General features: G+C 66.4%; 45 protein-coding genes and 1 other RNA gene (2 of these 46 cut by a window edge). 30 read left to right on the top strand and 16 right to left on the bottom strand.

Translation table 11 applies throughout. The annotated features are described in order from the left end of the window. The 9 genes in view from AC1DEK_RS14535 to AC1DEK_RS14495 are tightly spaced (at most 37 nt apart) and all read left to right on the top strand, a layout consistent with a single transcriptional unit that may run on beyond the window. On the top strand, positions 1-94 hold the 3' end of the coding sequence (locus tag AC1DEK_RS14535) for an acyl-CoA dehydrogenase family protein (protein ID WP_478125956.1). The gene continues 1073 nt to the left of window position 1, outside the view; only the last 94 of its 1167 coding nucleotides appear in the window; its start codon lies off the left edge, out of view; the stop codon is at positions 92-94. A 5-nt stretch (positions 95-99) separates the two neighbouring features. After that, on the top strand, positions 100-1269 hold the full coding sequence (locus tag AC1DEK_RS14530) for an acyl-CoA dehydrogenase family protein (RefSeq protein ID WP_478125955.1): 1170 nt from the start codon (positions 100-102) through the stop codon (positions 1267-1269). Next, on the top strand, positions 1266-2429 hold the full coding sequence (locus AC1DEK_RS14525) for a thiolase family protein (protein ID WP_478125954.1): 1164 nt from the start codon (positions 1266-1268) through the stop codon (positions 2427-2429). The genes AC1DEK_RS14530 and AC1DEK_RS14525 overlap by 4 nt, the downstream gene beginning before the upstream one ends. A gap of 25 nt (positions 2430-2454) precedes the next feature. Continuing rightward, positions 2455-2925 carry an FAS1-like dehydratase domain-containing protein gene (locus AC1DEK_RS14520; protein WP_478125953.1) on the top strand — a complete coding sequence of 157 codons (471 nt, stop codon included), beginning with the start codon at positions 2455-2457 and terminating at the stop codon, positions 2923-2925. Next, the gene (locus AC1DEK_RS14515; RefSeq protein ID WP_478125952.1) at positions 2922-3341 is read left to right on the top strand and encodes a MaoC family dehydratase; all 420 of its coding nucleotides are present in this window, start codon (positions 2922-2924) and stop codon (positions 3339-3341) included. Before AC1DEK_RS14520 ends, AC1DEK_RS14515 begins: the two co-directional genes overlap by 4 nt. A 19-nt stretch (positions 3342-3360) precedes the next feature. After that, entirely contained in the window at positions 3361-5025 is a 1665-nt protein-coding gene (locus AC1DEK_RS14510; protein ID WP_478125951.1) for an AMP-binding protein, read from the top strand. Next, on the top strand, positions 5022-6635 hold the full coding sequence (locus AC1DEK_RS14505; RefSeq protein WP_478125950.1) for a rhodanese-like domain-containing protein: 1614 nt from the start codon (positions 5022-5024) through the stop codon (positions 6633-6635). Before AC1DEK_RS14510 ends, AC1DEK_RS14505 begins: the two co-directional genes overlap by 4 nt. Continuing rightward, entirely contained in the window at positions 6632-7798 is a 1167-nt protein-coding gene (locus tag AC1DEK_RS14500) for an acyl-CoA dehydrogenase family protein (protein WP_478125949.1), read from the top strand. Before AC1DEK_RS14505 ends, AC1DEK_RS14500 begins: the two co-directional genes overlap by 4 nt. Positions 7799-7835: 37 nt before the next feature. Continuing rightward, entirely contained in the window at positions 7836-8345 is a 510-nt protein-coding gene (locus AC1DEK_RS14495) for a flavin reductase family protein (RefSeq protein ID WP_478125948.1), read from the top strand. Here the strand turns inward: AC1DEK_RS14495 and AC1DEK_RS14490 are convergent. Continuing rightward, on the bottom strand, positions 8334-9194 hold the full coding sequence (locus AC1DEK_RS14490; RefSeq protein ID WP_478125947.1) for an IclR family transcriptional regulator: 861 nt from the start codon (positions 9192-9194) through the stop codon (positions 8334-8336). The genes AC1DEK_RS14495 and AC1DEK_RS14490 overlap by 12 nt on opposite strands. A gap of 37 nt (positions 9195-9231) precedes the next feature. Then, positions 9232-10200 carry a LysR family transcriptional regulator gene (locus tag AC1DEK_RS14485; protein WP_478125946.1) on the bottom strand — a complete coding sequence of 323 codons (969 nt, stop codon included), beginning with the start codon at positions 10198-10200 and terminating at the stop codon, positions 9232-9234. 96 nt (positions 10201-10296) lie between these two features. On the opposite strand from AC1DEK_RS14485, the gene AC1DEK_RS14480 reads away from it, so the two are divergent. The 3 genes from AC1DEK_RS14480 to AC1DEK_RS14470 are packed head-to-tail and all read left to right on the top strand — an operon-like array spanning position 10297 to position 14917. Then, positions 10297-13221 carry a molybdopterin oxidoreductase family protein gene (locus AC1DEK_RS14480; RefSeq protein ID WP_478125945.1) on the top strand — a complete coding sequence of 975 codons (2925 nt, stop codon included), beginning with the start codon at positions 10297-10299 and terminating at the stop codon, positions 13219-13221. After that, on the top strand, positions 13218-13988 hold the full coding sequence (locus AC1DEK_RS14475; protein ID WP_478125944.1) for a 4Fe-4S dicluster domain-containing protein: 771 nt from the start codon (positions 13218-13220) through the stop codon (positions 13986-13988). Before AC1DEK_RS14480 ends, AC1DEK_RS14475 begins: the two co-directional genes overlap by 4 nt. Beyond that, positions 13985-14917 (top strand): dimethyl sulfoxide reductase anchor subunit family protein, encoded by a 933-nt coding sequence (locus AC1DEK_RS14470; RefSeq protein WP_478125943.1) that lies wholly within the window; start codon positions 13985-13987, stop codon positions 14915-14917. The genes AC1DEK_RS14475 and AC1DEK_RS14470 overlap by 4 nt, the downstream gene beginning before the upstream one ends. A 38-nt stretch (positions 14918-14955) precedes the next feature. Here the strand turns inward: AC1DEK_RS14470 and corA are convergent, their stop codons facing one another. Further along, entirely contained in the window at positions 14956-15930 is a 975-nt protein-coding gene (gene corA / locus AC1DEK_RS14465) for a magnesium/cobalt transporter CorA (RefSeq protein ID WP_478125942.1), read from the bottom strand. Between the two features lie 66 nt (positions 15931-15996). After that, entirely contained in the window at positions 15997-16746 is a 750-nt protein-coding gene (locus AC1DEK_RS14460; protein WP_478125941.1) for an SDR family oxidoreductase, read from the bottom strand. Positions 16747-16902: 156 nt separating this feature from the next. Here AC1DEK_RS14460 and AC1DEK_RS14455 point away from each other — a divergent pair, with 156 nt between their 5' ends. After that, positions 16903-17919 carry a LysR family transcriptional regulator gene (locus tag AC1DEK_RS14455; RefSeq protein WP_478125940.1) on the top strand — a complete coding sequence of 339 codons (1017 nt, stop codon included), beginning with the start codon at positions 16903-16905 and terminating at the stop codon, positions 17917-17919. On the opposite strand, the gene AC1DEK_RS14450 is transcribed toward AC1DEK_RS14455, so the two are convergent. The 3 genes from AC1DEK_RS14450 to AC1DEK_RS14440 form a co-directional block, all read right to left on the bottom strand. Continuing rightward, on the bottom strand, positions 17846-18649 hold the full coding sequence (locus tag AC1DEK_RS14450) for a slipin family protein (RefSeq protein WP_478125939.1): 804 nt from the start codon (positions 18647-18649) through the stop codon (positions 17846-17848). The genes AC1DEK_RS14455 and AC1DEK_RS14450 overlap by 74 nt on opposite strands. A gap of 3 nt (positions 18650-18652) precedes the next feature. Further along, complete coding sequence (locus AC1DEK_RS14445; protein WP_478125938.1) at positions 18653-20059, bottom strand: NfeD family protein; 1407 nt, start codon at positions 20057-20059, stop codon at positions 18653-18655. Between the two features lie 93 nt (positions 20060-20152). Continuing rightward, positions 20153-21118, bottom strand: a complete 966-nt coding sequence (locus tag AC1DEK_RS14440) for a Bug family tripartite tricarboxylate transporter substrate binding protein (RefSeq protein WP_478126313.1) — start codon at positions 21116-21118, stop codon at positions 20153-20155. A gap of 153 nt (positions 21119-21271) precedes the next feature. Here AC1DEK_RS14440 and AC1DEK_RS14435 point away from each other — a divergent pair, with 153 nt between their 5' ends. Together AC1DEK_RS14435 and AC1DEK_RS14430 are read left to right on the top strand one after the other, a co-directional pair. Beyond that, complete coding sequence (locus AC1DEK_RS14435; RefSeq protein WP_478125937.1) at positions 21272-22930, top strand: MBL fold metallo-hydrolase; 1659 nt, start codon at positions 21272-21274, stop codon at positions 22928-22930. Between the two features lie 10 nt (positions 22931-22940). After that, positions 22941-23654, top strand: coding sequence for an RNA pseudouridine synthase (locus AC1DEK_RS14430; protein WP_478125936.1), 714 nt, complete (start codon positions 22941-22943; stop codon positions 23652-23654). A 160-nt stretch (positions 23655-23814) separates the two neighbouring features. Here the strand turns inward: AC1DEK_RS14430 and rnpB are convergent. Beyond that, an RNA gene (gene rnpB, locus AC1DEK_RS14425) (RNase P RNA component class A) lies at positions 23815-24152 on the bottom strand. Positions 24153-24217: 65 nt separating this feature from the next. On the opposite strand from rnpB, the gene cysK reads away from it, so the two are divergent. From cysK to AC1DEK_RS14395, 6 genes are all read left to right on the top strand, one after another. After that, entirely contained in the window at positions 24218-25138 is a 921-nt protein-coding gene (gene cysK, locus AC1DEK_RS14420; RefSeq protein ID WP_478125935.1) for a cysteine synthase A, read from the top strand. Positions 25139-25166: 28 nt separating this feature from the next. Beyond that, positions 25167-25856: a response regulator gene (locus AC1DEK_RS14415; RefSeq protein ID WP_478125934.1), complete on the top strand. Its 690-nt coding sequence runs from the start codon at positions 25167-25169 to the stop codon at positions 25854-25856. Beyond that, complete coding sequence (locus tag AC1DEK_RS14410; RefSeq protein WP_478125933.1) at positions 25853-27373, top strand: sensor histidine kinase; 1521 nt, start codon at positions 25853-25855, stop codon at positions 27371-27373. The genes AC1DEK_RS14415 and AC1DEK_RS14410 overlap by 4 nt, the downstream gene beginning before the upstream one ends. Positions 27374-27529: 156 nt before the next feature. Next, a complete protein-coding gene (locus AC1DEK_RS14405; RefSeq protein WP_478125932.1) occupies positions 27530-28018 on the top strand; it encodes a tripartite tricarboxylate transporter TctB family protein in 489 nt (162 codons plus the stop codon). 3 nt (positions 28019-28021) lie between these two features. Further along, a complete protein-coding gene (locus tag AC1DEK_RS14400) occupies positions 28022-29566 on the top strand; it encodes a tripartite tricarboxylate transporter permease (protein WP_478125931.1) in 1545 nt (514 codons plus the stop codon). Between the two features lie 133 nt (positions 29567-29699). Next, positions 29700-31364, top strand: a complete 1665-nt coding sequence (locus AC1DEK_RS14395) for an NAD(P)/FAD-dependent oxidoreductase (RefSeq protein WP_478125930.1) — start codon at positions 29700-29702, stop codon at positions 31362-31364. A gap of 100 nt (positions 31365-31464) precedes the next feature. Here AC1DEK_RS14395 and htpX read toward each other — a convergent pair whose 3' ends face one another. The 4 genes from htpX to pyrC form a co-directional block, all read right to left on the bottom strand. Next, the gene (gene htpX, locus AC1DEK_RS14390; RefSeq protein WP_478125929.1) at positions 31465-32331 is read right to left on the bottom strand and encodes a protease HtpX; all 867 of its coding nucleotides are present in this window, start codon (positions 32329-32331) and stop codon (positions 31465-31467) included. Positions 32332-32409: 78 nt separating this feature from the next. After that, a complete protein-coding gene (locus tag AC1DEK_RS14385; RefSeq protein ID WP_478125928.1) occupies positions 32410-33183 on the bottom strand; it encodes a DUF3025 domain-containing protein in 774 nt (257 codons plus the stop codon). 7 nt (positions 33184-33190) lie between these two features. Beyond that, positions 33191-33934 (bottom strand): NYN domain-containing protein, encoded by a 744-nt coding sequence (locus AC1DEK_RS14380; protein ID WP_478125927.1) that lies wholly within the window; start codon positions 33932-33934, stop codon positions 33191-33193. Next, positions 33931-34971, bottom strand: a complete 1041-nt coding sequence (gene pyrC, locus AC1DEK_RS14375; protein ID WP_478125926.1) for a dihydroorotase — start codon at positions 34969-34971, stop codon at positions 33931-33933. The genes AC1DEK_RS14380 and pyrC overlap by 4 nt, the downstream gene beginning before the upstream one ends. 98 nt (positions 34972-35069) lie before the next feature. On the opposite strand from pyrC, the gene AC1DEK_RS14370 reads away from it, so the two are divergent. Beyond that, on the top strand, positions 35070-35507 hold the full coding sequence (locus tag AC1DEK_RS14370; protein ID WP_478125925.1) for a JAB domain-containing protein: 438 nt from the start codon (positions 35070-35072) through the stop codon (positions 35505-35507). Between the two features lie 28 nt (positions 35508-35535). On the opposite strand, the gene AC1DEK_RS14365 is transcribed toward AC1DEK_RS14370, so the two are convergent. The 3 genes from AC1DEK_RS14365 to AC1DEK_RS14355 form a co-directional block, all read right to left on the bottom strand. After that, positions 35536-36189, bottom strand: a complete 654-nt coding sequence (locus AC1DEK_RS14365) for a redoxin domain-containing protein (RefSeq protein ID WP_478125924.1) — start codon at positions 36187-36189, stop codon at positions 35536-35538. 22 nt (positions 36190-36211) lie between these two features. Next, entirely contained in the window at positions 36212-39478 is a 3267-nt protein-coding gene (locus tag AC1DEK_RS14360) for an adenylate/guanylate cyclase domain-containing protein (protein WP_478125923.1), read from the bottom strand. Between the two features lie 67 nt (positions 39479-39545). Beyond that, on the bottom strand, positions 39546-40460 hold the full coding sequence (locus tag AC1DEK_RS14355; protein ID WP_478125922.1) for a LysR family transcriptional regulator: 915 nt from the start codon (positions 40458-40460) through the stop codon (positions 39546-39548). Positions 40461-40583: 123 nt separating this feature from the next. Here AC1DEK_RS14355 and AC1DEK_RS14350 point away from each other — a divergent pair, with 123 nt between their 5' ends. The 8 genes from AC1DEK_RS14350 (at position 40584) to AC1DEK_RS14315 (ending at position 51837) form a co-directional block, all read left to right on the top strand. After that, the gene (locus tag AC1DEK_RS14350; RefSeq protein WP_478125921.1) at positions 40584-42713 is read left to right on the top strand and encodes a 3-hydroxyacyl-CoA dehydrogenase NAD-binding domain-containing protein; all 2130 of its coding nucleotides are present in this window, start codon (positions 40584-40586) and stop codon (positions 42711-42713) included. 10 nt (positions 42714-42723) lie between these two features. Beyond that, on the top strand, positions 42724-43914 hold the full coding sequence (locus AC1DEK_RS14345; RefSeq protein WP_478125920.1) for an acetyl-CoA C-acyltransferase: 1191 nt from the start codon (positions 42724-42726) through the stop codon (positions 43912-43914). 14 nt (positions 43915-43928) lie between these two features. Further along, on the top strand, positions 43929-45137 hold the full coding sequence (locus tag AC1DEK_RS14340; RefSeq protein WP_478125919.1) for an acyl-CoA dehydrogenase family protein: 1209 nt from the start codon (positions 43929-43931) through the stop codon (positions 45135-45137). A gap of 10 nt (positions 45138-45147) precedes the next feature. Next, on the top strand, positions 45148-46284 hold the full coding sequence (locus AC1DEK_RS14335; RefSeq protein ID WP_478125918.1) for an acyl-CoA dehydrogenase family protein: 1137 nt from the start codon (positions 45148-45150) through the stop codon (positions 46282-46284). Beyond that, entirely contained in the window at positions 46281-48218 is a 1938-nt protein-coding gene (locus AC1DEK_RS14330; RefSeq protein WP_478125917.1) for an acyl-CoA synthetase, read from the top strand. The genes AC1DEK_RS14335 and AC1DEK_RS14330 overlap by 4 nt, the downstream gene beginning before the upstream one ends. 150 nt (positions 48219-48368) lie before the next feature. Then, complete coding sequence (locus AC1DEK_RS14325) at positions 48369-48941, top strand: TRAP transporter small permease (protein WP_478125916.1); 573 nt, start codon at positions 48369-48371, stop codon at positions 48939-48941. Then, entirely contained in the window at positions 48938-50236 is a 1299-nt protein-coding gene (locus tag AC1DEK_RS14320) for a TRAP transporter large permease (protein ID WP_478125915.1), read from the top strand. Before AC1DEK_RS14325 ends, AC1DEK_RS14320 begins: the two co-directional genes overlap by 4 nt. Positions 50237-50802: 566 nt before the next feature. After that, positions 50803-51837 carry a DctP family TRAP transporter solute-binding subunit gene (locus AC1DEK_RS14315; protein ID WP_478125914.1) on the top strand — a complete coding sequence of 345 codons (1035 nt, stop codon included), beginning with the start codon at positions 50803-50805 and terminating at the stop codon, positions 51835-51837. Between the two features lie 92 nt (positions 51838-51929). Here the strand turns inward: AC1DEK_RS14315 and uvrA are convergent, their stop codons facing one another. Beyond that, positions 51930-57671, bottom strand: partial view of an excinuclease ABC subunit UvrA gene (gene uvrA, locus AC1DEK_RS14310; RefSeq protein WP_478126312.1) — the 3' portion only. The gene runs 81 nt beyond the window's last position; only the last 5742 of its 5823 coding nucleotides appear in the window; the start codon falls outside the window, past its right edge — the gene reads right to left on this strand; the stop codon is at positions 51930-51932.

Raw genomic sequence — 57671 nt, 5'->3', positions numbered from 1 at the left:
CACGCACGTGCTGCACGTCGGCCATGACCGCACCGCGCAGATCATCGGCGCCGCGGAACTCGGCGAGACCTTCGACTCCACACTGCAGCGCTGATCCCCATGGATTTTCAGATCACCCCCTCGCAGCGCGAGATGATGGCGGCCACCGAGAAGCTCTGCCGCCAGCTCCTTCCCCTGGCTCACGAGGCCCATGCCAAGGGTACGGCCGACGCGATGAACAGCCTGCGCCGCGAGATGGCCAGGCACGGCTTGCTCGGGCTCAACCTTCCGTCGGCCTACGGCGGCCTCGACATGCCGCTCCTGGACACCCTGCTGCTCCTGCAGGTGGTGCAGAGCGTCGATTCGACGATGGGTGGATTGACGCATCGCACCTCGACAGGCGCCGTGGGCGCGGTGCTCGAGATCGGCAACGAGGAACACAAGCGGGTCTTCGTCGGCGGCGTCGCGCGCGGCGAGATCGGCATCAGCATCGGCATCACCGAGCCCGAGGCCGGTTCGGCGGCCACAGCCATGCGCACGCGCGCTCGCATCGACGGCGACGACGTGGTCATCAACGGACAGAAGATTTTCATCAGCGCCGCCCGCGACAACCATGCGACGCTGCTGTACTGCCGCTTCGGCAACACGGGCCGCGCAAGCGACATCGGCGCCTTGCTGCTGCCGCACGACGCACCGGGCCTGACGATCTCGTCCGGCACCGTGAACATGGCCGGCGAGCGCCAGTACGAGCTCTTCTTCAGCGACTGCCGGGTGCCGCGCGCCAACATCCTCGCAGAGGGCAATGCCTTCGGCAAGCTCATCAGCGTCTACAACGTCGAGCGTCTCGGCAGCATCGCACGCATGCTGGGATCGGCCCAGGCGTCCTACGAGTACGCGCTGTCGTACGTCAAGGAGCGCAAGCAGTTCGGCCGCGAACTCGCCGACTTCCAGGGGCTGCAGTGGATGCTGGCCGAGATGAAGGTCAAGCTCGAAGCCGCCCAGCTGCTGACCTGGCGCGCCGCCGCGAACACCGCGGCCGGGCTGCCGTCGCCGCTGGAGACCTCGGTCGCCAAGGTCTATGTCGCGCAGGCCGCCAAGGAAATCTGCGACGACGCGATCCAGCTCCTCGGCGGCTACGGGTACATGACCGAATACCCGGTGGAAGGCCGCTACCGCGAAGTGCGAGGCGGCTCCATCTACGGCGGCACGCTGCAGATCCACAAGAACATGATCGCCAGCCACATCCTCCAGCGCAAGAACAGCCAGTGGGCCGGAAAGGGCGGCGAATGAGCATCCGACTGGACGACCGCGAACCGGTGATCGTCGATGCGCTGCGCACCCCCGTGGGCCGCCGCGGCGGTGCACTGCAGGAGATGCACGCCTCCGCGCTGCTGGCCCAGGTGCTGGTGGCGCTGTGCGATCGCAACGGCGTGCCGCGCGAGCGTGTGGACGACGTCGTCGCGGGCTGCGCCGCGCAGGTCGGCGAGCAGGCGGGCAATGTTGCCCGCACCGCCTTGCTGATGGGGGGCTTCCCGTTCAGCGTGCCCGGCGTGACAGTCACTCGCGCCTGCGGGTCATCCCAGCAGGCGGTTCACTTTGCCGACAACCTGATTCGCAGCGGGGTATGCGACGTGGTGCTCGCCGGGGGCGTCGAGCTGATGTCGCACACGGCAGGCGGCAACGACGACACGAAGTACGGCCGCAGGTATCCCGCGGATCTGGTCGAGCGTCTTTCCATGCCGACGATGGGCGAGGCGGCGGAGCGGATTGCAGAGCGCTGGAAGCTGGAGCGTGCCTGGCTCGACGAACTGTCCCTGCGCAGCCACGCGCTCGCGGCGGCGGCGCAGGACGCCGGACACTTGGCAACGCAACTGCTGCCCGTGGCCCTTGCCAACGGGGAGCGGCTCCAGGCGGACGAGGGAGTACGCAGAGGCGGGACGCCCGAGAAGATGGCGTCGCTGCAGCCTGCCTTTCGTAGCGATGGCCGCATCACCGCGGGCAATTCGAGCCAAGTCTCCGACGGCGCCGCGGGCCTGCTGCTGATGACCGCCGCTAAGGCGCGCGAGTTCGGGCTGCGTCCCCGCGCGCGGCTCAAGGCGCAACGGGTGGTCGGCGTCGACCCCGAGATCATGCTCACGGGGCCCATTCCGGCCACGCGACAGATCCTCGAACGCTCGGGGCTGTCGGTGGCCGACATCGATCTCTTCGAGATCAACGAAGCCTTCGCGTCGATTCTCGGTTCATGGCTGGCGGACATCGAGGCGCCGCTGGACAAGGTGAACGTCAACGGCGGATCGATCGCGATCGGCCATCCGCTGGGCTCCACCGGCGCGCGCCTCATGACCAACCTGATCTGCGAACTCGAACGCCGCGGCGGCCGGTACGGGCTGCAGTCCATGTGCTGCGGCGGCGGACTCGGGACGGCGACCATCGTCGAGCGCCTCGATTGATCGTGGCGCCGCCAAGGAGACCTGCATGACGGAAATCGACCGCAGCCTGATCGGCCAACTCTCGGAGCCTTTCACGGTGGAGGTGGAGGCCGGCGCGATCCGCAAGTTCGCGGATGCCATCGGAGATCCCAACCCGCTCTATCGCGATGCTGCCCACGCGCAGGCGCTGGGCTACGCAAACGTGGTCGCGCCGCCCACCTTCCCGACCTGTTTCCGGCCGCCGAAGGAGCCGCCCTGGTTCGCAGCGCTGGACCGGCGCCGCGTGGTCGCGGGCCAGACGTCCTTCGACTACGTGCGCCCTATCGTCGCCGGCATGCGCCTGAGCTGCCGCGTGCGCTTCGTCGGCGTCGAGGACAAGCAGGGCAGCAAGGGCCACATGGAGCTGCTGCACCAGGCCGTCGAAGGGCGCGACGAGAACGGCGAACTGGTCTTCACCGCGGGGCGCAGCACGGTCTACCGTTCGCTCGCGCAGGTCGAGAAGCGGAGCCTTGCATGAGCCAGGCACAGAGTGATCTCGCGATTGGCAGTCGCTTCGAGCTCACGACCGAGCCCGTGACCCGGCAACAGCTGGTGCGCTATGCCGGCGCATCGGACGACTACAACCCGATCCACTACGACGAGCAATACGCGGCCGATGCCGGGTTGGGCGGCGTGATCGCGCATGGCATGTTGACCATGGCATTCATGGCGCGGGCCGCCAGCGACTGGGCCGGCGCGGGCGGCCAGGTGCGCCGGATCGCCGCGCGCTTCACGGCGCCCGTGCGGCCGGGCGATGCAGTGCACGTGGTGGGCGTGATCACCGGAATCGGCGAGGCGGATTCGGCCGGCGAAGTGCAGTGCCGCATCGATGCCGACGTCGCAGGCCGGGCCGTCGCATCCGGCGAAGCGACATTGAAGCCGGGCCGGCGCTGACTCCGCAGAGCGCGTGTCCATGACTCTCCCGAACGCATCTCTCAACTGGCGCCAGTGCACCTTCGGCGATGCACTGCTGTGGGCGGCATCGGCGCATCGCGGCCGCGAGGCCGTCGTGGTCGGTGCGCAGCGCATCGACTTCGCCACGCTCGCAGCGCGGGTCTGCGCCTTCGCACGCGGCCTGATCGAGTGCGGCGTGGTGCGTGGAGACAAGGTGGCGCTCTGGATGGGCGACGGCGCCGAGTGGATGATCGCGCGCTGGGCGGTGCCCATGATCGGGGCTGTGCTGGTGCCGGTGAACACGCGTTTCCGTGCGTCCGATCTTGAATACGTTCTGGCGCAGTCGGACACGTCGACGCTGATCATGCAGGACGCATCGCGCGGGGTGGCCTACCTGCCGCTGCTGGCGCAGCTCGAACCGGCCTGGGCCGATCAGCCCCTCGGTGCCTGGCGCAGCGCGCGATTGCCGATGCTGCGGCGCGTGATTGCAGCCGCCCCCACTGTGCTGGCAGCGGGGATCTCGCCTTTCGAGAGCATCGAGCGGGCCGGACACGAGCGGCTCGGCGGGGCTGCCATGGACGAAGTCCTGCGCGCCGCGATGGCCGCGGTGGGCCCCGACGACGTTGCGCAGATCCTCTATACCTCCGGCACCACGTCGTTTCCAAAGGGCGCACAGGTGTGCCACGGACCGCTGCTGCAGAACAACTGGCAGACCGTTTCGCGCATGCACCTCACGCCGGCGGATCGCTATCTTTCGTGTGTGCCGCTGTTCTCGGCGACCGGCACGGGCTACACACTGTCGATGCTTCTGGCGGGCGCCGCCATCGTCATCGTCGATCGCTTCGAGCCTCGCAGCTTCTGCGAAATGGTCGAACGCGAGCGCATCACGATCAGCTTCTTCGTCGACACCATCGTGCAGGACCTGATGGCCTTCGAAGACCGTGGCCGCTACGACCTCTCCAGCCTGCGCACCGGCACGGGCGCGCCGCTGTCGAAGGGCTCTTTCCTGTGGGCCACGCACACGCTCGGCGTGCCGGAACTGGTCGGTGTCTTCGGCATGTCCGAGACGTCGAATGCCGTGTGCCGGACGGACTGCAGCGATCCGCTGGACCAGCGTGCCGGCACGAACGGTCGCCCGGTCGAGGGGGTTCGCATCCGCATTGCCGACGTCGAGACGAACCAGACGCTGCCCAGCGGCACGGTCGGGGAGATCTGCATCGCCGGCTACGTGCTCATGAAGGGCTACTACAAGCGCCCCGAAGAAGACGCCAAGGCTTTCGATGCCGAAGGCTGGCTGCACAGCGGCGACCTGGGCGAGCTGGATGCGGAGGGCTATCTCATCTACCGCGGGCGGGTCAAGGAAATGATCAAGCCCGGGGGCTTCAACGTGGCCACGCAGGAGATCGAGGTTTTCCTCAAGACCTACCCGGGCGTGCGCGAGGCCGTGGTGGTGGGCGTGCCGGACCGGCGCCTGGGCGAGGTGGGCTATGCCTATATCGAGGCGCGTCCGGGCGTGACGCTGGATGCAGCGCAGTTGCAGGCGTACTGCAAGGCATCGATCGCCAGCTACAAGGTGCCCCGGCACGTGGAGTTCGTGACCAGTTGGCCGCTCACGGGCAGCCAGAAGATTCGCAAGCTCGAACTCAAGGCCAGGGCGCAGGCCACGCTGGAGAAGGCCGCATGACCGCGCAGTGCGTCTCCATCGCGCAGTGGGAGGCGAGCTCGCCGGAGGCGGGGCACTTCGGCCACTTCGCCCTCTTCGACATCCGCGACCCGGTCGAGTACGAACGCGGACACATCCCTGGCGCCAGCACATTGCCGCGCCGGCGCATCGAATTCCGCATCGCCGAACTCGTGCCGGACCGCGACACGCCGATCCTGGTCTACGGCGAGGCCGATGCGCGTGCCGCCCTGGCCGCCGACACGCTCGCCTCGCTCGGCTATACGCGCATCCGCTGGCTGCAGGACGGCCTTGCGGCATGGCGCGCCGCGGGCCGCGCACTTGCCAACGGAACCAACGTGCCGAGCAAGCGTTTCGGCGAGCAGGTGCAGCACGCGTGCGCGGTGCCCGCCATCGATGCCGCCACACTGCTGCGGTGGCAGGCCGAGGGACGCCGCATCGCCGTGTGCGACGTGCGCACGCCCGAGGAGCATGCGCAGGGCTGCATTCCGCAGGCGCGGTCGCTTCCGAGTTTCGACATCGCCCTGCATGCCGCCGATCTCGCCCGGTCGGCCGACACGGTCGTGCTGCATTGCGCGGGCCGCACCCGCAGCATCATCGCCACGCGGACGCTGCGCGAACTGGGCATCGACAACGTGGTCGCGCTCGAGAACGGCACCATGGGCTGGCGCCTGGCGGGCCATGCGCTGGCCCAGGGATCGCATGGGATGCAGGCGCCGCCCTCCCCGGAAAGCCGCGCTCTTGCGGAACGCACGTCCGCCGTGCTTGCCCGCGACGCCGGTGTCCGGCGCATCGACGCCAATGTGCTGGTAGGACTGCTTGCCGACACAACGCGCAACCGCTATGTCTTCGATGTTCGCGGCGTGGCCGAGTTCGAGGCCGGACACATCGCGGGTTCGATCGCACTGCCCGGCGGCCAGGCGGCGCAGCGCGCGGACGACTTCATGCCGGTACGCGCCGCGCCGATCGTGCTCATCGACGAGGAAGAAGCCCGCGCCAATCTCACCGGCGCGTGGCTGCGCCGCATGGGCTTCGCGGACGTCGCGGTTCTGGCCCACGGGCTGCGCGGATGGCGGGATGCCGGCCTTCCGGTGGCGCGCGGTCGCCGTCCCGTCTCCGCAGCCATCCGCGAACCCGCCGCCATTCGATTGACGGTCGAGGCTTGCCTCGCGTGGCGCCGCGCACATCCGGAACTGCTCGTGATCGACGTCGACACCAGCGGGCACTTTCGCCGCGGCCATCTGCCCGATGCGCGCTGGATTCCACGCGGATGGCTCGAATTGCGCATCGGCGCGCTCGCGCCATCGACCGATGTGCCGGTGCTGGTGACCTGCGGCTCCGGCCAGCACGCGCCATGGGCCGCTGCCGCGCTGAGGCGAATGGGTCATGCGCAAGTCGCCTGTCTGGACGGCGGTACGCGCGCCTGGGCCGCTGCCGGACAGGCGCTGCACCGCGCCGAACTGGCGCCACAGGACGACGAGCTGCTCGCGCCTTATGAGCGAGGCGAACAGGCGATGCGCGACTACATCGACTGGGAAAAGCTGCTTGTGCCAATGGCGGCGCAAGACCCCGCCGCCCCACCTTCTGTCGATTCCACAAAGAGGCAAAGATGAACTTCAACTTCAGTCAATCGCAGCAGGATCTCTACGAGCTCGTCGGCTATCTCGCGCGCGAGCATTTCGCGGCGCGTGCCGCGCAAGCCGACGCGGCGCAGATCTTGCCGCTCCAGAACCTGAAGGATCTCCAGTCGCATGGCCTGCTGGGCCTGACCATCGCGCGCGAGCGCGGCGGCAAGGGCAGCGGCGTCATGGGCGAAGACCCGGTGCTCTATCTGCTGGCCATCGAACAGACCGCGCGCGTCGACCTGTCGACCGCGCATTGCCTGCACATCCACCTGCATGCCTGTCATTTCATCGACCAGGTCGGGACGCCCGAGCAGCGCCGAAGGTTGCTGGGGCCGGTGCTGCAGGATGGCGAACTCATCGGTGCCGTCGGCAGCGAGCCCGGCCGCACGGCGCGCGGCATGAACATGTTCAACACCATCGCGCAGCCGCTGCGCGATGGCTACGTGCTGAACGGACACAAGAACTACGCGACCCTGGCGACTGTGGCGGCCAACCTGATCGTCTTTGCGACGCTGCGCGGCTCGGAGCCCGCCGAAGGCAATGTGGCTATCGCGGTACCGAGCGAGGCCGAAGGGCTGCGCATCGCGGACGACACCTGGGACCCGGTCGGCATGCGCGCCGCCATCAGTCCGGACGTGCTGCTCGAGCAATGCTTCGTGGCGGGCGATCGGCTGATCGGGACACCCGGCGTCTATCCGCGCGAGCGCTGGCAGGCGCGGCACTATCTGTCGCTCTCGGCCCAGTACCTCGGTGCCTGCGAGGGCCTCTTCGACAGCCTGAGCGAGTACCTGCCGCGTCGCGGCACGGCCGGCGACGGGTTCACGCAACTGCGGCTGGGAGAAATCCGCGTGGCGATCGATTCCGTGCGCTGGCTTGTCTACCGTGCGGCCTGGCTCTGGACGCAGGGGGATTTGCAGCAGGCCGAACTGTTTTCGCTTGTCGCACGTCACCAGGCCACCGCTTGCGCGACCCTGGTGATGGACAAGGCCGCGCAGATCGCCGGCTCGCATGCGCTGACCGGACAGGGCCTCTTCCAGCGAATGATGCGCGACCTGCGCATCCACACGCTGCACTCCAACGTCGACAAGTCGGCGGCCACCATCGGCAAGTACCACCTCGGTCAGAGCTTCGACACGGGAGATCGCCTGTGAGGCGCCGCATCCACGACGCCGCCTGGAGGACTGCCGAATGACCGCCGAACTCGACACCCGCCGCTTTCGCGACGCGATGCGGCGCTTCGCCACGGGCGTGACCATCATCACCACGCGCGATGCCGAGCACACGCCGGTGGGGCTCACGGCCAACTCTTTCAACTCTGTCTCGCTCACGCCGCCGCTCGTGCTCTGGAGCCTGAACAAGCATGCCCGAAGCCTGCCGATCTTCATGGAGGCCGAACATTACGCGGTGAGCGTCCTGTGCGCGGACCAGATGCCTCTGGCCGCCCGCTTCGCCTCACCGATCGATGATCGCTTCGCGGGCGTCGATTGGCATCGCGGCCCGACCGGCGTTCCGCTCTTCGACGGGTGCGTGGCGTGGTTCGAATGCGCCAGCGTGCACCGCTACGAAGGCGGCGATCACGTCATCTTTGTCGGCGAGGTGCTCAACTTCGGCCACAGCGACAAGGTGCCGCTGCTGTATGCCGGCGGCACCTACGGCGTGCCCGCGGTGCATCCGGCGATGCCGCCCTCAAGCCCATGAGACGCTGAGGTCGTCGAGCTTGCGAGCGAGGGCGCGAGTCTCTTTGAGCAGCAGGCGCGAGAGTTCCTCGCGCCGCGGCCCTTCGAAACGCTCCCGGATGCCGGCGATGCTGATCGCGGCATAGGGCGGTCCGCCGCGCGTGTGGATCGCCGCGCCGAGCGCGCCTACGCCCGGAAGCACGTTCTCCTCGTTGATGGAGAAGCCGGCGGCGCGCGATTCGGCAATGACCTCGCGCAGGCGTTCGCCGGTGATGCGTCCGAAGGCCTGCATGCGCGGGCCGTTGACCGCGATGATGCGATCGACCTCATCGTCGCTGAGGCTGAGCATCAGCGCGACGCTTGCAGCGCCGACGCCGAGCGGCCGGCGGGTGCCGACTTCCATCGTGCGGGTTCGGATCGGGTAGCTGCCTTCGACAAGCGCCAGGCAGACTGTGTCGAAGCCGCTGCGCACGACCAGGTACACCGTGTCCTGCGTGGCCTGCCCGATGCGGTCGAGGGTCGGCTGGCACACCTCCTTCAGGTTGAAGTAGGGCGATGCGGCCAGCCCGAGTTCATAGACGACGTGGCCCAGCCGATAGCACTTGGTCGCCGGATCCTGCATCACCATGCCTTGCGACACCAGCCCCTTCACGATGCGATGCGCGGTGGGCCGTTCGAGCCCCATCGCGCTCGCGATGTCCACCAGCCGCATGCCCTTCTGGAAGGCTGCGATCTCTCGCAACATCGCGACGGCGCGATGAATGGTCTGGGTTCCGCGGGGATGCGAAGCTGGATTCTTTTTGGCGGCGGCGGCCGTATTGGATGTCTTCTTGCGTGCGACGGTCGATCGCACGGGTGCTTTTGTTGTCATGCTCGCGGAGTCCTCCCGGCGTAGTCACATATTGGAATTATAGGAGCGCACGTCCGCCTTGCGCCGTGCGCGAGGGCCGCGACGCGGCGCAATGCCGAACGAAATCCTCGGCGCCTCGTCCCAGCTGCTTGTCGCGGTGCAGGACCATCGCCAGCCGCCTCACCGCGGGCGGCAGGCGGGTCCGAAGCTCGACCAGCGTTCCGTCGGCGAGCGATTGCGCAACCGCCTGGCGCGACAGGAAACCCAGCGTCGTCCCCGCAGCGACCAGGTGCTTGATGGCCTCCGGACTGCCGAGCTCGAAGGCCACGTCGATCGCGCCCAGATGCTCGATCAGCCAGCGATCGGCAGCCTCCCGTGTTCCGGACCCGGTCTCGCGCAACGCCCACGATGCCTCGCGCAACATACGGACGCCCACCAGCCGCCCCGCCAACGGATGCGTCGGCGACGCCACGACCACCATCTCGTCGTTGAACCACGGCCGCACGATCAGGTCCGGATGCGTTTGCGGGCCTTCGATGAAGCCCACGTCGACATCGAAGGCCGCAACCGATGCGATGACTTCGGAGGTGTTGGCGATGACCAATTGCACGCGGCTTGTCGGATGCCGCGCCTTCCACTGACCGACCAGCGCCGGCAGGATGTACTCGCCGATGGTGAGGCTCGCCGCGACGCGCAGCGGTGTGGCGTGGTCGCCGGAGAACAGGTGCTGCAGTTCGCCCGCCTGATCGAGCAGCGAAGCCGCCCGCGGCAGAAGCGCGCGCCCGTTCTCGTTGAGCAGCAGGCGGCGGCCCGCCCGGTCGAACAGCGCGACGCCGAGTGCGGCTTCAAGGTCGGCCAGCGCCGTGCTGGCTGCGGACTGCGAACGCGCGATGCGCTCCGCCGCAGCGCGCGTCGAGCCGTCCCGCGCGATGGCAACAAAGACTTCGAGATGGCGCAGATGCAGGCGCAGCCGCGACGGCGACGGCAACGGGGATGGGGATGGGGAGGGGCTCGTGGGCCGGCGCATGTCGCTGATCGATTTTTCAGGTCAATTCGATCAATATTGTGCGCTATTTCTTTTTAGCGACAGTGCCTACCATCGCAGGGAAACCGAGACCACACTGTGTTCAAGTTCCTGTCCTCAGAGCCCCTTCACGATCCCCTCGCCGCGCCCGTTCCGACCGCGGACACCGAGGTCAAGACCACCACCTGCTACATGTGCGCCTGCCGTTGCGGCATCCGTGTGCACCTCAGGGACGGCGAGGTGCGCTACATCGACGGCAACCCCGACCACCCACTGAACCAGGGCGTGATCTGCGCCAAGGGCTCCTCGGGAATCATGAAGCAGGTCTCGCCGGCACGGCTGACCCAGCCTTTGCTGCGCAAGCCCGGCAGCGAGCGCGGCGCTGGCGAATTCGAGCCCATCAGCTGGGAGCGTGCTTTCGATCTGCTGACCGAGCGGCTCTCCAAGATCCGTGCGACCGATCCGAAGAAGTTCGCGCTCTTCACCGGCCGCGATCAGATGCAGGCCTTGACCGGCCTGTTCGCGCGCCAGTTCGGCACGCCCAATTACGCGGCCCACGGCGGCTTCTGCTCGGTCAACATGGCCGCCGGAATGATCTACACCGTCGGCGGCAGCTTCTGGGAGTTCGGCGGCCCGGACCTCGACCGGGCCAAGCTGTTCGTGATGATCGGCACCGCCGAAGACCATCACAGCAACCCGATGAAGATCGCGTTGTCGAAATTCAAGCGCGCGGGCGGCCGCTTCATCTCGATCAACCCGGTGCGCACCGGCTATTCGGCCATCGCCGACGAATGGATCCCGATCAAGCCGGGCACGGACGGCGCGCTCTTCATGGCGCTGCTGCATGAGCTGATCGGCACCGACCAGATCGACCATGCCTTTCTCAAGCGCTTCACCAACGCGCCGCAACTGGTGGTGCTGGACGAGGGCGAGCGCGAGGGACTCTTCGCATTCGATCCCGAGCGCGGCCCGCCGGGCGACGGCCGCCATCCCCACAACAAGCTCGTGTGGGATACGCAAAGCGCCAGCGTGAAGGCCGCGTACCCCGAAGGCATTGCCGACGGCTGCGATCCCGCCCTCGAAGGGCGCTATACGCTGGCCGACGGCACGCGCGTCGCGCCGTCGTTCCAGCTGCTGCGCGAGCGCGTCGCGAGCTGCACGCCGGAGTGGGCCGAGGCCATCACCGGCATCGATGCGGCGCGCATCCGCAAGCTTGCGCGCGAGATGGGCGAGACGGCGTTGAAGCAGGCCTTCGAGCTGCCCATCCCTTGGACCGACGCCTGGGGAAAGAAGCATCCGACCACGCAGGCGCGCCCGGTCGCCTTTCATGCGATGCGCGGCCTGGCGGCCCATTCCAACGGCTTCCAGACCGTGCGTGCGCTGGCGGTATTGATGAGTGTCCTGGGCACCATCGACGCGCCGGGCGGCTTTCGGCACAAGGCACCGTATCCGCGACACATCGTGCCGAACTACCGGGCGTTCAATGCGCCCGAGATGATCCAGCCGAACACGCCGCTCAACGCAGCGCCACTGGGCTTTCCGGCCAGTCCGGAAGAGCTTGCGATCAACCCCGATGGTTCGCCGATCCGCATCGACCACGCGTTCTCGTGGGAGCATCCGCTGTCGGCGCACGGGCTGATGCACAACGTGATCGGCAACGCCGTCAAAGGCGATCCCTACCGCATCGACACGCTGCTGATCTTCATGGCCAACATGGCCTGGAATTCCAGCATGAACACGATGGTGGCGCGCGAGATGCTCAACCGCAAGGACGAGAAGGGCGACTACATGATCCCGTTTCTTGTGGTTTGCGACGCGTTCCAGAGCGAGACCGTGGCCTTCGCCGACCTCGTGCTGCCCGACACCACCTATCTCGAGCGGCACGACGTGATGAGCATGCTGGACCGGCCGATCTCGGAGTTCGACGGCCCCGTGGATTCGGTGCGCGTTCCGGTCGTGCCACCCACGGGTCAGTGCAAGCCCTTCCAGGAGGTGCTGATCGAACTGGCCTCGCGCATGAAGTTTCCGGCGTTCACCACGCCCGAGGGCGGGCGCAAATACACGGACTATCCGGACTTCGTCGTCAACTTCCAGCCGCAGCCGGGCATCGGCTTCCTGATGGGCTGGCGCGGCAAGGACGGCACCGAGCATCTGAAGGGCGAACCCAACCCGAAGCAGTGGGAGGCCTACGCGCAGAACAACTGCGTCTTCCAGTACCACATGCCGGAAACCATGCACTACATGCGCAACTGGAACCGCGAATACCTCGACTTCGCGAAGGACAAGGGCTGGCGGCAGCGCAACGACCCCGTGCAGCTTGCGCTCTACTCCGATGCGCTGCAGAGCTTCCGCCTCGCCGCGCAGGGGAAGGCCGGTGGCCGCCAGCCGCCCGATGCCTTGCGCGAGCGCATCGACACCTACTTCGATCCGCTGCCCTTCTGGTATGCGCCGCTCGAAGAGGGCGCGACGGACCTCGCTGCCTATCCGCTGAATGCAATCACGCAGCGACCGATGGCGATGTACCACTCGTGGGATTCGCAGAATGCATGGCTGCGGCAGATCCACAGCCACAACTACCTGCACGTGAATCCCGCCACCGCCGAAGCGGCCGGCATTGCCGACGGCGGCTGGTGCTGGGTCGAAAGCCAATGGGGCAGAGTGCGTTGCATGCTGCGCTACAGCGAGGCCGTGGAGCCGGGCACCGTATGGACCTGGAACGCCATCGGCAAGGCCGACGGTGCATGGCACCTGGCGCCCGGTGCGGACGAAGCGCGCAAGGGCTTCCTGCTCAATCATCTGATTTCCGAGGAGCTTCCCTTCGAAGGCACGCGCGCCGGGACCATCAGCAACTCGGACCCGATCACCGGACAGGCCGGCTGGTACGACGTGCGCGTGCGCATCCGGCCCGCTGCGCCCGAAGAGGCGAAGGAAAGTTTTCCGCAGGTCGCCAGCATGCCGGTCTTGCCCGGTGTGCTGGGCAAGGCGGCGAATGTCTTGACCTACTTTGCGGGGCGCAGGCGATGATTCAATGGCTCAAGGACCTGACATCGCGCGCCGCATCGCCGCTGCCGCTCATCGACGAAGGCGCGGCCACCGTGCGAGCGGACCCGGCCGAGACGCTCGCGAAGCAGCTCGCGCTGGTGATCGACCTGAACGTCTGCGTCGGCTGCCACGCCTGCGTGACCTCCTGCAAGCAGTGGAACACCTCCGGCAGCGCCGGCCCGCTCGCCGATGCCAATGCCTACGGCGCCGACCCGACGGGTACCTTCTTCAACCGCGTGCAGACCTACGAGGCCGGGAGCTTCCCGTCCACGGACACCATCCATTTCCCCAAGAGCTGCCTGCACTGCGAAGACCCGCCCTGCGTGCCGGTGTGCCCCACGGGCGCGAGCTACAAGCGCAAGGAAGACGGCATCGTGCTGGTCGACTATGACAAGTGCATTGGCTGCAAGTACTGCGCGTGGGCTTGCCCCTATGGCGCGCGCGAACTCGATGAAGAGCGCCAGGTGATGACCAAGTGCACCCTGTGCGTCGATCGCATCTACGACGAGAAGCTGCCCAAGGAAGACCGCAAGCCCGCCTGTGTGAAGGCCTGCCCCACCGGCGCGCGGCTCTTCGGCGATGTGAAGGACCCGGACTCCGACGTCTCGAAGGCGATTCGCGAGCGTGGCGGCTACGCGCTGATGCCGGAGTGGGAAACCCGCCCCGCGAATCAATACCTTCCCCGGCGCGTGACCGCCGAGGCCGGCGGCGCGACCGTGGTGCCGTCCGCGCAGGGCGAAGCGCAATGAACCCCGCGTTCTCGGTCGTCATCTTCACCACCGTCGCCGGCGCGGCACAAGGCCTGGTGGTCACGCTGGCACTGGCGATGCTGGGCGGCCTGTCGATCTCGCCTGGCTTCGCGAGCGCGGCCTTGGCCGTTGCCGAAGCGATGCTGCTGGTCGCCCTTGGCGCCTCGTTCGGCCATCTGGGAAGGCCCGAACGTGCATGGCGCGCCGTGCTGATGTGGCGCACCTCGTGGCTGTCTCGGGAAGTGATCGTGCTGCCGACCTTCATGGCGGTGGTGGCGTTGTGGTGGCTCGCCTTGCACAACGGCATCAACTCCCCGCTATTGCCGTTGCTGCCACTGGCCGCCGCGCTCTTCGCGTTTCTGCTCTGGTACTGCACCGCGATGATCTATGCCTGCCTGCGCTTCATCCAGGAGTGGGCGCAGCCGCTGACGCTCGTGAACTTCACGCTGATCGGCTTGTCGTCAGGCCTCGTGCTGGCAAGCGCACTGGCCGCGTCGATGGGCGAGCAGGCGCTCTTGAACGCCACGGGTGCGGCCGCGCTGGCCCTCACGCTCGTCGCCTGGGCCACGCGCATGCTGGCGCTTCGCCGCAACGCCGCGCTGAAGCCGCGCTCCACACTGCAGTCGGCCACCGGCATTCGGGCGGCGAAGCTGACGCAGAAGTCGATGGGCATGTCGGCGGGATCTTTCAACACGCGCGAGTTCTTTCATGGCATGGGCCTCGCTGCCCTGAAGCGCGTGAAGCTGGCCTTCATCGTGCTGGCCTTCGCGCTGCCTTCGCTGATGCTCCTGTGGGCAATCGCCACATCCTCCACGGCGGGCTTCGTCCTGGCGCTGGTGTTCCAGGCGCCGGGCCTGGTCGCCGAACGATGGTTCTTCTTCGCGCAGGCGCGGCACCCGCAGAACCTCTACTACCAGGTGGTGTCCTGAGAGCGAACGCGAAGGCTATCGGCCTCTGGCGGGCTGTTTCACACCCACCCGGCGCGCCGGAAGCGGTAATACAGGTAGCCGCACAGCAGCACGATGACCAGCAGCGCGGCCGGATAGCCGTAGTGCCAGTCCAGTTCGGGCATGTTCTTGAAGTTCATGCCCCAGATGCCCGCGAACGACGTGCAGACCGCGAAGATGGCCGCCCACGCCGCCAGGCGCTTGGTGACTTCGTTGTCTTCGATCGTCACCATCGAAAGATTCACGCTGATCGCCGTGCCGATCGTGTCGCGGATCGCGTCGATGGACGCGTTGATGCGCCCCAGATGATCGACCACGTCCCGAAAATACTCCTGCGACCCGATGCAGATCTGCGGCACGCGGCCGCCATGCAGCTTGCCCACGCCTTCGAGCAGCGGCGCCACCGCGTGCTTGAGCACCGTGAGCCGCTGCTTGAGCTCGTACAGGCGCCGCACGTTCTCGCGCGCTTCGCCTTTCGTGAAAATGCGCTGCTCGATCGTCTCCAGTTCGACCTCGAACGCATCGATGACCGGAAAGTAGCGGTCGACCACCGCATCCATGAGCGCATACAGCACGAACCCCGGGCCATTCTTCAATAGCTCGGGCTCGCGCTCGCAGCGTTCACGCACTTCGACGAATCCGTGATCGCTGCGGTTTCGCACCGACACCAGGTAGTTGGTGCCGACGAAGACATCGATCTCGCCGACGTTCAGCGCACGTTTGTCGTGTTCGTCGGGCTCCAGCAGATGCATGACGACGAAAAGCGACCCGTCGTATTCCTCGACTTTCGGCCGCTGGTGGCCGTGCTGCGCATCTTCGACCGCCAACGGATGCAAGCCGAATTCGGCCTGCACCTCGGCAAGTTCCTCGGGCGTGGCGTCGTGCAGCGCGACCCATACGAAGCAGCCCGGCAGCGACACGTAGTCGCTGATGCTGGAGACAGGAATGTCGGCAAGCTTGTTGCCGTTTTCATAGACGACGCAATTGACCAGCATGCGATGGCACCGGGACGAGACAAAGACGGGTCATCTTGCCACGGCCCGGCGCCGGCGTCGTACCGATCAAAGCTGGCTCATGCCGCCATCCACCACGATTTCGGTGCCCACGATGAAAGCCGACTCCGGCGACGCGAGGTGAAGCACGGTGCTGGCGATTTCTTCCGGCGTGCCGAACCGGCCGAGCGGAATCTGCGCCTGGATCTGCGCCGCGGTGGCTTCGAGTGTGGCGGCATCCAGGCCGAGCTTTCCGTAGATCGGCGTCCGCACCGGGCCGGGGCTCAGCACGTTGACGCGCGCGCCGCGTGGCAGCAGTTCGGCCGACAAGGTCTTGGCAAGCGAGATGACCGCAGCCTTGCTGGCCGCATAGACGGCGGTACTGGGCATGCCGATGTGCGCATTGATCGAGCCGTTGATCACGATCGACGCGCCCTGCGCGAGCAATGGCGTCACGGCCTGGATCTGGAAGAACAAGCCTTTGACGTTGGTGTTGAAGATGTCGTCCCAGAAGGCTTCGGTCACATCCGACAGCCCCGCGAATCTTGCGACCCCGGCGTTGAGGAAGACAGCGTCGAGCTTCAGGCCCCGGCCGGCGATGTCGGCTGCCAGTTCCTTCGCGGCCGCCGGTGCGCCGGCGTCATTGCGGATGGCGACGGCCTTCGGGCCGAGTTCGGTCCGCGCCCTTTCGAGCGCGGCGGCGTCGCGGCCGGTCACGATGACACGCGCGCCCTCCGCCACGAAGGCCTTGGCGGCGGCGAGGCCGATGCCGCTCGTGCCGCCAGTGATCAGTACTGTCTTGTCTTGAAAGCGTTCCATGATGGTTTCCGTTGAGTGCCGGTCAGATGACCGTGACTGAATGGTCGGCTTCAAGGGCGCTTTTGACGTGCCGGTTTTCGGTGCACAGATGTGCGAAAACTTCGAACGTTCTTTGGCGTGCCATGATTTCGCCCAACTTGTTCGAAAGAGCCGACGATGCTGTCAGAAGATGAACTCGCGCTGCTCGAGGCGATTCGCGAGAGCGGAAGCCTCTCCCGTGCCGCGGCACGGCTGGGAAAGGCGCCGTCCACCATCTCGCACGCCGCGCGTCAGCTCGAGGAGAGATTCGATGCGCTGCTGTTCGACCGGCGCCGTTATCGGCTGCAGTTGACTCCGGCCGGCCAGCTGCTCGCGCACGAAGCGTCGCGGCTGGCCGCGGACGTATCGCGGCTGTCGCAGCGCGTCCGGCAGGTTGCGAGCGGCTGGGAAGATCGCCTGTGGATCGTGACCGACGAGATCATCGAGTTCGAGACGCTGCTGCCGGTGATCGGCGCTTTCGATGCGCTGGAATCGGGCGTGCCGCTGCGCATGACGCATGAAGTGTTGCGGGGCACCTGGGAAGCCTTGCGCGATGGCCGTGCCGACATGGTCATTGGAGCGACGAACGAGCCGCCGTCGATCGAGGGCCTGCGCTGGTTCGAACTCGGCGTCATGGACTGGGTCTTCGCCGTCTCGCCGCGTCATCCGCTCGCTTCGGCAAAAGAGCCGATCGGGCGGGACGCCATCACCGGCCAACGGGCGGTGGTCGTTGCCGACACCTCGCGCACCACCGCAGGCAGTGCCTACGGCATTCATGGCGGCCAGGCCGTGCTGGCAGTGCCGACCATGCGCGCCAAGATTCTTGCGCAGCGCGACGGCCTCGGCGTCGGATGGCTGCCGCGACAACGCGCCGCTTCGCTGCTCGAGCGCGGCGAATTGATCGAAAAGCAGACCGTCGACCCGCGCGAGCCGAACATCCTCTATGTTGCCTGGCGGGGCGATCACGAAGGCCGCGCGATGGATTGGTGGCTGGCGCAGCTTCGCCAGCCTCGGCTGTCGAACCGGCTGGTGCAGGGCCTGGACACGTTCGACGCCCGAGCGCGAGGAACGGCCCGGGCAGCTACATCGGCTGCGAGCCAGGCTCGCCGACCGGCCGGGGCTTTCGATCCAGCCACTGCACCAAGGGTCCGATGAGTTCCAGCGGCAGCGGAAAGACGATCGTCGAATTCTTGTCGGCAGCGATGACGGTCAGCGTTTCGAGATAGCGCAACTGCAGCGCCTGCGGATGCCGCCCCAGGATCTCGGCGGCTTCCGCCAGCTTTGCGGACGCCTGCAACTCACCTTCGGCATGGATCACCTTGGCGCGCCGCTCGCGTTCGGCCTCCGCCTGCCGGGCAATCGCACGGACCATGTTCTCGTTCAAGTCGACATGCTTGATCTCGACGTTGGTCACCTTGATGCCCCACTGGAAGGTCTGAGCTTCGAGCGTCTTCTGGATATCGAGATTGAGCCGCTCGCGCTCGGCCAGCAGGTCGTCGAGGTCATGCTTGCCCAGCACCGCACGCAACGTGGTCTGCGCCAGTTGGCTGGTGGCCTCGAAATATCTCTCCACCTGGATGATCGCCTTCTCGGGGTCGATGACGCGAAAGTAGAGCACCGCATTCACCTTCACCGACACGTTGTCGCGCGTAATCAGGTCCTGGCTCGGGATGTCGAGCACCATCACCCGCAGGCCCACGCGCACCATCTGCTGGACGCCCGGGATGAGGATCACCAGCCCCGGTCCCTTTACCTTCCAGAATCTGCCTAGCTGGAAGACGACGCCGCGTTCGTACTCGCGCAAGATGCGCAGCGAGGCGGCAACGAAGGCCACCACGAGCAGCACGATGAAACCGACGAACACGAGGCTGAAATTGATGAACATGGGTCATGCCCCGGCCCCGGCCGGGCTCTCCTGGATGTCTTCGGTGACTTGAAGGGCCAGGCCCTGCACGCGCGTCACGCGGACCCGGCGGCCGGGGCTCAGTCCTTCTGAGCCGCGTACCTTCCAGTAGTCACCCTGGATTTGCGCCCAGCCTTCGCCGTCCGCGAATTCGACGAGCTCACCGGTCGCGCCGACCAGCGTCGAAACGCCCACCGCCAGAGGCCGTCGGCGCGTCTTCGCAGCGATGCCGCCAACGACCAGGATGAACGCCGCGGACCCCAGCGCCAGAAGCCCCACCAGCCACAGCGGCACGCCGAAGCCCGGAATGTCGTTGTCGATCAGGAGCAATGCGCCCACGCAGAACGCCACGATCCCACCCACACCGAGGACGCCGAAAGTCGGCAGAAACGCCTCCGCGATCAGGAAAGCCACGCCAAGGAGGATCAGCCCCAGCCCCGCAAAGTTGATCGGCAACATCTGCAGCCCGAAGAGCGCGACGAAAAGGCAGATGGCGCCCACCACGCCAGGCAGCACGAAGCCCGGATTCGAAAACTCGAACAGCAGGCCGTACACACCGACCATCAGCAGGATCAGCGCGAGGCTCGGCTCCGTGATCGCTGACAGCAATCGCGTGCGCCAATCCGCATCGACCACCAGAAGCTCCGCCCGCTGGGTTGCCAGGCGCACCTTGCCGTTGATGGTTTGCACTTCGCGCCCGTTCACCTGCGCCAGCAAGTCGGACACGTCCTTTGCAATGAGAGTGATGACCTGCTTGTCCAGCGCCTCCTGGGCCGACAGGCTGACCGATTCGCGCACGGCCTTTTCGCCCCAGTCGGCATTGCGCCCGCGCAGTTGCGCCAGGCTGCGGATGTAGGCCGATGCATCGGCGAGGCGCTTGGCTGTCATGGCATCGCCGCTGTGTTCCGCCTTGTCCGCGGACTCGGGTTTCGCAGCCGGCTCCGACGGTGACGGCATGCCAATGGCGACCGGCGTCGCTGCGCCCAGGTTCGAAGCCGGCGCCATCGCCGCGATATGACTGGCGTAGAGGATGTAGGTGCCGGCGCTGGCTGCGCGCGCACCGTTGGGGGCGACGAAGCCCGCCACGGGAACGGGCGATGCGAGGATGTCCTTGATGATGTTGCGCATCGACGCGTCCAACCCGCCGGGCGTGTCCATCTGAATAATGGCCAACCGCGCCTTTTCTTTTTCTGCGAGCTTGAGTCCGCGGTGGATGTAGTCGACGGTCGCGGGGCCGATCGCGCCGTCGATTTCCATCAGCACTACCATCCCGGCGCGCGCGTTGGCCGGCGGCTGGGCTGGGGCGGCATCAGGCACGGCTTGGGCATTGGCCGCTCCCGCCGCAAGGACGAGGAGGGTCCATACCGTCAACCATGCTCTGGCGGACCTCATCGTCCGATTCTAGGTACCGCGCAGGGCGCTGTCATGGTGCGTCGCAGCAGACGCCCCGGCTGGTTCCGGCCTCTTGCGCCGGCCCGGCGTGACTCAATCGATGTGGATGTTGGCCGCCTTGGCGACCTCGGCCCATTTCACGCGGTTGGCATGAACGGTCTGCTTGAATTGCGCGGGCGACTCGATGCGGATCGTGTTGCCCTGGTTCTCGAACTTCTCGCGGATCTCCGGCTGCTCGAGCACGGACCGGATGGCAGCGTTGAGCTTGTCCACGATGTGCGGATCGGTGCCCTTCGGCGCGAACACGCCGAACCAGATCGAGCTGTCGAAGCCTTCGGTGCCCGGCAAGCCGCTCGACGCGATGGTCGGCACTTCCTTGATGGCGGCCACGGGCTTTGCGGTGGTAACGCCCAGCAGCCGCACCTTGCCGGCCTTGTACTGCGGCAGCACGGTCTGCACCTGGTTCATGATGCAGCAGGTCTCACCGCGCACAACCGAAGTGATCGCCTCGGGACCGCCCTTGTAGGGCACATGCACCATGTTCAGGCCGAGCCGCGAATTGAATTCGGCAAACGCCATGTGCGTGCCGGCGCCATTGCCCGTCGAAGCGTAGTTGTACTTGCCGGGGTTCGCCTTCACGAGATCGACGAATTCCTTGAGCGTCTTCACGTCCATCACGTTCGGATTGATCGTGAGCACGTTCGACACATCGAGCACCGGCGCCACCGGAACGAAATCGGCTTCGACGTCGAAAGGCAGCTTCTTGTAGAGCGCCGCATTGCTGCCGTGCGTTGCCGCGGTACCGAAGGCGAGCGTGTAGCCGTCGGGCTTGGCGTGCGCGACGTATTCGCTCGCGATGTTGCCGGCCGCGCCCGACTTGTAGTCGATCACCACCGGCTGGCCGAGCTTGCGCTGGAGCGGCTCCTGAATGATGCGGGCGACGACGTCGACGCCCGAACCGGCCGGAAAACCCATGATCAGCGTGACGGGCTGCTGCGGCCAATCGGCCTTGGCGAACGCGGCCGGCGCAGCGGCGCACAGGGCCAACGTGGAGAGCATGAAAAGACGGCGCGCGCCTCGAATGAAAGATGCAGTCATGGCGGCATTGTGGCGCGAGCCTCATCAGCAATTGCACAGAAGCTTATGACTCCAGCTTATGCCTCGGGTGGACGGCCGCGCGCGCCGGCAGCCTTCTCCCGATAATCGCGGATCATGGTACGTCCCACCCAACTGCTCCACCCCCAGCGCGAACCGGCTCCGCTGCGCGCCGCCGCCACCGTGCTCCTGCTGCGCGACACGCCGGAAGGCATCGAAGTGCTGATGACCCGTCGCTCGTCGACGGCGAGCTTCGCGCCGGGCGCGTACGTCTTCCCAGGAGGACGCATCGACGAAAGCGACGCCACCGCGCGCGCGATCGCAACGCGCCGCCGCACCCAGAGCCGGACGCAACTCACACAAGCCATCGCCGCCCTTCGGGAGAGCTTCGAGGAACTCGGCGTGCTGCTCGCCCATCACCCCGACGGCCGGCCGGTGAGCGCCGAAGAAGTGGCCTCCATGGATCGCAGCACGGCCGCGACCACGGTTGCCTTTGCCGACCAATGCGTCGAACGTGGCCTGCTACTGTCCACCGACCGCGTCTTTACCTTCGCCCACTGGATCACCGATCGCGATCTGCCCAAGCGCTTCGACGTGCCCTTTCTGGTGGCGCGGATGCCCGAAGGACAAGCTCCGACGGCCGACGAGACCGAGCAGTTCGAGCCCTGCTGGGTGCGACCGGCGGACGCGCTCGCGCGTCATGCGGCGGGCGCCTTTTTCATGATTTTCCCGACGCTGCGCACGCTCGAAAGACTGGCCGCTTACAAGACGGTGGACGCCGTGTTGTACGCCTGCGCCAACCGGCACGGCGGCGAAGGTCCCCTGTGGACCAGTTGTCCGCGCGCCGGCATGCTCAAGGGCCAGGAGGCGCGCTACATGGAGACCGATTCGCCCTTCGGCGAACTCGCCATGGTCAGCCCCGACGGTCAACTCGTGCATGCGCTCGACTGGCAGAGCGAACAGCCGGTGCCGCTCCTGAAAAACGTACAGCGACTCACCGCGCCGAACCCGAGCGCCATGACCGGCCCCGGCACCAACAGCTACATCGTCGGCGACGCCTCCACCGGCTACGTCGTGATCGACCCAGGCCCCAATGATTTCGACCACATCGGCCGGCTCTGGCGCGCAACGCACGGCGACATCCGCGTGATCGTCTGCACGCACTCGCACGCCGATCATTCGCCGGGCGCCCTTCCGCTGCAGAAGCTGTGCAAGACCCCGCCGCCCATCGTCGGACTGGCGTCGGCGCCCACCGCGCGGTCGACCGCCCGGTTCAGTCCCGACCGCGCGCTCAAGGACGGGGAGCACATCGTGCTGACCTCCGCCGCCCACACCCACACGCTGCGCGCCATTCACACGCCCGGGCACGCCGCCAACCACCTCTGCCTTGTACTGGAAGAAGACGGCCTCCTCTTCTCCGGGGACCATGTGCTCAATGGCAGCACCACCGTCATCGACCCGCCGGACGGCAACATGAACGCCTACCTCGCATCGCTCGACAAGCTCGATGCGGCATGTGCCGAAGGTGGCATCTCGTTCATCCTGCCCGCTCACGGCTATGTGCTCGGCGAAGCGCGTGCGGCACTGGCCTACCTGAAGGCGCACCGCCTCAAGCGCGAAGCCAAGATCGCTGCCGCCATGCGCAAGCTACCCCAAGGCACGCCGGAAGACTGGCTGCCGATCGCCTATGACGACGTGCCCGAGCGCATGTGGCCCGTGGCCGCTCGCTCGCTGGCTGCGCATGTCGAGCGACTCGGACAGACGGTGAAGGAATGAGGATGCCAGCGTGACCGAAAAAGATGCCGAAGACGGCATACGCCTGGCCAAGCGTGTCGCCGCGCTCGCTGGCTGCTCGCGGCGCGAAGCAGAGCTCCTGATCGAAAACGGCGCCGTGCGCGTCGACGGCCAACCCCGGCTGCTGCCGCAGTCGCGCGTGCATGCCCACCAAAACGTCGAAATCGAAGCCGGCGCGCGCCCCGAACCGGTGGTGCCCGTCACCCTCTTGCTGCACAAGCCAGCCGGCATGGCGACCGACCACGCGCACCGCCTGCTCGTACCCGGCAATCATCACGAACCCGAACGCGCCGGCCTGCGCTTCCTGCCGCGCCACGTCAGTGCCCAGCGTTGCATGACCCCATTGGAAACCGGCGCCAGCGGCCTGCTCGTCTATACCCAGGAGTGGCGCGTCGAGCGCAAGCTTCAGGAAGACGCCGGCATCCTCGAACACGAAGTCATGGTCGACGTCGCAGGCCCCGTAGGCCCCGAAACGCTGTCGCGCTTCGAACGCACCCCCGCCCGAGTCAGCATCAGCCAGCAAGCCGAAGGCCATACCGGCCTGCGCTTCGCCCTCAAAGGCGCCCGCCCCGGTCAAATCGCCCACCTGTGCGACGACGCCGCCCTGCAAATCCTCTCGATGAAGCGCATCCGCATCGGCCGCGTCCCCTTGGCCGGCCTCCTCCCCTCCCAGTGGCGCTACCTCTCCCCCCAAGAACGCTTCTAAAAAGAGAAAGAGAGCGCCGGACAAGCAGGGGCGGCGAAGCCCGCCCCCTTCGTGAACACCGCGGAACCGGCTTCGCCGGGCCGCCAGTGTTGCCCCCGGTCAGGGGGAAGGCGAAGCGACACGAAGTGCGCGCAGCCTGGGGGGCGAGGAACAAGTGATAGTGTGAAGCCCGCCTATAAGCCGGATTCTGTGCGCTGAAGCCCCTTTCGGAAGCTCCAGCGTGACCGCCATTAATCTGGGCCGTTTGTCGCCAAACGGCTCGGTGCCACCTACCCGCCAGCTCTGCGGAACCACATCGACGCTGGCCTACTTGGTGTTGCTGCGCGCAGAGATTGCCCGTTTCACCCGGCCGGGGTTGCCCCCGGCCGACTCGTCTCTGTTGCTCTGATCCTCACCTCACGGTGGAGAGCCGTTAGCTCCTGCGCTGTCCTGTGCAGTCCGGACGTTCCTCCAGTGCGCTCTTTCGAGACTTGCACCAGCGGCGGTCCAGCGTGCTTCACGGGGCGATTATCGCCACAATGACGCTCCCCACTTCCGCATCGGATTTGCCCAGAGGACACCGTATGAGAGCAGACACCATCTTGCAGACGATCGGCAACACGCCGCACATCCGTATCCAGCGCCTGTTCGGCCACGCCACCCAGCAGGTCTGGATCAAGTCGGAGCGCGCCAATCCGGGCGGCTCGATCAAGGACCGCATCGCGCTGTCGATGGTCGAGGATGCCGAGCGATCGGGCGCACTCAAGCCCGGCGGCACGATCGTCGAGCCGACCTCGGGCAACACCGGCATCGGCCTTGCCATGGTTGCGGCGGTCAAGGGCTACAAGCTGATCCTGGTGATGCCCGACAGCATGTCCGTCGAGCGCCGCCGCCTCATGCTGGCCTACGGCGCGAGCTTCGATCTCACGCCGCGCGAAAAGGGCATGAAGGGTTCCATCGCCCGTGCGGAAGAAATCGTCGCCGGCACGCCCGGCGCGTGGATGCCGCAGCAGTTCAACAATCCGGCCAACGTGGAGGTGCACGAGCGCACCACGGCCGAGGAAATCGCAGCCGACTTCCCGGAGGGTATCGACGTGCTGATCACCGGCGTGGGCACCGGCGGACACATCACCGGCTGCGCAAGAATCCTCAAGCAGAAGTGGCCCAAGCTCAAGGTCTTTGCCGTCGAGCCGGTGGCGTCGCCGGTGATTTCCGGTGGCCAGCCTTCGCCCCACCCCATCCAGGGCATCGGCGCGGGCTTCATCCCGAAGAACCTCGACACCTCGCTGCTCGATGGCGTGCTCCAGGTCGATGCCGAACCCGCGCGCGAAATGGCCCGCCGCTGCGCGCGCGAAGAAGGCATCCTTGTCGGCATTTCCTCCGGCGCCACCCTCACAGCCATTGCGCAGAAATTGCCGTCGCTGCCTGCAGATGCCGTGGTGCTGGGCTTCAACTACGACACCGGCGAGCGCTACCTGTCCGTCGACGGATTCCTGCCCGCGTGAACGTATCCCGTCGAGGCACCGCTGCCGCATGCGCATCCTGCTGGTAGAAGACGAAGCCGAACTCGCGGCATGGCTGGTCCGCGCGCTGAAGCAAAGCGGCTTCGTCACCGACCACGCACCCGACGCGCGCACGGCCGAGGCCCTGCTGGCCGGCAATGAATACGACGCCGCCGTGCTCGACCTGCGCCTGCCGGACAAGCACGGCCTGGCACTGCTCTCGGCCATGCGCGACGAAGGCGATCGGACGCCGGTGCTGGTGCTCACGGCAGAAGGCTCGCTGCAGGATCGCGTGCGCGGTCTGCATCTGGGCGCGGACGATTTCCTGAGCAAGCCTTTTGCGGTCGAAGAGGTGGAAGCGCGTCTCACGGCGCTGGTGCGGCGCAGCCGCGGCACGCAGCATCCGCGCATGCACTGCGGATCGCTGACCTACGACAGCGAAAGCCATGCCTTCATGCTGCAAGGCCAGCTCCTGGCCCTCACGCCGCGCGAGCATGCGGCGTTGATCGCGCTTCTGCTGCGCGCCGGCTCGCCCGTCGGCAAGCAGCGCCTGTCGGGCAAGGTGTTCCCGCACGACAGCGAGGTCGGGCCGGCGGCGATCGAACTGGTGCTGCACCGGCTGCGCCGCAAGCTGGCCGACAGCGACGTCCGCATCACCACGGTCCGCGGCCTCGGCTACATGCTGGAAGACGTCTCCTCAGGCACGGACGACCTCGGATGAAGGCCGAGCCGCGCCGCATCGGCATCCGCACGCTGCTGCTCGCGATGCTGCTGCCCGCGATCGTCGCGCTGCTGGCGATCGACACATGGATCGACTACCGCGCCATCTCCAGGGTGGTGGTCGATGCGTACGACCAGGCCCTCATTGAACCGGTCGAAGCGCTGAACGACAGCATCGCGATCGGCGACGACCTGAAGCCGCGCGTCGACACCGCCTTTTCGGTGCAGTCGATGTTCGAGTCGACGCGATCCATTCACAAGCATCTGCATGTGGGCTACACGCCGCTATCTGCCAAGAACGCCCGCAACAGCGCTGCGGCATCCGAGAAAACGCTGGTCGGCGTTTCCGATCTGCCGCCACCACCGGCCGGTCCGGACAACGTCGCGCAGTTCTACGACGCAACCTATCGCGGCTATCCAGTGCGCATTGCCGCACTGCGCCGCACAGTGCGCATCAACGAAACGGAGGGATACCGCGTACTCAGCCAGGCCGCCGAAAGCACCGGCTTCCGCCAGCAGGCGTTGGCCGACTCATGGCACCAGGCGCTCTGGAACGACGTGCGGATCGTGACCGTGATGGTCGTTCTGGTGTGGCTGGGGGTGGCGCTCTCGCTGCGCCCGCTGCAGCGGCTGCGCCGATCGCTTGCGACTCGCGCACCGGGCGACCTCGAACCTCTCGACGCGAGCGATGTGCCTTACGAAGTCGCGCCGCTCGTGGAGGCGGTGAACCACCACATCGCCAACCAGGGCGACCTCTTGGCCAAGCAGTCGCGCTTTCTTGCCGACGCGTCGCATCAACTGCGCACGCCGCTGGCCATCATGCTGACGCAGGCCGGGTACGCGCTGCGCGAACGCGATCCCGAAACGATGCGCGAAACACTTCGCGCAATCGTCGCCCAACTGGTGCGCGCCCGCCGGCTGAGCGAGCAACTGCTGGCGCTAGCGCACGCGAGCGAGTCCGCGTCGGACGCGGGAGCCCTCCCGATCACTGACCTCAACGCGGTGGCGCGCGAGGTGGTGCTGCAACATCTGCCGCTCGCACGCGAAAAGAACCAGGATCTCGGCTGGATCGACGCGCGCGGCGATGCGGAAATCGAAGACGCAGACTACGAACCGGCCGTTCCGGTTGTGCCAGTTGCTCCGGTCGCCGCGCAAGCCGCAGAACTGCACGAAGCACTGTCGAACCTGGTCCACAACGCCATCAAGTACACGCCGGCCAGAGGCCACATCACCGTGGCCGTTCGCTTTGACGGCGACTGGGTCGAGGCTGAAGTCTGCGACACCGGGCCGGGCATTCCGCAGAGCCGATGGGCAAGCGCGTTCGAACGCTTCCAGCGCTCGGACATCGTGGGCCCCGAAGAGGGCCGCGGCGCCGGCCTGGGACTCGCCATTGCACAGGCCTATGCGCACCGCAATGGCGGCGAAATCACGCTTGGCGACGCGCCGCCGCTCGAAGGCCTCGCAGGCGGATTGCGCGCCGTACTGCGGTTGCCGCGTGCGGTTCAACCCGATAAGTGATAACACGTATTTTGAAGAGCCCGCCTGCCACTGAAAGGAGATTGGAAGGCTTGATTTCTAGACTGCCTTTTGCTCAGCGTGCACATCGCATGCGACAAAGGAGACAAACATGCAGTGCCAGCGCAGGCATACGGGCCATCGGCTCGGGGGGCGGCAATGAAAGCCCTCACTTCCAAGGTCAAGAAAGACTATTACGGCGGCGCCTTGATGGTGTTCGTCGGGCTCATCGCGGTCTACGCGGGGCTTGATTACCGCACCGGCACACCCGCCCGCATGGGCCCCGGTTTCTTTCCGGTTGCCGTCGGCGTGCTCCTGGCCATCACAGGCCTGCTGATCGCGATCACCGCCCGATCCGACAGCGGCAGCTCATCCAAGATCGCGGTCGGTCACGGCCACGGGACTGGCCTTCCCGACGTGCGCGGCGGCATCTGCATCATCGTGGCCGTGCTGGCGTTCCTGCTGCTGGGCGTCTATGGCGGACTGGTCCCAGCGACGTTTGCCATCGTCTTCATCTCGGCGCTAGGCGACCGCACGAACACCATCACGCAGGCGATCCTGCTGGCGCTATCGATGTGCATCGTCGCGGTGATCGTCTTCTGGTGGGCGCTGCGCTTGCAGCTTCCGCTGTTCCAGTGGGGGATGTAGACCATGATGCAGTCTCTCCATGACCTGTGGTTCGGGTTCGGCGTTGCCTTCCAGGGCACCAACCTGATGTGGTCGTTCTTCGGCGTGCTGGTCGGCAACCTGATTGGCGTGCTGCCCGGCATGGGCGCGCTGTCGGCGATCTCGATCCTGCTGCCGCTCACCTACGCGATGCACCCGGTCCCGGCCATCCTGATGCTGGCCGGCATCTTCTACGGCTCGCAATATGGCGGCGCCATCGGCGCCATCCTGCTGAACCTGCCTTCGCATCCGCCGCACGCGGTGACCTGCCTGGACGGCTATCCGATGACGCGCGCCGGCAAGGGCGGGACGGCGCTCGGCATCACCATGATCTCGTCGTTCTTCGCGGCGTCGGTCGGCATCCTGGTGATGATCTTCGCGTCGCCGCTGCTGGTGGCCGTGGCCTTCAAGTTCGGGCCGACCGAGATTTTCTCGATCATGCTGCTGGGCCTGCTGGCGGGTTCCACCATGTCGCGCGGTTCGCCGCTGAAAGGCGTTGCCATGACGCTGTTCGGCCTGCTGTGCGGCGTGGTCGGCACCGACGTGAACTCGGGCAGCTTCCGCTTCTCGTTCGGCATCCCTGAACTCAGCGACGGCCTCGAACTCGTGGCGATCGCCATGGGCTTGTTCGGCGTCGCCGACTTCCTGCTCAACGTGAACCGGATGACCATCATCACGAGCAACACCTCGCTGCGCGTGCGGGACATGCGCCCGAGCCTGGCCGAGTTGAAGGAAGCCTTCTGGCCGATGGTGCGCGGCACGCTGGTCGGCACCGTCTTCGGCGCGATGCCCGGCACCGGCCCGACGATCACGACCTTCATCGCCTACGCGCTCGAGCGCAAGGTCTCGAAGACGCCGGAGAAGTTCGGCACCGGCATGATCGCCGGCGTGGCGTCGCCCGAAGCCTCTTCGCATTCGAAGACGCAGGTCGACTTCATCCCGACGATGAGCCTGGGCATTCCGGGCGACGCGGTGATGGCGCTGATCCTCGGTGCGCTGATGATCCAGGGCATCGCCCCCGGCCCGCAGCTCATCACCGAGCATCCGGACATCTTCTGGGGCCTGATTGCCAGCTTCTGGATCGGCAACGTGCTGCTGATCATCCTGAACGTGCCGATGATCGGCGTGTGGGTCAAGATGCTGCAGGTGCCGTATCGCTACCTGTTCCCGTCGGCGATGTTCTTCATCGCGGTGGGCGTCTTCAGCACGCAGAACAGCCTCTTCCAGATCTGGGAAGTGCTGGCCTTCGGTGTCATTGGCGCGCTGCTGATCACGCTGGAATTCTCAGTCGCGCCGATCATGCTGGGTTTCGTGCTCGGGCCAATGGTGGAAGAAAACTTCCGCCGCGCCATGCTGCTGTCCCGCGGCGACATCAGTGTGTTCGTGCAGCGCCCCATCAGCGCGGCCTTCATCGCACTGTCGGCGCTGCTGTTGATCGGCGTCACCTGGTCGAGCTTCCGTGGCCGCGCGGTCAAGCGCGTCGAAGCGGATGCGGATGGACTGGGCTCTGAAGCCGTCTCGGAAGCCTGACACGGCCAGGGCGATCAGTCCCTGATCCCTCCCGCAAAATGACCTGCGGCGCGATGTGCGCGCCGCAGGTCATTTGCCATTCAGGAAGGGGTTTTATGATCCGGGCCCCTGCTTGATAGACCCAAGCCACCACATGCTGCGAATTTCAGAAATCAAACTGCCGCTCGGCCACGACGAAGCGGCCCTCCCCGCAGCCATCGACGCCGTGCTCGGCATCCCGCCCGGCGCCGTGCGCGAGTTCAGCATCTTCAAGCGCAGCTTCGACGCGCGCAAGGCGCAACTGCTGCAGGTCTATATCGTCGACGTGACGATCGCGGATCCGGCGACAGAAGCCGCGCTGCTCCACAAGTTCGCAGAAAACCCCCGCATCGTCCCGACTCCCGACATGGCGTGGGAGCCGCCAGCGCAAGCGCCCGCGACGCTGCCGCTACGGCCGGTGGTGATCGGCTTCGGCCCCTGCGGCATCTTTGCTGCGCTGGTGCTCGCGCAGATGGGATTCAAGCCGATCGTGCTGGAGCGCGGCAAGACCGTGCGGCAACGCACCAAGGACACCTGGGGCCTCTGGCGCAAGAGCGTGCTCAATCCCGAATCCAATGTGCAGTTCGGTGAAGGCGGCGCGGGCACGTTCTCCGACGGAAAGCTCTACAGCCAGATCAAGGATCCGCGCTTTCTCGGCCGAAAGGTGATGGAAGAGTTCGTCAAGGCCGGCGCACCGCCGGAAATCCTCTACGTCGCGCATCCGCACATCGGCACATTCAAGCTGGTGAAGGTCGTGGAGAACATGCGCGAACAGATCACCGCGCTCGGCGGCGAGATTCGCTTCGAACAGCGCGTGACCGACGTGCTGATCGAGGACGGCCCCGACGGCAAGCACTTGCGCGGGCTGACCGTGCTCGACCAGCGCACCGGGCAAACCAGCGAGCTGCGTGCCGATCACGTGGTGATGGCGCTCGGCCACAGTTCGCGCGACACCTTCGCGATGCTGCACGAGCGTGGGGTACACATCGAGGCCAAGCCCTTCTCGATCGGCTTCCGCGTCGAGCATCCCCAAGGCTTGATCGACCGCGCACGATGGGGACGGCACGCAGGTCACCCGCTGCTGGGTGCGGCCGACTACAAGCTCGTGCATCACGCGAACAACGGACGCTCGGTGTACAGCTTCTGCATGTGCCCCGGCGGCACTGTCGTGGCGGCTACCAGCGAGCCGGGCCGCGTGGTGACCAACGGTATGAGCCAGTATTCACGCAACGAGCGCAACGCCAACGCGGGCATCGTGGTCGGCATCGATCCGCAGGATTTTCCGGGCTGGGAAGAAGGCCGCACGGGTTCACCGCTTGCAGGCATCGAGCTTCAGCGCGCGCTGGAGTCCAACGCCTTCGTGCTAGGCGGCGGCGACTACCGCGCACCGGGGCAACTGGTCGGCGATTTCGTGGCAGGCAGGCCGACAACGGTGCTTGGCAGCGTGGAGCCGTCGTACAAGCCCGGCGTGACGCCGGTCGACCTCCGCGCCGCACTTCCGGACTATGCGACCGAAGCCATGCGAGAGGCCTTCCCCGCCTTCGGACGCAAGATCAAAGGCTTCGATCTGCATGATGCCGTCCTGACCGGCGTCGAGACCCGCACCTCGTCACCCATCAAGATCACCCGCGGCGAAGACTTCCAAAGCCTCAACGTCCGCGGCCTGTATCCCGCCGGCGAAGGCGCGAGCTACGCGGGCGGCATTCTCTCGGCCGGAGTGGATGGCATCAAGGTAGGCGAGGCGGTTGCGCTCGGCATCGCAGCCGGCGTACGCATCTGAATCGAGAAACACCGAGGAACCGGCTCTGCCGGGCCGCCGGTGTTGCCCCCGGTAGGGGGTAGGCGAAGCGACACGAAGTGCGCGCAGCCTGGGGGCGAGCCTAGCCTTGCAATGCCGCGATGCGCTGCTCGATCGGCGGATGCGTCGCGAACAGGCTTCCGAGCTTGCCGGTAATACCCATCGCTTCGACCGACTTCGGCAGTTCGCCCGGAGGCAGGCCACCCAGGCGCGCCAGCGCATTCATCATCGGCTGCTTGCGGCCCAGCAATTGCGCGGAGCCCGCATCCGCCCGGAACTCACGTTGGCGGGAGAACCACGCCACCACGATGGCAGCTGCGAAGCCGAGCACGATGTCCAGCACGATCGTCGTCACGAAGTAGCCGATGCCCGGGCCCGAGTTGCGGTCGTCGCCGCGGCGCAGGAAGCTGTCGACCGCATAGCCGATCACCCGCGACAAGAACACCACGAACGTGTTCATCACGCCCTGGATCAGCGTCATCGTGACCATGTCGCCGTTGGCGACGTGGGCGATTTCATGGCCGATCACCGCTTCGACCTCTTCACGCGTCATGTTTTGCAGCAGACCGGTCGAGACGGCGACCAGCGAAGAGTTCTTGAAGGCGCCTGTCGCAAACGCGTTGGGCTCACCCTCGAAGATGCCGACTTCGGGCATGCCGATGCCGGCCTTGTCAGCGAGCTTTTTCACGGTCTGCACGATCCAGGCTTCGTCAGGCGACTGGGGTTCGTTGATGATCCGCACGCCCGCCGTCCACTTGGCCATCGGCTTGCTGATGAGCAGCGAAATGATCGCGCCGCCAAATCCCATGATCAGCGCGAAGCCGAGCAGCGCCGAAAGATTGAGTCCGTTGGCGGTGAGAAAGCGGTTGACGCCCAGCAGGCTCGCGACGATGCCCAGCACCGCCACTACCAGGACGTTGGTCAGCACGAACAGAAGGATGCGTTTCAAGTTGGATTCTCCGTGAGGAAGCGTGTGCACAGTTGGGGGCCGGGCGGCTGCGATTCAAGCTGCGCGGTACGGCAGGGCCTATGGGTTTGGGCTTGGTTCTGCGACCCTGCGGGGGCGAAAAACGGCCGGATCATCATAGAAGGAAAAGTTCTCGTTGGGCATCCACCACCCGGGCACGCCGAGCACGGGCAGCGGCACGAAGGGCTTGGCCGTGAGGTGTGCGGGGTCCAGTGCCGAGACTATGCCGGCATCGTCAGGCGCGATCGAATGATTTCCCCCCGGCGCTATGAGGACATGCGCCGTCGCGGCCTTGCGGGGTGACGTCAGCTTTTCGAGCAGTGCATGCCCGAACACCAGCAGCCGCGCATCACGCCAGGGCGTTCGCCGCGTGACGAAGAGGCCATGCCAGTCGCGCGCGAGCAATGCTTCCCACAATGGCGGCGGCGCGTCGAGCACGGCGCCGTTCTCGTCGAAGAGTGTCAGTGCATCGCGCAGCGGACCGCGCGACGCGCCGATGCCCGCGCGGGCGATCTCGGCGGCCTGCAGCTCGTTGAGCCGCCGCTTGGCTTGGGGAAAGTGCAGCCACACCAGGCCGTTGAAGAGATCGTGGAGGTTGTCGCGCGTGGGCACGCACGCGGTGCGATGGATGAAGGCTTCGTACGCTTCGTTCGGCGGTGCGCTGTCAGGCGCAACAAAGCGCAGAAACCCTGCGCGCAACTCGATGCTCGCCGCTTCGGCTACCAAAGCTTCAGCGGCGCTCGCACCTTGCTTCGTACGCGTGCCCACGCGTTCGACACACGGCGCATAGGGTTCCATCCAGGGCCGGGCGGTGTCGATCGTCGAGCGCGACACGAGGAGTTCACAAAGTCGCGGGGCCGATGAACTGCACCTTGTTGGGCCTCTTTTCCGGGGTCAGCGCGAACAGCTCGGGGTGTTTACCGAAGAACTTCGGCGAGCTCACAGTCGTGCCGAGCAGCTTCGCAGCGCGCAGCCGTTCAGCGGCAACGTTGAGCTCCACCTGGCGACCCATGCCCAATTCGGGGACTGCCTGAAGGATGCGAATCACTTCGTCGGGCAGGGCGGGTGCGCGCGGCGCCGCAGGCTGCTCGGCCTTGGTGCGCCGGGGCGCACGCGCGGCGCGCTTGGTGGCGGGTTTGGCGACCGCCGGCTTCGCTGTCGAATGGTGCTGAAGATCAACAAAGCTGTCGTACACGCCCACGGTGTCGTCGCCCGTCTTGCCTTGCTGACCGATACCGCAGACGCGGCAGCCCTTCTCTCGCAGCCGGATGACGAGCGGCGCGAAATCTGAATCGGACGACACGAGCACCGCGATATCCGGACGCTCGGCGACTGCCAGGTCCATGGCGTCGACCGCGAGAGCGATGTCGGTGCTGTTCTTGCCCGCGGAAATATTGACCATTGGCCGCACCGACAGTCGCTTGAAAAGCGCCTGCTGCTTGATCGCAGTCTCGGCATTGCAGTAAGCGCGCCGGACATGGACGCTGCCGTGCTCCGCCAGCGTGCGCTGCACGGCTTGCTCGATGACATCGGCGGAAACGTTGTCGGCATCGATGAGCAGCATCACGCGTGGAGTGCCGTTCATGAAAGCTTCCAGCCGATGGTTTCGCCGCCGCGCAGCGGCTTCAGCGTGGCATCGCCATAGGGCACTGCTTCAGGCACTGTCCAGCTTTCGCGCCGCAGGGTCACAGTGCCATTGTTGCGCCGCAGGCCGTAGAAGTCGGCACCGTGGAAGCTGGCAAAGCCTTCGAGCTTGTCGAGCGCGCCGGCGTTGTCGAAAGCCTCTGCATAAAGCTCCAGCGCCGTCAGCGCGGTGTAGCAGCCGGCGCAGCCCAGGGCGTGTTCCTTGAGGTGCGCGGGATGAGGCGCGCTGTCGGTGCCCAGGAAGAATCGATCGCTGCCGCTGGTCGCCGCTTCAACCAGCGCCACGCGGTGCGTCTCGCGCTTGAGCACCGGCAGGCAGTAGTAGTGTGGCCGGATGCCCCCCGTGAAGATCGCGTTGCGGTTGTAGAGCAGATGGTGCGCCGTGATGGTCGCTGCCGTGAAGCGGCTCGCGTCGCGCACGTAGTGGGCGCCTTCCTTGGTCGTCAGGTGCTCGAAGACGACCTTCAGCTCGGGGAAGTCGCGGCGCAGCGGAATCATCACGCGATCGATGAAAACGGCTTCCCGGTCGAAGAGATCGACGGCGGGGTCTGTCACCTCGCCATGCACCAGCAGCAGCAGGCCGTGCTTCTGCATGGCTTCGAGGGTGGCGTAGGTCTTCTTGATATCGGTCACGCCGGCATCGCTGTTGGTGGTGGCGCCGGCCGGGTAGAGCTTGAGTGCGCGCACGCCGGCCGCGGCGGCCCGTTCGATTTCGTCGGGCGGAAGCCTGTCGGTAAGGTAGAGCGACATGACGGGCTCGAAGTCCACGCCAGCGGGCACAGCGGCGCGGATGCGCTCGCGATACGCCACGGCCTGCTCAGCGGTGGTCACCGGAGGGCGCAGGTTCGGCATGATCAGTGCGCGGCCGAACTGGCGTGCGGAGTGCGGGACGACGGCGTGAAGCGCGGCGCCGTCGCGCACGTGCAGGTGCCAGTCGTCGGGCCGGGTGATGGTGAGGGAGTCGGCGGGGCTTGTCATGGGGCGGGATTGTCCCATCGCGCGCCGGCCTCGCGTGGACGAACGTCCTGTGGATGCCGATTGATACGATCGGGCCGCAGAATCAAAGCGGAGGATCTATGGCGTACTTGAAGGAACTGAAAGTCACGTTCACTCGAAGGCGAGTGGACGATGACCTGCTGAACAAGCCCGTGGAGAACCCACTGCAGGTCTATGAGTTGTTCAAGGACATGCAGGACGAAACGAAGGAAAAGGTCGTTGTCCTGCACCTGAATCCTCAGCTGGAAATCCTGTCATATGAAGTCGCGTCCATGGGCACGGCGCACCACGCGGTACTCGAGCCCGTGGAGATATTCAGGAATGCCATGCTCGCCAGAGCATCCTCGCTGGTCGTCGTCCACAACCATCCGTCCGGCACCTGCAAGCCTTCGAAAGCCGACATCGCCGTGGCACTTCGCATGAAGGAACTCGGCACGCTGCACGACATGGTGCTGCAGGATTTCATCATCATCGGCTACGGCGAGTTCTACAGCTTCCGGGACCAAGGTCTGATCTGACACTGCCGCGGTTGCCCGCAAGGCCGCTTTAGATGGCGCAGGCGCGCGCGGCGCCGAGGATCACTTCTTCCGACGGAAGCTTGCCGATGCCGGGCAGGCCTTCACTCGCGCATTCGATTTCCGCCCAGCGCACGATGCCATCGCGGTCGATCATGTACTGCGCCTTGAGTTGCGGCCATTGCCTGTCGACTTCGCTCGCATCGGTCGGCGTGCACACGTAGCCGTCGAGATCGCCGATCACCTTGGCTGCCTGGGAGATCGGCAGCGGTTCGGGAAGATCACCGAAGGGATTGACGCGGACTTCGTCGAGCTGCTGCAGCATTTCGGGCGTCGGCTCTGGCTTCGGCACGCCGAAGGCGCGATGGGTCGACAGTTCGGGATCGGACGCCAGGCGCAGCTTCGTCGGCCTGAATTTGAAGTACAGGCGGGCGTTTTCGGGTTCGGTCGCCACGACTGCCAGCGTCTCCACGCCGATGGCCTTGAGCTTCTGTTCCAGCGCACCGAGCTGGACGAGCTGTCGTCGACAGAACGGGCACCACAGGCCGACCATGAGTGCGAGGAAGACGGGGCTCCGTCCGCGGTAGTCAGCGAGCGAAACGGTGTCGGGACCGGCCACGGCCGGAAGCGCGAAATCGGGGGCCGGGTCGCCCGGCGCCACGGGATGACTCATCACATATGCCATATCGAGGCTCCTTCAGGCAGGTTCAGCAGAGGAACGGAAGCACCATCAGGGCGTCGGGCTCGAGGCCTGCGCGCTCGCATACCGCCTGTGCCATTGCGAGGTAGGTTTCCGCCTGTGCGGGGCGCCCGGCATCGAGGTACAGCGTAGCCAATCCATCGTAGCAGGGAAAGAGCAGTTGAGGCTCGTCGATCTGCTCGGCCAGCGCCAGGGCTTCCTTGTAGGACGCGAAGGCGCGCGCCTGGTCCCCATGGCACTGATAGATCTGCCCCAGCACGATGAGCGGCACCGCCAGATGGTCGAGCAGTCCGAGCCGGCGATCGAGGCTGGCGGCGGCCCGCGCGGCCTCGATTCCCTCCGCTTCGCAGCGATTCGTCAGCGCGCAATAGGCCACCGCAAGGTTCGCGTACAGCCGCGACTGGAAGCCGAGATCGCCCACCTTGCGGGCGGTTTCCAGGCCGCGCAGACAGGTTTCGATGCTGCGCTGCGGATCGAGCGACGCGTACAGCACGCCCAGGTTCGTGTAGCCGCGGCAGGCCGCCTGCAGCATGTTGTTCGCCTCTGCCTGGGCGACGCTGTTTTCGACGTGCTCCACCGCCTCTGCCGGCCGCCCCAGCCGTGCCAGCGCGACGCCAAGCGTGTTGCAGGCTTCGGCGCGCACGACGCTGGCTTCCCGCTCGCGGCCCGTCGGCTCTGCAGGCACCTCCGCCAGCGCGCGCTGTGCCAGCGCCAAGGCGGTGTCGTTGTCGCCGGCCCGGAAAGCCAGCCGGCCCATTTCCTGGAACAGGTGCGCGCGTTCGATCCGGTCACCTTCTTCGCCGAGCCGGTCGAGACCAGCGCTGAAGCAGGCGCTGGCGCGCTCGCGCTCCCCGGCCTCCCAGTGCAGGCCGCCGGTCTTCCGCAGCACACGCGCCGTGCGAACAGGCTCGTCCCGCCGTGGGTCCGCGTCCTGCACGATCCGGTATTGCGCAAGCGCATCGGCGCGCCGCCCCTGCAAGCCGAGCAGGTCGCCGAGGCGCTCGCGGGCGTCGAGTTCGGCCGTCTCGACCTCGGCCTTCGCGGCGACCGAGTCAGCCGCCGACCCGGACAGCGTTTGCAGCGCGCGTTCGTAGTGGCGAATGGCGTCGTCGTTGGCGTAGACCGCGCGCGCCCAGTCTCCGGCGGCCACGAGATAGCGCGCGCCCCGCGCCTTGTCGGGCGACAGGCTCCAATGGTGCGCCAGCGCTTCCAGCTCCGCCAGGCGCAGCGTGCTGCGCGCCTCCTCATCGATGGGCGCCTGGGCGTCGACGCCCAGCACGGCTTCCAGCGCGAGGCCGGCGCGCTGGTGCAATTCGGTCCGCCGCGAGAGCAGCAGGTTCTGATAGGCCACTTCGTGCAGCAGCGCATGGGTGAAGCACCAGCCCTGCCCATCGGCCCGGACGAGATCGGCCGCCGCAAGCCGACGCAACGATGCCTCGACCGATTGCGGCTCGCTCGCGATACGCTGCAACAGTGCGCTTTCGAAGCCGGCGCCCCACACGGCCGCCTCCTGCAGCACGCGCCGGTCGTCCGCGCCCAATCCGTCGATGCGCGACAGCAGCAGGCCATACAGCGTCGGCGGAACGTCCACGCTGTCGCAGGGGTCCTCGCAGACCCAGCGTCCGTCCTTTTGCACGAGCAGGCCGCGCCCGGCCAGGGAACGAACGATTTCCTCGACGAACAGCGGGTTGCCGCCGGCGCGGGCCGCCACGAAATCGAGCACCGGCGCCAGGTCATCGTCCGCGGACGCGTCCAGCAGATGACGCACGAGCGAGCGCGCCTCCTGCGCAGGGAGCGGACCCAGCTCGATCCCGGTTGCCTCGGCCCTGTCGCTGGACAGCGAGCGCGAACCCGGACGCTGGAAGACCAGCACCATCAAGGGCCGGTCCGCCAGCTGGTCGATGACCTCTCCGAGCAAGTCGACGGATGCCGCATCGGCCCAATGCAGGTCGTCGACCACGATCATCACCGGCTGCTGCGCCAGCCGGCGCTCGATCAGCGCCCGCGCTGCCAGCGTGATCTGGCGCTGCAGCTGCTCTGGCTCGATATCGCGCGGTTTGGTGTCCTGGATACCGAGCAGGTAGTTCAGCACCTTGGCCACCGCATCGGCCTCGTCGGCATTCGCGCCGAGGGCCGTCAAGCCCTCCTGCAGCTTGCGCCGTGCCGATTCCAGCGATTCGCCGGCATCCACGTGGTAGGCACCCCGAAACAGCGCGCCGAAGGTGCCATAGGTCGGCTCGCCGAGCGATGAGCAGTTGGCGCGACGGACGCCCGTCGCTGCCAGGCGTTCGTCGCCTTCCAGGCGCGCGAAGAACTCGGCCAGCAGCCGGGACTTGCCGGCCCCGGCCTCGCCGACGACGCTGACGACTTGTGCCGACCCGCCCTGCATGCGGTCGAACGCAGCCAGCAGACGTTCGACCGCGTCGCCGCGCCCGACCAGCGGTGCCGCGAGCCCCAAATCCGCGAGCCCGCGGGCAGAGGCCAGTTCCGAGCGCACGCCGATCAGGCAATGCACGCGCATGGGCTCGGCCTTGCCGCGCAGCGCCAGTTCGGCGGGCGGCTCGAATTCGAAGCGGTGGCGCACCATCGCGTGCGTCGCTTCCGACACCAGCACCCGGCCCGGCTCGGCGGCGGTGAGCAATCGCGACGCGGTGTTCACCGTGTCGCCGGTGACGGCATACGCGCTGCCGGTGCCGCTGCCCAGGCTGCCGGCGACCACGGCGCCGGTATGCACGCCGATGTGCAAGGTGACAGGCCGGCCGAGACGCGACAGCCAATGCGCGCTCAATTGCCCGACGCCATGCATCATGTCCTGCGCTGCATCCACTGCGCGCAGCGGGTCGTCCTCGTGCGCGCGCGGTGCACCAAACACGGCCATGACCGCATCGCCGACGAATTTCTCGACGAAGCCGTCGTAGCGCGCGATGGCCTGCGCCATCGTGGCGAACAGCGCGTTCTGGAAGGTGCGCAGCGTTTCGGGGTCGAGCCCTTCGGCCAATGAGGTGAAGCCGGTCAGGTCGGCGAACACCACGGTGACCTGTCTGCGATCGGCTTCGTGGCTGGCCTCGCTGGGTGCGGGCGGCGGCGGTGGTGGCGGTGGCGGCGGGCTGACGGCCGCCGCGCGCGCCGTACCGCAGCGCGGGCAGAACGCGAAATCGAAATCGCATTCGAATCCGCACGATGCACAGGAACGGGCCAGCCGACGCCCGCAGCGCTGGCAGAAGGAAGACGCGGGCAGCACATCGGCGCCGCAGCCGACACAGGTCGTGGTCATCGAAGGTTCCGTGCCTCCATGCTGCCCGACTTCCACAGACCGCGCCATGGGCGGGCGCCCGGAGGCGCTACGCGGGCTGCACGATGCCGCCCGCGGTGCCTCTCGCCCGTTCCAGGATGAAGTCGATGAAAGTCCGCGTCGCGCGCGTGTGCTGGCGGTTGGGCATGTAGAGCATGAACATCTGCGTGCCGAAGATGCTCAGGCGCCAGTCGCCGAGCGTGGTCACCACGTCGCCGCGCCGCACGTCGTCGTTCACGACGTAGTCGGGCACCAGGCCGATGCCCAGTCCGGCCAGGATGGCCTGCCGCAGGAACAGGAAGTTCTCGGAAATCAGCGTCGGCTCCAGGACCACCTCGCGGCGCTCCTCGCCCTGGTAGGCGGAGATGCGCAACTGACGACCGATCACCGCGGCAGTCACCACCGGCGCGCCCTGCAGGTCATCGAGTTGCGTGGGCAGCGGATGCGCCTGCGCATAAGCGGTCGACGCGCAGGCCACGTAGCGCACCGGACCGAGTTCGCGCGCAACGAGGTTCTGCGGCGGCTCGGGAATCACGCGGATCGCGATGTCCACTTCGTCGCGCAGCAGGTCTTCGATGCGGTTCTCGAACAGCACGTCGAGCACGATGCCGGGGTACTGCCGCTTGAAGTCGATGAGCCATTCGGACATGACGAGTTGCCCGTAGCCGCTGGGCACGCTCAGCCGCACCCGTCCCTGGAGGCTCTGGCCCAGCATGGTGACCGATTCCCGCGCAGCCACCAGTTCGCCCTGGATCGCCACGCCGTGCTGGTAGAGCCGCAATCCGATCTCCGTGGGCTCGGCGCGCCGCGTGGTGCGCCGCACCAGCTGCGCACCAACCGAGCGCTCGAGCTGGTTGAGGTGATAGCTCACGTTGGCGCGGCTCATCTTCAACCGGCGCGCGGCTTCGCTCAGGTTGCCGGCGTCGAGGATTTCGACCAGAAGAGTGAGCGACTGCAGATCCATGGTTGGGTCGGCATTTTGTCAAAAATTCTTTGACAGTCTGTCAACGTGCAATGCAATTGTCAAAGCGGCACGCCGGATCAAGAATGCTCAGTTCGCCCTCGCACGCCTTCGGAGACACACAGCATGGCCATTACTTCACCCTCCCCAGCTTCCCTGCCCGTCACCTTCCGCCGCGATGGCGACGTGATGGTGGTGACCGTCGACAACCCACCCGTGAATGCGCTCGGCGTCGACGTCCGACGCGGTCTCGTGGCGGCCATCGATGCAGCCGAGGCCGACACCAACGCCCGCGCAGTGCTGATCGTCGGCGCAGGGCGCAACTTCATCGCCGGCGCCGACATCCGCGAATTCGGCAGGACGCCGCAGCCGCCGTCGCTGCCCGAAGTCTGCAAACGCATCGAGGACTGCAGCAAGCCCGTGGTGGCCGCCATTCACGGTGCGGCGCTGGGCGGCGGCCTGGAGGTCGCGCTGTCGGCGCACTACCGCTTCGCAGTGCCTTCGGCCAAGCTGGGCCTGCCTGAAGTGGCGCTGGGCCTGATTCCCGGCTCAGGCGGCACGCAACGCACGCCGCGCCTCATCGGCGTCAAGCCGGCCATCGAACTGATGCTGAGCGGTCGCCACGCCAATGCCAAGGAAGCGCTTGCGCTGGGCTTGATCGACAGAGCGGGCGTCGGCGCCGACGCATTGGCCGAAGGCCTCGCCTACGCCAAGGAACTCATCGCCGGCAACGCGCCGGTGCGCCGCACGCGCGACGCCCAGGCGCTGGCCGACGCTGATGCAAGCCGCGCGGCACTCGAAGCTGCCCGCGCCGACACCGCCAAGAAGAGCCGCGGCCTGTTCTCGCCGATGAAGATCGTCGAAGCGGTGGAAGCCGCGCTCACGCTGCCCTTCGACGAAGGCATGGCGCTCGAGCGCAAGCTCTTCATGCAGTGCATCGAGAGCCCGCAGCGCGCCGGCCTGATCCACGCCTTCTTTGCCGAGCGCGAAGTGCTGAAGGCGCCCGAGACCAAGGCCGCCAAGCCCCGCCCCCTCGATTCGGCCGGCATCGTCGGCGGCGGCACGATGGGTGCGGGCATCGCGGTGGCCATGCTCGATGCGGGCATGCCGGTCACGATGATCGAACGGGACGACACCCAGCTCGCGCGCGGCCGCGCCAACGTCGAGAAGGTGTACGACGGCCTCATTCAAAAGGGCCGCATGACGCTCGAGACCAAGGCCGCGGTCATGGCACGCTTCTCGGGCTCGATCTCCTACGATGCACTCGCAAAGGTCGACATCGTGGTCGAAGCCGTCTTCGAGGACATGAGCGTCAAGAAGGCCGTCTTTGCCGAACTCGATCGCGTGTGCAAGCCCGGTGCGGTGCTCGCGACCAACACGTCCTACCTGGACATCGACGAGATCGCCGCCAGCATTTCGCGCCCGGCCGACGTGGTGGGCCTGCACTTCTTCTCGCCGGCCAACATCATGAAGCTGCTGGAAATCGTGGTGCCTGCCAAGGTGAGCGCCGATGTGGTCGCCACCGGCTTCGAGCTTGCCAAGAAGCTCAAGAAGGTGCCGGTGCGCGCCGGCGTGTGCGACGGCTTCATCGGCAATCGCATCCTCGCGGTGTATCGGCAGGCCGCCGATCACATGATGGAAGACGGGGCATCGCCCTACCAGATCGACAAGGCGGTGCGCGACTTCGGCTACCCGATGGGCCCCTTCCAGGTTTCGGACCTCGCCGGCGGCGACATCGGTTGGGCCACGCGCAAGCGCAAGGCTGCGACGAGGGACCCGAAGGCGCGCTATGTGCAGATTGCCGATCGCATCTGCGAGCGCGGCTGGTTCGGCCAGAAGACGCAGCGCGGCTACTACCTCTATCCCGAAGGCGCGCGCACCGGCACGCCGGACCCCGAAGTGCTCGCCATCATCGACGCCGAACGCCAGCGCGCCGGCATCACGCCGCGCAGTTTCAGCGACGAGGAAATCATGCGCCGCTACATGGCCGCAATGATCAACGAGGGCGCCAACGTCGTCCACCAGCGCATCGCCCTGCGGCCGCTCGATGTCGACGTGACCTTTCTCTATGGCTACGGCTTTCCGCGCTTTCGCGGTGGCCCGATGAAGTACGCCGACACCGTGGGTCTGGACAAGGTGCTCGCGGACATCCGCGAATTCGCCAAGGAAGACCCGGTGTTCTGGAAACCCTCTCCGCTGCTGGTCGAACTGGTCGAACGCGGCGCCGATTTCGCAAGCCTCAACCAATCCGAATAAGGAGCGCCCCATGCGCGAAGCCGTCATTGTTTCCACCGCCCGCACCCCGCTCACCAAGGCGCACCGCGGCGAATTCAACATCACGCCCGGCGCCACGCTGGCCGCGTTCGCGGTCAAGGCCGCCGTGGAGCGCGCGGACATCGATCCCGCGCTGATCGAAGACGCGATCCTCGGCTGCGGCTATCCCGAAGGCACCACCGGCCGCAACATCGCACGCCAGACCATCATCCGCGCGGGCCTGCCGATCTCGATCGCCGGCACCACCGTCAACCGCTTCTGCGCATCGGGCCTGCAGGCGATCGCGATGGCGGCGGGCCGCATCGTGGTGGACGGCGCGCCGGCCATGATCGCGGGCGGTGTCGAAAGCATCTCGCAGATCCGCTCGCGCAGCGCGACCGACAGTGGCGACAGCGGCATGGACCCGTGGATCGTCCAGCACAAGCCCGCGCTCTACATGGCGATGATCGAAACCGCCGACATCGTGGCGCAGCGCTACGGCATCAGCCGCGAAGCGCAGGACCGCTTCTCCGCCGAGAGCCAGCGCAAGACCGAAGAGGCGCAGATCGCCGGGCGCTACAAGGACGAGATCGTGGCCTGCACCACGACGATGGCCGAGACGAACAAGGACACCAAGGAAGTCACGCAGCGCGAGGTGACGATCGACCACGACACCTGCAACCGCCGCGGCACGACATATGAGGCGCTTGCCAAGCTGCAACCGGTCATGGGCGCGGACAAGTTCATCACCGCAGGCAATGCCTCGCAGCTCTCCGATGGCGCATCGGCCTGCGTGCTGATGGAAGCCAAGGAAGCCGAGCGGGCCAACATCAAGCCCCTGGGCGCCTTCCGCGGCTTGGCGGTCGCGGGTTGCGAGCCCGACGAGATGGGCATCGGCCCTGTCTTTGCGGTGCCGAAACTGCTGGCACGCCACGGACTGAAGGTGAGTGACATCGACCTGTGGGAACTCAACGAAGCCTTCGCCTCGCAATCGATCTACTGCCAGGACAAGCTCGGCATTCCGTCGGAACGGCTGAACGTCAACGGCGGCGCGATTTCCATCGGCCACCCCTTCGGCATGACCGGTGCACGACTTGCCGGCCACGTGCTGATCGAAGGCAAGCGCCGCGGCGCGAAGTACGCGGTCGTCACGATGTGCATCGCGGGCGGCATGGGCGCTGCGGGGCTCTTTGAAATCTATTGAGCGGAGAACCAGTCATGGACCTGAACTTCACGCCCGAAGAAGAAGCCTTCCGCAGCGAAGTGCGTTCCTTCCTCGCTGACAAGCTGCCCAAGCGGCTTTCCGACAAGGTCGCCACCGGCAAGCACCTGAGCAAGGCCGACATGCAGGAATGGCACGCCATCCTGAACGAGCGCGGCTGGCTCGCGAACCATTGGCCCGAGCAATACGGCGGACCGGGATGGACTGCCGTCGAGAAGTTCATCTTCGAAAACGAATGCGCCCTCGCCCATGCACCGCGCATCGTGCCCTTCGGCGTGAACATGCTCGGCCCGGTGCTGATCAAGTACGGCAACGAGGCGCAGAAGCGTTATTGGCTTCCGCGCATCCTCGACGGCTCCGACTGGTGGTGTCAGGGCTATTCGGAACCGGGCGCCGGCTCCGATCTCGCCGCGGTCAAGACCCAGGCCGTGCGCGGCCACGATGCCGAAGGTGACCACTACATCGTCAACGGTCAGAAGACATGGACCACGCTGGGCCACCACGCCAACATGATCTTCTGCCTGGTGCGCACGAATCGCGAGGCCAAGAAGCAGGAAGGCATCAGCTTCCTGCTGATCGACATGAAGTCGCACGGCGTCGAAGTGCGACCGATCATCACGCTCGACGGCGAGCACGAAGTGAACGAGGTTTTCTTCTCGGACGTGCGCGTGCCTGCGGAGAACCTTGTCGGCGAAGAGAACAAGGGCTGGACCTGCGCCAAGTACCTGCTGACTTATGAGCGCACCAACATCGCAGGCGTGGGCTTCTCCGTCGCCGCCATGGAACAGCTCAAGAAAATCGCCGCCGGGCAGACGAAGAACGGCCGCCCGCTGGCCGACGATCCGGCCTTCGCGGCACGCATGGCCCGCGTCGAGATCGACCTTGAAAACATGAAGACGACCAACCTGCGCGTGATCGCGGCTGTGGCCGGTGGCGGCGTGCCCGGTGCGGAAAGCTCGATGCTGAAGATCCGCGGCACCGAGATACGCCAGGAAATCTCATCGCTCGCCCGACGTGCGATGGGCGCCTATGCACGGCCCTTCGTTGCCGAGGCGCTGGAGGAAGGCTTCAGTGGCGAACCTTTCGGCCCCGCTTATGCCGCATCCGCAGCAGCGCGCTACTTCAACAACCGCAAGCTGTCGATCTTCGGCGGCTCCAATGAAATCCAGAAGAACATCATCTCGAAGATGATCCTCGGACTCTGAGAGAACTGCCATGAACTTCGAACACACCGAAGACCGGCGCATGCTCGCCGACAGCCTGAACCGCTTCATCGCGGAGCAGTACGGCTTTGAGACACGCGACCGCATTGCACGATCGCCCCAGGGCTACAGCACGGAGATCTGGCAACAGTTTGCGGAACTGGGCGTGATCGGCGCGCTCTTCAGGGAAGCCGATGGCGGCTTCGGCGGCGAGGGCTTCGACATCGCGGTGGTCTTCGAGGCACTCGGTCGCGGCCTCGTGGTCGAGCCGCTGCTCGGTGCCGTGATGGCAGGCGAAGCGATCGCCCTTGCAGGCAACGATGCACAGAAGAAGCTGCTGGCAGACATCGTCGGCGGCACCACCATGGCGGCCTTCGCGCACGACGAGCCCGAATCGCACTACGAACTCTCCCGCGTGCAGACGCGCGCCGAGCGCAGCGGCGATGGCTGGGTGCTCAAGGGCGCCAAGGCAGTGGTCGCGCAGGGCGAGCGGGCCGACCTCTTCGTCGTCACGGCCCGCACTTCGGGCTCGGTCGATGACGAAGCCGGTATCTCGCTCTTCATCGTGCCTGCCAATACGCCCGGCCTGAGAGTGCGTGGCTGCGCCGGCATCGATGGAGGCCGCGTCGCGGAGCTGACCTTCGAAAAGGCAAAGCTCGGCGCGGACGCACTGCTGGGTGCCGAAGGCGCGGGTTACGCCACGCTCGAGCGCGCAGTCGGCCGCGGGATTCTCGCCCTGTGCGCCGAGGCGCTCGGGGCCATGGAGTCCGCCAAGACCGCCACGCTCGAATACCTGCGCACGCGCAAGCAGTTCGGCATGCTCATCGGCAGCTTCCAGGCGCTGCAACATCGCATGGCGGACCTTCTCCTCGAGATCGAACAGGCACGCTCGGCCGTGATCAACGCCGCGGCAGCCATCGGCGCGGACCGGCTCACGCGCGAGCGCGCGCTGTCGGCCGCGAAATTCAGCATCGGGCGCATCGGCGCGCTGGTGGCCCAGGAGAGCATCCAGTTGCACGGCGGCATCGGCATGACCTGGGAACTGCCGCTGGCCCACTTTGCCAAGCGTCTCGTGATGATCGACCATCAGCTCGGTGACGAAGACCGTCACTTGCAGCGCTACATCGAACTCGGCAGGCAGCCCTCATGAGCACCCAACCCATGCGCACCGCTGCGCCATTCAGCCAGGCGTTTCCGGTCCGTAGCATGGCGGACATCCGAAAGATCGAGGAAACCCCGCTCGGCGAAGCACTCACGGTCCGAAGCACCTACGAGATCTTCCGCAATTCGGGCGCGGCTTTCGGCGACAAACCGGCGCTGACTTTCCTGCGGACTGGCGATCCCGCCGACGAGCCGATCCGGTGGTCCTATGCCGAACTGCTGGCGGGCATCCACCAGACCGCGAATATGCTGCACGGCCTCGGTGTCGGTCCCGACGACGCGGTGGCGGTGCTGATGCCGGCGTGTCTCGAATATCACCTCGCGCTCTGGGGCGGCGCGGCAGCGGGCATCACGCAGCCGCTCAACCCGCTTCTGACTGACGAGAAGCTGGTTTCGCTGATGACGGCGGGCCGTGCGAAGGTGCTCATCGCCTATGGGTCCGAATCCGATTCGGGCATGTGGTCCAAGGCGATGCGGCTGCGCTCGCAGGTGCCCACGCTCACCACCGTGCTGCGCGTCGCGCCGCACGACGAAGTGCCGGGCAGCGCCGGTACGCTGCCCGAACGCGTGGCCGACTTCAATGCCCTGCGCGCGAGAGAGCCCTCCGACCGTCTGGTGAGTGAGCGCGACATTCAGCCGATCGACATCGCCGCGTATTTCCACACCGGCGGCACGACCGGCGCGCCCAAGCTTGCGCGCCACAGTCACGGCGCGCAAGTGTTCACGGCGTGGGCCAGCATCCAGATCACCGGACAGGGCCCGAACGATGCCGCCATCAACGGCTACCCCTTGTTCCATGTGGCGGGCGTGCTGCCGGCGTCACTCTCGCTGTTGTCGGCGGGGGTCGAGATGATCATCCCGACCACCACCCTGCTGCGCAACAAGCAGGTGCTGAGCAACTACTGGCGGCTGGTCGAGAAATACCGTCCCACGTCGCTGTCCGCGGTGCCGACCGTGCTCGCCGCGCTGGCCAACGTGCCGCTCGATGGCGCTGACATCTCGTCGATCAACTACTGCCGCACCGGCGCCGCCGTGCTGGCCCCCGAACTCGCAGCGCGCTTCGAGCGCCTCTTCGGCCTGCATGTGCATGAAAGCCTCGGCATGACCGAGATGGCCGGCATTTCGACCATCACGCCGCCGGGCGTCATCGGCCCGGCCGGCTGCGTCGGATTTCGCCTGCCCTATTCGCAGCTGCGCATCGTCGCGCTCGACGAAAACGGCAACGCCACCCAACGCGACCTGCCTCCGGGCGAGCAAGGCATGGTGTTGTTCAAGTCGCCGAATGTGTTTTCGGGCTTTGTGGACCCGGCCGATAACGCGAAGGCCTTCACCGCTGACGGCTGGCTCGCCACAGGCGATCTCGGGTGGCTCGACGACGAAGGACGGCTCAACCTGAGCGGCCGCTCCAAGGACCTGATCATCCGCAGCGGCCACAACATCGATCCGAAGACGATCGAGGATGCCCTGGGCGCCCACCCCGCCGTGCAGTTGTGCGCGGCGGTCGGCGCGCCCGATGCCTATGCGGGCGAACTCCCGGTGGTCTTCGCGACGCTCGTCCCCGGCGCATCGGCCACTGAAGCCGAACTGCTGGCCTTTACCGCCGAGCGCGTCGACGAAGCGCCGGCCAAGCCGAAGGCGGTGGTCGTCATCGAAACCATGCCGATGACCAACGTCGGCAAGATCTACAAGCCCGAACTGCGCGCAATGGCCGCCCGCAAGGTGGCCGCCACCATGGTCGACGAAGCTTGCGCGGCGCTCGGTGTCGATGCCGCGGCGCGCCCGGAAGTGCGGCCGGACGGCGAAAACGCATTGCAAGTCGTCATCGATGCAAAGGCCGCCGGCGAGTTGGCGAATCCATTGCGCCAGCAACTGCAGCAGGCGCTCGGCCGGCTTCCCTTCAAGACGCAGGTCGTCCTGGCATAGGGCGGGGACGCCGGCAGCTAAGGAAACCCCCGATGAACGAAGTGGTCATGGATCGTTACGATTCATCATCGCTTCGCTGTCGAGGTGCACGGATCCCGTCCCGGCGTCCGCCCGGTGACACGGCATCTGCCTCATCTGCCCGCAATCCCGATGACCACTCCCCACGAGTCCGGCCCTGTGCTGGACGCCGCCAGCCCCATTCCCCCTGAAATCCAAGCCGCCGACGAACCGACGCGCGTACCGCTCGCCATCGAGGACTGGGCGACGGTGGTCATCATGGGCCTCCTGGCCTGCATCACCTTCGCCAACGTGCTGGTGCGCTATTTCACCGATTCGTCCTTCGCGTGGACCGAAGAGTTCTCGGTGTTCCTGATGATCCTGCTGGCGCTGGTCGCAGGCTCAGCGGCCGTGGCGCGCGATCGCCACATCCGCATCGAATATTTCGCCGAGAGCGGATCGATGGCGCGCCGCAAGCGCCTGGCGCAGTTCGGCGCAGCCATGGTCGCGGTGCTGTTCTTCCTGATCGCCGCACTCAGCGTGCGCGTGGTGTGGGACGACTATCGCTTCGAAGAAACGTCGCCGGGCATTGGCGTGCCGCAGTGGTGGTATTCGATCTGGCTGCCCATCGTCTCGTTTGCCATCGCCCTGCGCGCGGTCGGCCTCTTCGTTCGACGCGGCCGCAAGACCAACTATGGCGCGAATGACCGGGGCGCGAAGCCATGATCCCCACGCTCCTCTTCGTCGCCTTCATCCTGATGATGCTGATCGGCGTGCCGATCGGCGCGGCGCTCGGCCTCGCGGGCGCGGCCTGCATTGCATTGGCGAATGGCGACGCGCAGTGGTTCGGCCTGCTCGCCGTGCCGCAGAACTTCTACGCCGGTCTCGGCAAATATCCGCTGCTCGCGATCCCGATGTTCGTGCTCGTCGGCTCGATCTTCGACCGCTCGGGCGTGGCGTTGCGGCTGGTCAACTTCGCCATCGCGATCGTCGGACGCGGCCCCGGCATGCTGCCGCTGGTGGCGATCGTCGTGGCGATGTTCCTCGGCGGCATTTCCGGCTCAGGCCCTGCCAATGCGGCCGCGGTTGGCGCGGTGATGATCACGGCAATGTCGCGTGCCGGCTACCCCGATGCGTATTCGGCCAGTGTGGTCGGCGCGGCGGCTGCCACGGACATCCTGATCCCACCTTCGGTGGCCTTCATCGTGTATTCGGTGCTGGTGCCGGGCGCATCGGTGCCGGCGCTCTTCGCGGCGGGCATGGTGCCGGGCATTCTGGCTGGCATCGCGCTGATCGTTCCGGCAGTGTGGCTGGCCCGCAAGCACAAGATGGGCGCGCTCGAATCGAGCCTGCCACGTCCGCCGTTCTGGAAGAGCTTTCGTGAAGCAACCTGGGGCCTGGCTGCGCCTGTGCTGATCCTCGGCGGCATGCGCGCGGGCCTCTTCACGCCGACCGAAGCAGCGGTGGTGGCAGTGTTCTATGGCCTCTTCGTCGGAATGGCGATCCATCGCACGATCAAGGTCAAGGACCTCTTCACGATCCTGCGCGAATCGGGCGAGTTGTCGGCCGTGATCCTGCTGGTGGTGTCGCTTGCCGGGATCTTTGCGTATTCGTTGTCGACGCTGGGCGTGATCGACCCGGTCACGCGGGCCATCGTGAATTCGGGCCTGGGCGAATACGGCGTGCTGTCGCTGTTGATCCTGCTGCTCATCACCGTCGGCATGTTCCTCGACGGTGTCTCGATCTTCCTGATCTTCGTGCCGCTGCTGTGGCCCATCGTGCAGCACTACAAGTGGGACCCGGTCTGGTTCGGCGTCATCCTGACACTCAAGGTCGCACTCGGACAGTTCACGCCGCCGCTGGCCGTGAACCTGATGGTCTCTTGCCGAATCGCCAACGTGCGCATGGAAGAAACCGTGCGTTGGGTGGGCTGGATGCTGTTTGCGATGTTCCTCGTGATGGTGGCTGTCATCGCCTGGCCCGAACTTGCGTTGTGGCTGCCCCGGAAATTGGGGTACTAGAAATGCAAATGCAGGAAGGGTGGGGGTGGCGATGGCGGGCGGTGTGCGCTGGGGCGGCCGACGTCACCGGCCGCTTCGCGGCTGCCCTGCGCTGCTCACGGTACGCGGGGTCCCGCTCAAACTCGCCTGCGGCTCAAACAGTCGCGAGCCCTGATCCGCGTACCGCTGCGCTGCTCGGCGGTGCCTCAACGGCCGCCCCAGCGCACACCGCCCGCCATCGCAGAGAGCGTGGGGGTAAACAGTTCGCCGCCATCGCCGTGAATAACGCGCAGGCTGTGGACGTTGGAAGCGCGCGCATTTGTCGCCCCCAACAGAGCCCGGTATGCGGTGCGGGCTGTGCGACCCTTCTGCGCCGCCGAAGCGCGCAGCCTCAGGTGGATCAGGGCCGCGTGTGTTTGAGCGCAGCGAGTTTCACGCGGACCCCACCTGAGGCGAGCACTGCAGGGAAGCCCGAAAGGCCGGCGCAGCGGGGTCGCACAGCCCGCACCGCATACCGGGCGGCCCCTCCAAGACGCCCCCCGCCCATCCAAACGAAATCACCGTAATCACCCCAAGGAGACCCACCCATGAAATTCCGCCGTTCCCTGTTAGCCCTCATGGCCGTAGCAGCCACCCTAGGCAGCTTCTCAGTAGCAGCCCCCGCGCAGACCTACAAGTCCGAATACAAGATGTCCCTGGTCCTAGGCCCCCCGACCCCCTGGGGTGAAGCGGGCCGCATCTGGGCCGACCTCGTGAAAGAGCGCACTCAAGGCCGCATCAACATCAAGCTCTACCCTGGTGTGTCGCTGATCCAGGGCGACCAGACGCGCGAGTTCAGCGCGCTACGGCAAGGCGTCATCGACATGGCTGTCGGCTCGACCATCAACTGGTCACCGCAGGTCAAGCAGCTCAACCTCTTTTCGATGCCTTTCCTGATGCCCGACTACGCAGCGGTCGATGCGCTCACGCAAGGCGACGTAGGCAAGGAAATCTTTGCGACCCTCGACAAGTCCGGCGTCGTGCCCCTGGCATGGGGTGAAAACGGCTTCCGCGAAATCACCAATTCGAAGAAGCCCATCAAGACGCCTGACGACTTGAAGGGCATGAAGATCCGGGTCGTCGGCTCGCCGATCTTCTCGGACATGTTTACCGCGCTGGGCGCCAATCCCACGCAGATGAGCTGGGCCGATGCGCAGCCCGCGCTCGCCAGTGGTGCCGTCGACGGGCAGGAGAATCCGCTGTTCCTCTTCACCGTGCTCAAGATGCACACCGTCGGACAGAAGTTCGTGACCACCTGGGGCTACGTGTGCGATCCGCTCGTGTTCGTCGTCAACAAGGAAACCTGGGCTTCGTGGAGGCCGGCCGATCAAGCCATCGTTCGCCAAGCCGCCATCGATGCCGGCAAACAGAACATCGCGCTCGCACGCAAAGGACTGACCGGCGCGGACAAGCCCGTGCTCAAGGACATCGCCGCGATGGGCGTCACAGTGACGCAACTGACGCCCGCCGAACGCGATGCTTTCGTGAAGGCGACACGGCCGGTCTACACCAAGTGGAAGTCGACTGTCGGCAACGATCTGGTCACGAAGGCCGAGCAGGCCGTCGCAGCACGCAAGCAGTAAGGACCCATGCCACGCGGGCGCTCAGCCCGCGTGCTGCATGAAGCCGTCGAGCACATTGACGGCATTCGTTCGTTGTAGATCGTGAGCATGTCCTAGGCCTCGCGCCGCGCCGCCACCGGCTCGGACTCCTGCACGGGCAAGGTCAGAACGACATGCGCCTCACGCGACCGAGCCAGCACGGGCGCAAGCGCGACCCCGGTGTGCGTGCCCAGTTTCACCACTTCTTCCGGCGGCGCAGCGGCCACGACGCGCCCGCCCGCGTTGCCGCCTTCCGGACCCAGGTCGATCAGCCAGTCGGCCTCCGCAATCACGTCCAGGTCGTGTTCGATGACGACCACACTGTGCCCGCCATTCACCAGGCGGTGCAGCACGTGGATCAGCTTTTCGACGTCGGCCATGTGCAGGCCGACCGTCGGCTCGTCGAGCACATACAGCGTGTGCGGCGCCTTGTTGCCGCGCCGGGTGACGTCGTCGCGCACCTTGCTGAGTTCGGTCACGAGCTTGATGCGCTGCGCCTCTCCGCCCGACAAGGTCGGCGACGGCTGGCCCAGCGTGAGATAGCCCAACCCCACGTCCTTGAGCAGCTGCAACGGATGACTGATGTTGGGCATCGACGCGAAGAACTCGACCGCCTCGTCGACTTCCATCTGCAGGACATCGCCGATGCTCTTGCCGCGCCAGCTCACGGCCAGGGTCTCGGGGTTGAAGCGCGCACCATGGCAAACCTCGCAAGGCACCTTCACGTCGGGGAGGAAGCTCATCTCGATGGTGCGCACGCCCGCGCCGTCGCAGCCGGGGCAGCGGCCTTCGCCGGTGTTGAAGCTGAAGCGCGCCGGGCCGTAGCCGCGCGCCTTGGCCTCGAGCGTGTCGGCAAACAGCTTGCGGATCGTGTCCCAGAAGCCGATGTAGGTTGCCGGGCAACTGCGCGGTGTCTTGCCGATCGGCGTCTGGTCGACTTCGAGCACGCGGTCGATCGTCTCGTAACCCTCGACCGAACTGCACCCCGACCATGCGGGATGCTTGCCGGCAGCGTCCGCATCACGGCCGGCCTTGGTCATCCGCTGCACCACCACCGCATACACGTTGGCCAGCAACACGTCGCGCGCCAGCGTCGACTTGCCGGAACCGCTGACACCCGTCACCGCCACCAGGCGCCGCAGCGGCAGTGTCACCGTCACGTCCTTGAGGTTGTGAAGATCGGCTCCGCGCACCGAGAGCCAATCCGGCGCACCCGGCTCTGGCGGCGGCACCAGGCGCCGCGCCTGCAGCGGATGCTTGATCGCGTTGCGCAGATAGCGGCCCGTCTGCGAATCGCCCGCGTTCTGGATGTCGGAAACAGTGCCCTCCGCCACCAGCCGGCCGCCGCGCTTGCCCGCACTCGGACCGATGTCGATGATGTGATCGGCGCGGCGAATCGTGTCCTCGTCGTGCTCCACGACCACCAGCGTATTGCCCTTGTCGCCCAGCTTGTGGAGCGCGTCGAGCAGGATCTGGTTGTCCCGCGCATGCAGGCCGATGGTGGGCTCGTCGAGCACGTAGCAGACGCCTTGCAGGTTGCTGCCGAGTTGCGCCGCAAGCCGAATGCGCTGCGCCTCGCCGCCGCTCAGCGTCGGCGCGCCGCGGTCGAGCGTGAGATAGCCCAGGCCGACCTCTTCCAGGAATTCGAGCCGGCTCTTGATCTCGGGAACCAGGTCGCGCGCGATCTCGGCCTCACGGCCGGAGAGCTTCAAGCCTTCGAACCAAACGCGGATGTCACTCACGCTCATGCGCGCAATCTCGGTGATGCCGATGCCGCTCACGCCGACCGCTTCCGACGCTCCGAAGCTCACCGCGCGCGCCGTTGCATTGAGCCGTGTGCCTTCGCAAGTCGGGCACACCACATCGCCCACGTCTTCAGCCTCGGGCTCGGCAAAGGTTTGCTCGCGCCCCTTCTGGTCGTCAGCCATCACCGAATCGTCGTAGACCTCGCGCTGCTCCTTCGTGAGCTTCACGCCGGTTCCCACGCAGTCCGGGCACCAACCATGCTTGCTGTTGTACGAGAACAGGCGCGGATCGAGTTCCGCATAGCTGGTGCTGCAAACCGGGCACGCACGCAGTGTCGAGAACACGTGCGCGCGTCCGATGCCGTTGGTCGGCGCCCCCGCCATCATCGCGCCACGCAGGCCTGTGAGATCGCTCAGCACATGCACCACGCCCTTGCCGTGTTCCAGCGCGCGCGTGAGCGCCTGGCGCAGCTCCGTCTCCTGCGAAGGCAGCACATCCAGGCTTGCCACGGGCAGCTCGATGCTGTGCTCCTTGAAACGATCGATGCGCGGGAAGTTCGTCGTCGGCAAGAACGCGCCATCCACCCGCAGATGCGTATAGCCACGTGGACGCGCCCAGTCGGCGAGTTCGGTGTAGACGCCCTTGCGATTGCTCACCAGCGGCGCAAGCAGCCCGATGTGCTGGCCCTTGAAGTTCTTCAGCAACTGCGCGGCGATGCTGTCCGGCGTTTGCGGCTGCACGGCGGAGCCATCGTGAATGCAATGCTGGATGCCGAGCTTGACGTACAGCAGACGCAGGAAGTGCCACACCTCCGTGGTCGTGCCGACCGTGCTCTTGCGACCGCCGCGCGACAGGCGCTGCTCGATCGCGACTGTCGGCGGAATGCCATACACGGCATCCACTTCCGGACGGCCTGCGGGTTGCACGATGCTGCGCGCATAGGCGTTCAGCGATTCGAGATAACGCCGCTGCCCTTCGTTGAAAAGAATGTCGAAAGCCAACGTGGACTTGCCCGAGCCGCTGACACCGGTCACCACGCTGAACTTGCCCCGCGGGATGTCGACCGAGAGATGCTTGAGGTTGTGCTCCCGCGCATTCACGATCTGGATCGCTTCCCGGCCGGGCGCCGGTTGCGCGCGCGCTGCATACGACCGGGCTGCGCGCTCGGCCACCTTGTAGGCGCCCGGTCCGATGGCCAGTTCGTAATCCGCAAGGGCCGCGCCGGTGAGGGACGCACGGTTCTCGCGCACCTGCTCGGGCGTGCCGACCGCGACGATCTGCCCGCCGCCCTCGCCGCCTTCGGGGCCCAGGTCGATCAGCCAGTCGCTGGCGCGGATCACGTCGAGGTTATGTTCGATCACGACCAGCGAATGCCCGGCATCGAGCAGCTTGCGCAAGGCCCGCATCAGGCGTGCGATGTCATCGAAGTGCAGGCCGGTCGTGGGCTCGTCGAAAAGAAACAGCGTCCCCTTGCGCGCGAGCGGTTGCTTGCTTGCGCTACCGCTCTTCGCAGCTTCGGCCAGAAAGCCCGCGAGCTTGAGCCGCTGCGCCTCGCCCCCACTCAGCGTGGGCACCGGCTGGCCGAGCTTCACATAGTCGAGCCCCACGTCGACGATGGGCTGCAGCGTCCGCAGCACGTCCCGGTCGGCCCCAAACGCCGCGGCCGCTTCCGCGACGGTGAGATCTAGCACATCCGCCACGTTGACGCTGCGGCCGCCACGCTCGATGGTGACTTCAAGAATCTCCGGCCGATAGCGCTTGCCGTCGCAATCGGGGCAGCGAAGATAGACGTCGGAGAGAAACTGCATCTCGACGTGCTCGAAGCCCGAGCCCCCGCAGGTTGGGCAGCGTCCGTCGCCGCTGTTGAAGCTGAACTTCGATGCGGTGTAGCCCCGCTGCCGCGAGAGCGCCGCCGTCGCAAAAATTTCGCGGATGGCATCCCACGCACCGACATAGCTCGCGGGATTGGAGCGCGCTGTCTTGCCGATCGGCGACTGGTCGACAAAGACTACATCGCTCAGGTGATCGGCGCCCAGCAGGCGGTCGTGCGCGCCCGGCGATTCGGTCGCCCTGCCGAAGTGCCGCATCAGCGCCGGTGCGAGCACGTCCTGCACCAGCGTCGACTTGCCCGAACCGCTCACGCCGGTGATGCACACCAGCCGCGACAACGGCAGCTCGACCGTCACGTTCTGCAGGTTGTGCTCGCGCACGCCCTCCAGGATGAGGCGCGGCGTGTTCTCGCTCACCATGCGGCGAAAGGCCATGCCGATCTGCTTGCGTCCGCCGAGGTATTGGCCGGTGAGCGTGTCGGCATCGCGCAGCGCGTCGGTGCTGCCGTCGAACACCACTTGCCCGCCGCGCACGCCCGGGCCGGGGCCCATGTCGATCACGCGATCGGCAGCCAGCATGACCGCGGGGTCGTGCTCCACGACGACGAGCGTGTTGCCCGCGTCCCGCAGGCGCAGCATCGCCTCGGTGATGCGGTTCATGTCGCGCGGATGCAGTCCGATGCTGGGCTCGTCGAGCACGAAGAGCGTGTTGACCAACGACGTGCCGAGCGCCGTCGTGAGGTTGATGCGCTGCACTTCACCGCCGCTCAGCGTTCGGCTCTGGCGGTCGAGCGTGAGGTAGCCGATGCCGACGTCGTGCAGATAGCGCAAGCGCGTCGTGATCTCTTCGAACAACAGCTTGAGCGCCTGCACATCGCCGTCGCTCGCCGTGCTGCCATTGCCATGGCGGTGGCTTTCGATGCCGTCGAAGAAGCGCCGCAGGCGCTCGATGGGCAGCAGCATGAGGTCATGCAGGCACAGGCCCGGAAGTGCTTCGAGTTGCGCCCGCGACCATTTGGTGCCAACTGGCATGAAGCGCTTCGCGGGGTCGAGCACGGCGTCGGCGTCCTGCTTGCTGCCGATGCGCCACAGCAGGCTGTCGAGCTTGAGCCGCGCGCCCGCACAGGTCGGGCATGGGGTGTAGCTGCGGTACTTCGACAAGAGCACCCGGATGTGCATCTTGTACGCCTTGCTCTCCAGGTAGCCGAAGAAGCGGCGCACGCCATACCACTGCTTGTTCCAGTTGCCTTCCTTGTAGTTGGGCGTGCCTTCGATCACCCAGTGCTTCTGTTCGTCGGTCAGCTTGTTCCAGGGCGTGTCGCGCGGAATGCCGGCGGCCTCCGCGTGACGCATGAGGTCGTCCTGCGCCTCTTTCCATGCTGGCGTCTGGATCGTCTTGATCGCACCTGCGCGCAGCGTGAGCTTGTCGTTCGGAATCACCAGCCCGAGATCGACGCCGATTACCCGGCCGAATCCGCGGCAGGTTTCGCACGCACCCACTGCCGAGTTGAAAGAGAACATCGACGGCAGCGGATCGCCATAGCGAATGTCGCTCTCGGGGCAATGCAGGCCGGTGGAGAACTTCCAGACATCGGGCGCAGCGCCTTCATCGCCGGACAAGGCATAGACCGTGAGCCGCCCACTGCCGCGCTTGAGGGCCACCTCGATGGCTTCGACGACACGGGCTCTCTCGGCCCCGGCCATGCGAAAGCGATCAGCCACGACGTCGAGCACTTTGCGTGGCCCCGTCGGCGTTGCAACATCGCGCTCGGCCTGCACCCGCGTGAAGCCGCTGGCGGACAGCCATTGCGTGACTTCCTCGGCCGAAGTGCTGGCGGGCAGTTCGACCGGAAAGGTCAGCACCACGCGCGGATCGCCTGCCGCGGCAGCGCGAGAGACCAGTTCGGCGTAGATCGAATCCGGCGAATCGTGCCGCACCGCCAGCGCGGTCTCGCGGTCGAAAAGCTGCGCGGCACGCGCGAAGAGCAGCTTCAGATGGTCGTTCAGCTCCGTCATCGTGCCCACGGTGGAGCGGGACGATCGCACCGGATTGGTCTGGTCGATGGCAATGGCGGGCGGCACTCCTTCGACTTTGTCGACGGCGGGCTTGTCCATTCGGTCCAGGAACTGTCGGGCGTAGGCCGAGAAAGTCTCCACGTACCGCCGCTGGCCTTCCGCGTAGAGCGTGTCGAACACCAGGCTCGACTTGCCGGAACCGCTCGGGCCGGTGACCACCGTCAT

The organism is Variovorax sp. 10N420, from assembly GCF_056394705.1.
This window is presented reverse-complemented; position numbering and strand designations above follow the sequence as displayed.

Excerpts from the sequence above, each read along its gene's own strand:
- AC1DEK_RS14445 (WP_478125938.1), bottom strand. The coding sequence starts at position 20,059 with ATGAGGTCCGCCAGAGCATGGTTGACGGTATGGACCCTCCTCGTCCTT.
- AC1DEK_RS14515 (WP_478125952.1), top strand. The coding sequence starts at position 2,922 with ATGAGCCAGGCACAGAGTGATCTCGCGATTGGCAGTCGCTTCGAGCTC.
- pyrC (WP_478125926.1), bottom strand. The coding sequence starts at position 34,971 with ATGACAAGCCCCGCCGACTCCCTCACCATCACCCGGCCCGACGACTGG.
- AC1DEK_RS14455 (WP_478125940.1), top strand. The coding sequence starts at position 16,903 with ATGCTGTCAGAAGATGAACTCGCGCTGCTCGAGGCGATTCGCGAGAGC.
- cysK (WP_478125935.1), top strand. The coding sequence starts at position 24,218 with ATGAGAGCAGACACCATCTTGCAGACGATCGGCAACACGCCGCACATC.
- AC1DEK_RS14510 (WP_478125951.1), top strand. The coding sequence starts at position 3,361 with ATGACTCTCCCGAACGCATCTCTCAACTGGCGCCAGTGCACCTTCGGC.
- AC1DEK_RS14405 (WP_478125932.1), top strand. The coding sequence starts at position 27,530 with ATGAAAGCCCTCACTTCCAAGGTCAAGAAAGACTATTACGGCGGCGCC.
- AC1DEK_RS14360 (WP_478125923.1), bottom strand. The coding sequence starts at position 39,478 with ATGACCACGACCTGTGTCGGCTGCGGCGCCGATGTGCTGCCCGCGTCT.
- AC1DEK_RS14460 (WP_478125941.1), bottom strand. The coding sequence starts at position 16,746 with ATGGAACGCTTTCAAGACAAGACAGTACTGATCACTGGCGGCACGAGC.
- AC1DEK_RS14440 (WP_478126313.1), bottom strand. The coding sequence starts at position 21,118 with ATGCTCTCCACGTTGGCCCTGTGCGCCGCTGCGCCGGCCGCGTTCGCC.
- AC1DEK_RS14520 (WP_478125953.1), top strand. The coding sequence starts at position 2,455 with ATGACGGAAATCGACCGCAGCCTGATCGGCCAACTCTCGGAGCCTTTC.
- AC1DEK_RS14395 (WP_478125930.1), top strand. The coding sequence starts at position 29,700 with ATGCTGCGAATTTCAGAAATCAAACTGCCGCTCGGCCACGACGAAGCG.
- AC1DEK_RS14345 (WP_478125920.1), top strand. The coding sequence starts at position 42,724 with ATGCGCGAAGCCGTCATTGTTTCCACCGCCCGCACCCCGCTCACCAAG.
- AC1DEK_RS14370 (WP_478125925.1), top strand. The coding sequence starts at position 35,070 with ATGGCGTACTTGAAGGAACTGAAAGTCACGTTCACTCGAAGGCGAGTG.
- AC1DEK_RS14475 (WP_478125944.1), top strand. The coding sequence starts at position 13,218 with ATGATTCAATGGCTCAAGGACCTGACATCGCGCGCCGCATCGCCGCTG.
- AC1DEK_RS14505 (WP_478125950.1), top strand. The coding sequence starts at position 5,022 with ATGACCGCGCAGTGCGTCTCCATCGCGCAGTGGGAGGCGAGCTCGCCG.
- AC1DEK_RS14340 (WP_478125919.1), top strand. The coding sequence starts at position 43,929 with ATGGACCTGAACTTCACGCCCGAAGAAGAAGCCTTCCGCAGCGAAGTG.
- AC1DEK_RS14380 (WP_478125927.1), bottom strand. The coding sequence starts at position 33,934 with ATGAACGGCACTCCACGCGTGATGCTGCTCATCGATGCCGACAACGTT.
- AC1DEK_RS14485 (WP_478125946.1), bottom strand. The coding sequence starts at position 10,200 with ATGCGCCGGCCCACGAGCCCCTCCCCATCCCCATCCCCGTTGCCGTCG.
- AC1DEK_RS14325 (WP_478125916.1), top strand. The coding sequence starts at position 48,369 with ATGACCACTCCCCACGAGTCCGGCCCTGTGCTGGACGCCGCCAGCCCC.
- corA (WP_478125942.1), bottom strand. The coding sequence starts at position 15,930 with ATGCTGGTCAATTGCGTCGTCTATGAAAACGGCAACAAGCTTGCCGAC.
- AC1DEK_RS14355 (WP_478125922.1), bottom strand. The coding sequence starts at position 40,460 with ATGGATCTGCAGTCGCTCACTCTTCTGGTCGAAATCCTCGACGCCGGC.
- AC1DEK_RS14490 (WP_478125947.1), bottom strand. The coding sequence starts at position 9,194 with ATGACAACAAAAGCACCCGTGCGATCGACCGTCGCACGCAAGAAGACA.
- AC1DEK_RS14315 (WP_478125914.1), top strand. The coding sequence starts at position 50,803 with ATGAAATTCCGCCGTTCCCTGTTAGCCCTCATGGCCGTAGCAGCCACC.
- AC1DEK_RS14320 (WP_478125915.1), top strand. The coding sequence starts at position 48,938 with ATGATCCCCACGCTCCTCTTCGTCGCCTTCATCCTGATGATGCTGATC.
- AC1DEK_RS14525 (WP_478125954.1), top strand. The coding sequence starts at position 1,266 with ATGAGCATCCGACTGGACGACCGCGAACCGGTGATCGTCGATGCGCTG.
- AC1DEK_RS14330 (WP_478125917.1), top strand. The coding sequence starts at position 46,281 with ATGAGCACCCAACCCATGCGCACCGCTGCGCCATTCAGCCAGGCGTTT.
- AC1DEK_RS14470 (WP_478125943.1), top strand. The coding sequence starts at position 13,985 with ATGAACCCCGCGTTCTCGGTCGTCATCTTCACCACCGTCGCCGGCGCG.
- AC1DEK_RS14365 (WP_478125924.1), bottom strand. The coding sequence starts at position 36,189 with ATGGCATATGTGATGAGTCATCCCGTGGCGCCGGGCGACCCGGCCCCC.
- AC1DEK_RS14350 (WP_478125921.1), top strand. The coding sequence starts at position 40,584 with ATGGCCATTACTTCACCCTCCCCAGCTTCCCTGCCCGTCACCTTCCGC.
- AC1DEK_RS14530 (WP_478125955.1), top strand. The coding sequence starts at position 100 with ATGGATTTTCAGATCACCCCCTCGCAGCGCGAGATGATGGCGGCCACC.
- AC1DEK_RS14435 (WP_478125937.1), top strand. The coding sequence starts at position 21,272 with ATGGTACGTCCCACCCAACTGCTCCACCCCCAGCGCGAACCGGCTCCG.
- AC1DEK_RS14410 (WP_478125933.1), top strand. The coding sequence starts at position 25,853 with ATGAAGGCCGAGCCGCGCCGCATCGGCATCCGCACGCTGCTGCTCGCG.
- AC1DEK_RS14500 (WP_478125949.1), top strand. The coding sequence starts at position 6,632 with ATGAACTTCAACTTCAGTCAATCGCAGCAGGATCTCTACGAGCTCGTC.
- AC1DEK_RS14450 (WP_478125939.1), bottom strand. The coding sequence starts at position 18,649 with ATGTTCATCAATTTCAGCCTCGTGTTCGTCGGTTTCATCGTGCTGCTC.
- AC1DEK_RS14335 (WP_478125918.1), top strand. The coding sequence starts at position 45,148 with ATGAACTTCGAACACACCGAAGACCGGCGCATGCTCGCCGACAGCCTG.
- AC1DEK_RS14415 (WP_478125934.1), top strand. The coding sequence starts at position 25,167 with ATGCGCATCCTGCTGGTAGAAGACGAAGCCGAACTCGCGGCATGGCTG.
- AC1DEK_RS14495 (WP_478125948.1), top strand. The coding sequence starts at position 7,836 with ATGACCGCCGAACTCGACACCCGCCGCTTTCGCGACGCGATGCGGCGC.
- AC1DEK_RS14400 (WP_478125931.1), top strand. The coding sequence starts at position 28,022 with ATGATGCAGTCTCTCCATGACCTGTGGTTCGGGTTCGGCGTTGCCTTC.